This window comes from Paenibacillus sp. lzh-N1, from assembly GCF_002872435.1.
Classification (GTDB): Bacteria; Bacillota; Bacilli; order Paenibacillales; family Paenibacillaceae; genus Paenibacillus; species Paenibacillus polymyxa_C.
On sequence record NZ_CP025696.1, the window covers coordinates 3,403,357 to 3,461,027 of the forward strand.

The following is a 57,671-nucleotide window of genomic DNA, read 5'->3' on the forward strand; positions in this document are numbered from 1 at the left end:
ATTACTTCGGTTTCTGATTCATTTTGTTCATCCTGCACGCGTGCCCGTTTATCTTCTGATGGCAAGTTTTATACGTGTTTATTTGCTTCAGACGGATTCGATTTGCGTCAGATGCTTCGTAACGGGGCGAATAATGAGGAACTACTCGATGCGATTACTTCAGTATGGGAACAACGTTTAGATCGGTATTCCGATGAACGTACTGAAGAGACTGCAAACAACCGAAAAAAAATTAACATGTCCTATATTGGGGGCTGACATTTTTATCATGGCAATGGGCCGTATTCAAGGTGCTGCCCCCAAAAAGAAAGCGCAAACATTTTTGTTGGCAAAACTTAAATTTGATGTTATTATGATCTTGGGATTGTTACTGAAAAGGCAAAACCCGGGACATGGAACTGGATTTCCATGTGTTGGGTTTTGCCTTTTCTTTTTGTATACAGATTTGCAATAACGCAGAAAGGTGAGTGATGATGTAGGGCTTATCTCTCTTTATGAATACGCTTTCAATACAATGGAGCTGTAGATCTTTACTGCACTTTACAGTTTGGTTTGCAATGAAAGTTGATCGGCTATTACCGTCTTGTGACCTATCTGAAATATCGCCCAGCATCTAAATCCTTTTTTAAATTATTACGGGATCAGGGGGCAGCCAGAATGATCATAACAAAGATATTTAATAATAACGCCATAATAGCCAAAGATTCAAAAAGGCATGAATTTGTTGTTATGGGTCGTGGAATTGCATTCAAAAAGAATGCAGGAGAACAAGTAGAAGAGCATTTAATTGAAAAGGTGTTTGTGCTTAAACAAAAAGATGCTTCAGAAAAATTTAAATTATTGTTAGAGGATGTCCCTACAGAATATGTTTCGTTATGCTATGACATCATTGAATATGGAAAAAGCATATTGGAAGCACAACTGAGTGACTATGTATATGTTTCGCTTACAGATCACATGAACAATGCATTTAAAATGTTCGATGAAGGGTTTAAAAATGCGAACCCGCTCATCTGGGAAATTAAAAAATTTTATCCTAAAGAATTTGGAGTTGGCTTAAAAGCACTGGAGTTTATTGAAGACGAAACAGGTAAACGATTGTCTGAAGATGAAGCGGGGAATATAGCTCTTCATTTAATCAATGCTCAAGTAAACGGCTCCAACCATAAAGTAACTGATGTCGCTCAGCAAACTCAAAAAATACAGGATATCTTAAATATTATTAAGTACTCTTACAATATTACGCTAGACGAACACTCGACCAGCTATGAACGATTTATTACACATTTAAGGTTTTTCTTTCAGCGGTTAATTCAAAAAGAAAAATTAGCACTGGAAGATGATTTTCTATTAAGGCAAGTGAAAGCAAAGTACAAAAAAGCTTACAGCTGTATGCTGAAGATTGAGAAATACTTGGACACGGTATTATCAGATGAAGAAAAACTGTATATAACGATTCATATTCAGCGCGTAACTCAATGACCAATTGAATAACTCCTTGGATTGTTACTGGTAATGCAGGCGAAACCAACCTAGATCGAATTTGATCTATTTTGGTTTTGCCTTTTTTTATAAATACAAATAAAGGGGCAGTTACAATGAAGTATGAGACATTAGCACAAGACATCATCAGAAATGTCGGCGGCAAAGAAAATGTAAATAGTCTAACTCATTGTATTACACGCTTGCGCTTCAAGCTAAAAGATGAAAATAAGGCCAATACAGAGGTTCTGAAAAACATGGATGGTGTTGTCACTGTGGTAAAAAGCGGCGGGCAATACCAAGTGGTGATCGGTAATCATGTGCCCGAGGTTTATGCGGATGTTGCCATGATAGGTGGTTTCCAGGCAGGTGATTCAGAAGAAGCCTCAGGTGAAAAAGTGAGTTTGTTCAATAGGTTTATTGATACCATTTCAGGTGTATTTACACCCACGCTGGGTGTCTTGAGTGCCACGGGTATGATTAAGGGCTTTACAGCATTGTTTGTAGCCTTGGGCTGGTTGACCGCAACATCAGGTACCTATCAAATTCTCAATGCTTTAGGAGATTGCTTGTTCTACTTCTTCCCTATTTTCCTGGGGTATACGTCGGCCAAAAAGTTCAATGCCAACATTTTTATAGGTATGGCGATCGGGGCGTCACTTGTTTATCCAACCTTTAGCACGATAACAGCCTCGGGTAAACCGCTATACACTCTATTTAGCGGCACTATATTTGAGTCACCAGTATACATCACCTTCTTAGGTATTCCGGTCATTCTGATGAGCTATGCATCAACTGTTCTTCCGATTATCATATCCACCTATGTAGGCTCAAAAATAGAAAATTTCTTTAAAAAGGTCATCCCTAGCGTAGTGAGAACATTCTTGGTACCGTTTTTCACCTTGTTAGTTATTGTTCCATTAGCACTGATTGTGATTGGACCGCTCTCGACTTGGGCAGGTCAACTGCTTGGCGCAGCAACGCTCTTTGTGTATAACTTAAGCCCAATTATTGAAGGCATCATCATGGGCGCTTTCTGGCAGGTATTTGTTATTTTTGGGTTACACTGGGGTCTTGTTCCTATCGCTATGAACAACTTGGCGGTGCTCAAATTCGATCCGATCCTTGCTGCGACGCTGGGAGCTTCCTTTGCTCAAACAGGTGTTGTGCTGGCGATTTTGTTCAAAACCAAAAATGTAAAGCTGAGATCCCTTTCCATTCCAGCTGTCATCTCCGGGATCTTTGGTGTAACAGAACCAGCGATTTACGGGATTACATTACCACGTAAGAAACCGTTCATTTTAAGCTGTATAGCGTCTGCGGTAGGTGGCGGTATTATAGGCATGATGGGAACGAAAGGCTATATCATTGGCGGCTTGGGCATTTTCGCGATTCCGAGCTATATCAGTCCATCAGGAATAGACAGCGGATTTTATGGGGCTGTTATCGGTATCCTGGTAAGTTTCGTATTAGGCTTCTTGCTTATGTTCTTTGGCGGATTCAGAGATGATGAGGTGAAAGAAACGAAAAAAGAAGCGAGTACAACAGGGGCAGCAAAAGGAGGGGAAGTATTAGTAAGGCAGGAGACGGTGATCAGTCCGTTAATGGGTGACGTAAAGCCTTTATCTGAGGTAACTGATGAAGCCTTTTCCACAGGTGCTTTGGGTAAAGGGATTGCCATTGAGCCTTCCGAAGGCAAGGTTGTTTCACCTGTAGATGGTGTATTAACATCCTTATTTTCGTCAGGTCATGCCATCGGAATTACCAGTGATCAAGGCGTGGAGATCCTCATCCATGTAGGCAAGGATACGGTCAAATTAAAAGGTAAACATTTTTATCCCAAAGTAAAACAAGGGGAAGCCGTCAAAAAAGGGCAATTGCTCATGGAGTTTGATATGGAGGCGATCAAAGAGGCAGGTTACGTTCTGACTACCCCTGTGATCGTTGCCAACACTACAAGTTACTTGGATGTCATTGAAACGGAGAAAAAGACGATTGGTTATAAAGAGGATTTATTGACGGTCATGGTCTAAGCTACCAATATTTTAGGAGGAATGAACAATGAACAATAATATAACCAAGAAGTTTCCGCAAGGATTTTTATGGGGAGGGGCCACGGCTGCTAACCAATTTGAGGGTGGGTATAATGTGGATGGTAAGGGACTAAGCACTGCTGATGTCATAACAGCCGGGACGCATACTGTTTCCCGAAGAATTACGCCTGTGTTGGAAGAGGGCATGAACTATCCAAGTCACGAGGCGATTGATTTCTACCATCATTATAAAGAGGATATCCGATTATTTGCTGAAATGGGTTTCAAGGTCTTTAGAATGTCGATTGCTTGGTCCAGAATATTTCCTAACGGAGATGATACAGAGCCGAATGAGCAAGGCTTGCAGTTCTATGATCGTGTGTTCGCAGAATTGAAAAAGTACAACATTGAGCCTTTGGTTACAATCTCACATTATGAAGCACCGTTCCATTTAGCCCAAAAATATAATGGCTGGTCAGACCGCAGAGTCGTCGATTTTTATGTAAGATATTGTGAAGTGCTTTTTAACAGATACAAAGATGTCGTAAAATACTGGCTCACCTTTAATGAAATCAATATCTTAACCTTGTCTTTCGGGGCGTTCATGGCCGGAGCGATGATGCCAGAGGGAAATGGAGAGCTTGCCCATGCTACAGTGAAGGATGAGCAGGTACTGTATCAAGCTTTGCATCATCAATTTGTAGCCAGCGCAAAGGCGGTAAAGCTAGGACATGAGATCAATAAGGATTTTAAAATTGGCTGTATGATTGCTTATATGTGTTCATATCCACTTACCTGTAACCCTGATGATGTTTTGCTGGCTCAACAAAAGGATAATTTGAGTAATTTCCTATGCTCAGATGTTCAAGTAAGAGGTGCTTATCCGGGATATGCTAAACGATATTTTAAAGAACATAATATCCAAATTACGATGCAGGACAATGATGAGGACGTCTTAAAAGAAGGTTGCGTAGATTTTTATACCTTCAGTTATTATTCATCTACTTGTGTCAGTGCAGACCCCAATCAGGAGAAGGTGGGTGGAAATTTATCCATGGGATTAAAGAACCCCTACTTAAAAGCAAGCGCCTGGGACTGGCAAATCGATCCACAGGGATTGAGATGGTCCCTCAATAACATTTATAACCGATATGAAATTCCGTTAATGGTTGTGGAGAATGGTCTGGGTGCTGTGGATACCGTGGAAGAAGATGGCTCCATTCAGGATGAATATCGAATTGATTATCTGAAGCAACACATTGAGCAAATGAAAGAAGCCATTGCTGATGGAGTAGATTTAATAGGTTATACGCCTTGGGGATGTATTGATCTGGTAAGTGCGGGAACCGGTGAAATGAAAAAACGCTATGGATTCATATACGTCGATAAGGATAATGAAGGTAAAGGAACACTTGCCAGATCCAGAAAGAAGAGCTTCTATTGGTATAAGAGCGTGATCGAAACCAATGGAGAACAGCTGGATTAATGCTTAGTGTGTGTCTTCAAAAAGTTGTACAGTCAGCGCGTGCCTATTCCATAGGTATGCGCTGTTTGGATTTAAAAACGACTCCCCTTCAGGAAACTACGGTAAATGTATACAGATTAGGGACTCAACCTAGCCAATAGTATGTTAATTCACTAAACACATGGGATGAAAATGTCGAAATAGAGGGTAGGATGGATAACAAAATATAAGGAAGTGGATACATATTATGAATCAAGTAGAAGCTGTATTGACTGCCATGCCGTATATCAGAGAAGCTGCACGACAAGATGTTTTAATTTCCGTATTGGATAGGGAAAAATTTCTATTCTTTCAGTCGGGTAAAAGTTTAGTCTATGACTTCAAGGCAGGCGACCCTCTTCCTGATGTACACAAGAACTTCAAAATGCTAGTAGGCGGAGAAAAGACCAGAGTGCGTTATGATGCCGAAGTTTTTGGGTTTGCTGCTGATTCTTACTTTCATCCGATAAAGAATGAACAGAATGAGATCGAGGCAGTAATGTGCATCACCTATAGTACGGATAATCAAGATCAACTGAAGAAGTTGATGAGTCAAGCAGAGGATGTTACAAGCAAGCTAGTTGAAGGGATTCAGCATGTGGCGGCCCATTCGGAGGAGCTTAGTGCGACGGCCGAGGACATTTTAAGCAATACGAAAAAGGCGGTTGAGGATTCTGGTAATGTGACTGAGGTGGCAGGCTACATCAAGGAAATTTCAGAGCAGACAAACTTGCTTGGATTAAATGCAGCCATTGAAGCTGCTCGGGTGGGTGAGGCAGGAGCAGGGTTTGGAGTTGTCGCTGCAGAAATCCGCAAGATGTCTACGGGCACTAAGGAAGCAACTGGACGAATCGAGCAATCCTTGCAAGCTGTCAGACAATCCGTTTATAACATGGAACAAGAGATTACGCAGATTACGGTATCTTCCCAAGAGCAGGCCAAGCTTGTGTCGGAGTTTATGAATATTATCGATCAATTAAATGAAACTAACCAAGGTTTGAGAGGTTTAATAGAGAAAATCACGAATGATGTTGATGCAAAATAAAGATTGAAAAAAAGTCTCGGTCTGTGAATTGTGCATTCCGTCATGGAAATGTAGATCACAGGGTGAGACTTTTTTAAGTTTATAGATGAATAACTTGGAGTGGATACATGTATGAATTTGAATGGGTTGAATGAACAGAGTTACACAGAACTAGAGGATTATTGGGTGCGTGTATTTCTAAATGTAGTACAAGATCAGGATAAGGAGAACTGGGTGATTCCTTATTACAACACATCTTTTTCTAATGGTCAGAAAGTCATGGATATGAACCCCATTTTTTCGGCTAAATCAAAATTAAGTCATAAATCCATCAGAATCATTCAAGAAACGGATCATGAAGAGGATGACGTACACTATTGGTTAGATACGAATGGGAAAAACGAATTAGTTATTATTTGTTCCTTATCACAGCAACATGTGCACAAGGTAAAAGGGATCATTAAACGCTGGATTTATGAATGAGATCCATTATCCATAATCAAATCTTTTCCGATATAATAGGGAAGAGAAGCCATAGAACAGATACTACCTCAGAGAGGTGATTTACAATGACCGTTGATATTCTCCTACGTAATAATGTAAAAGTGCTGGGCACAGGTAGCCAGACGATTGTGTTTGCTCACGGCTTTGGATGCGACCAGGATATGTGGCGTTATATCGTCCCTAGCTTTATCGACAGCTACCAAATCGTCTTATTTGATTACGTTGGTTCCGGAGATTCTCAAATAAAATACTATGATTCCAAAAAATACAGTGACTTGCAAGGGTATGCCCAAGATGTGCTGGATATTATGGAAGCGTTAGACTTACGAAATACCATATTCGTCGGACACTCCGTTAGCAGCATGATCGGAATGCTCGCATCCATCCGCAGCCCTCAATATTTTGAACGCATTGTCATGCTCGGTCCTTCTCCACGCTATGTGAATGACCTGCCTTCTTATTATGGAGGCTTCGATAAGAGTGATATTGATGAATTACTGGATATGATGCAAATGAACTTTATTGGCTGGGCTAGTTACATGGCACCCATTGCTATGCAGAATCCCGAGCGAGGGGACTTAACCGAAGAATTGGAAAAGGCATTTTGCTCAAGAGATCCTCATATTGCACGGCAATTCGCAGAGGTTACATTTTTTTCAGATTGCCGTGTCGATCTTCAGCATGCTTCGGTTCCTACGCTTATTCTCCAGTGCTCAGACGATAGTATTGCTCCGATTGAGGTAGGGGATTATTTGCATACCCATCTTAGAAATAGCAGACTTCAGCAGATGAGAGCAAAGGGGCATTATCCTCATTTAAGCCAACCAGGAGAAACGAGCGATTTAATTAAAGAATATTTAGCCAGTGTGTAATATCGAATGAAAGGCAGACATACAATGGATATTCAATTAGATAAAGCTCCCTGTGGATACTTTTCAATTTCGGACGCTGGGATCATCCAATCGGTAAATCAAACTTTATTGGACATGCTTCTTTATGAACACGATCAATTGCTTGGACGGCCGATTGAAACGACAATGTCTGTTACGAACAAGCTATTTTTTCATACTTATTTTTATCCCTATATCCAGTTGTACGGGCGTGTCGATGAGATGTACTTTTCGTTTCGGACAAGTGATCGACAGGATGTGCCTGTACTTCTAAACGGGGTTCGCCAGGAACGAAACGGAGAAGCTGTTATTGATTGTGTAGTGCTAATGATGCGTAAGCGAATTGAACATGAAAAAGATATACTACAGACCAAAACCAAGCTTCAGGAATTATATCAGGCGACGAATGAAGCAAACCAGGAGCTCGAACGGTTGCACGAAGAATATGAAATCAAGCAGCAGGAATTAGTGAGGATCAATCTCCAGCTAGAAACGATGGCGTCAACCGATCCGTTAACCGGTCTTAGAAATCGAAGATATTTTCAAGATCAGTTACTAGCTAGCCTAGCCTCCTTTCAGGAGACAGGGACCCCCTTTTCCCTGCTGATCATTGATATTGATCATTTCAAAAGCATTAACGACACTTACGGTCATCCGGTGGGCGATCTCGTGCTTACTCATCTGGCTGAATTACTACAATCCCTGTCACGGGACGTGGATATTGTCGCTCGTTATGGTGGCGAGGAGTTTGTCATTATTCTTCCGGGCAACGATCAAGAGGAAGCCATTCGTACGGCAGAAAGATATCGTTCCATGACGGCCTCAAGGGATTGGGGAGAATACAGCATTACTGTGAGTATCGGTGTGGCAACGGTTACGCAAGCGGATACGGAACAATCGATAGTTCATCAAGCGGATTTGGCACTGTATGCTTCTAAGAGTGGCGGGAGAAACCAAGTCACGCATTCAGCAAGTCTCGTAAAGAAATAGATAGAGGCTTATTAATAAAGGGAATTAAGAGCCGACGCGCCTTAGAGCTAATTAGCCTAGCCTGCCTCTTACGGCGGGCTTTTTATTATAAAGGCTATGTTAAATTCTAATGTTGATATTTGACCATAAGAAAACCGCCTCAGTTGAAAGGCGGTTCATTAAGCTATCGTACCCGTTTGTTTAAGAATTACCCATGAAAAAACCTTAGCGTAATAACCAATTGTTGACCCACAATATTAGTGTTGGTACAATCTATAAAAACAAATTGGAGGAAATACCATGGAAGCCATCTTACAACATCTTAATTTTAGGATTACGGATGTTCCATCCAGAATCCATACTTATTCTGAACTCGATTTTTCTATTCGGACCCGACCAAACAGTTGGTCAAAAAAGGAAATACTAGGGCATCTGTGTGACTCCGCACTTACTAATTTACAAATATTTGTGCGTTCTCAATATGAATCTCAACCTTACTCAGTGTTAAAATACGCCCAGAATCATTGGGTGGAACTCATGAATTACCAAAACCTAAGTATTGATCATATTTTGGCTCTTTGGGTCATGTTGAATAAGCAAGTGGCTGTAGTCATTGCAAACATTCCTGAAGACAAGTTGCTGTATTTATGCGACATTGGTGAAGAAAAACTTGTTACGTTAGAGTGGCTTATAAAAGACTATGTTGAGCACTTGGAACACCATCTCGAACAAATTTTTAGTACATAACTGCCAGTTAGCTTAACAAGAATAAGCAGAAATCCGAAGTTTGGTATTCGTGTCGGTTACAGTAAACAAGCACGATTTGACCAACATATTTTTCTTATTCGATGCGGTATTCTCATATTCCTTGCTGTCTAGGTATTGAAACCAAACCCCTCAATCATGCATTCAATATAACGAACCCAAATATGAGGTCCTCTCGTGCGTTGAAGAGGGGTGTTTGTAAGGTCATTGAACGTTTGGCGACAGGAATTACAACGGTAACGTTGACGTTTAACCTCTCCAGTGCGTGTTTTTACAGCGTACTTTCCAAATCGCTCGAGAGAATGATTTTTACAATGCGGACAAACAAGCCCATCTTTGTGCTTCTGCTCTTGAATTTCATCAATTGCCCGTATTTGATTAGCAATCCCCGTCGTTCGAGTCTGCAAAAAGTAAACAAGTTCTCGTTTTTCGCTATCGTTTAAGGCATTAGCAAGCTTTTTCAGTTCCTTTAAATCCATAGGTAAACCATCTCCGAATAGTGATATTGCCTATATTATAGAACGTTTGTTCGTTGCTATCTAATATCAACAACAAAGTTTAACAAAGCCATTATAAAAAGAATGAGTGATGTGGAGTGATAAACATGGGGGAAGCGTACAAGCTGGACTGTGATACCTGTGCTTATACTAAGAACATATTTGTAGGGTTTGGTTTTTCATATATGAGTTTGGAATCCATTGCTTCGTTTGTACAGGATACTGTCCTTAAACGACGTATTGGGGAATTCATAGGCAACCCTTCGACGAGATATGATGCTTATGACGCGATATATGTATGTCCGGTCTGTCAGGTCATCCGCAATGAACTGTTTATTGAGATGATATCGGACTCATCACAGTATAAAATTTCTTATGCTTGTCCTAGATGCGCGAGTGTTATGGAGCAGGAACACATTGAAAACAATGTGCCTGTTCATTTGAGTTGCCCAGCATGTGAAAAGGGGAAATTGAAAGCAACGTTTTATATGGATTGGGATTAATAGATTCCCCGAATATCACTACAGCATACTCCAATAAGTCTGGTCAAACCATTCAAATTCAGCTAATATAAATGATAACGATTCTCATTTGAATCATCAAAATGAATGAAAACCTTTGAGGTGGATGCTTGTGAATTCAAATTCGTTATCATTAATATATCAGCATTATTTAGAAAAAACTCCATTTAGAAAACAAAACGAGCATACCTATATGATGTTACCAGAAGCGGGTAACGGACATATTTACCGAGTTACAACTTACAGCGGAATCGAGATTGTGTATTCGCACATTCAATATCACGAGCCTTACCCGACGAACTTTGCTTCCAGAGGACAAATGATTGAACTTCAATTTGCGCTTTCGGGGCAACGTCATGTGAATATAGCTGGTCTGGACTATACACTCCCGTCGGGGCGGGGGGCTCTTATTTTTTTACAGGATTTCAAAGCACGCTTCCATCCTCCGGTTAACGAACAATACCAATCATTTGCACTTGGCATTCCTGTTTCGTTGTTTAATTATGCGGCTTCACAGTTGGCGGCTCGTCGACAGGTAGCTATTGAATTTAATCAAATTCTGAAGGGGGCTGCATTCCATCACTTTGGTTTTGAACTGGATCACAGAAGTATAGTGATGATTGAACATTTGATCAAAGACTTGAAAAGTGTGCATAGATCGCCTTTATTAATGGAAGCAGCAGCACTAGAGATTTTAAATCGACTTATGATTCAATTATTTGATTTAACCCCCATGCCTGAAGGGTTATCTAAAGAAGATGTCAGAAAGTTGCATATGGCTCGGCAAATCCTTGAATCCAGCATGATTGATCCTCCTTCACTGATCGCATTATCCAAAAAAGTAGGATTAAACGATTTTAAATTAAAAAAAGGATTCAAAGCATGTTTTGGAACGACTGTATTTGAATATTTGCGCCAAATTCGTCTCGATTATGCGATGAAGCTGCTTCGAAGCCAGGAGAGCAATGTAACAGAAGCTGCGATGGCTGTAGGATACAGCAATGTGAGTGCATTTTCAGAGCAATTTTTCCGGGAATACGGAGTGAAACCATCATCCTTGAAGAAAGTATTTTAAAATTTCTTTTTTGACCCTTCTAAAAATATCAAGTAAACAAAAAGCTGGAACCCTGTTATAGAAAGGATGCCAGCTTTTTATTTGGTGCTTATTTCACGAAAGTTTCTGTACCCTCTGAATTGATGGTTGAAGTATGGGTACGAGACGCTTCTTCAATATTTTTGAATGCCCAGTAATCTACTGGTACATCCTTCCAAGTAGCCTGAATTGTTCCTTCCAGGGGTCCTCGCTTTAAGATAGTGTTCAAAATGGTAACAGTCTCTACTCGTGTTATATATTTATTGGGTTGGAAGCTGTTGTCGTTATAACCGGTAATCCATCCTGCATTAGCTAGCGCTACAATGGAATCTCTTGCCCAATGCTTTTCGATATCGGTATAGGGAGACGCTGCGGTTTGTGTACCTTTAAGCTGCTTCCAGGATGCGAGTATTGCTGCCATTTCTGCACGGGTAATGGGTTGCTCTGGCCGAAATGTTCCATCTGCATATCCATTCATGAGGTGCTGTGTCGTAAGCGCTATAATCGAATCCTTTGCCCAATACATGTTAGGTACATCTTTGTATGTCGTTGAGCCTTCTTTTGTCTCCAGCTTCATAATTCTAGCCATCATCGCGGCGGTTTCAGCTCGTGTAATGGACTGGTCCGGTCGGAATGTACCATCCTGATAACCCGTTATATATTTTTCATGCGCAACCTCGGATTGCTCTACGGGCATGATTTCCGGAGTCGGTACATCCGTTGTTGAAACCGATGGTGATGAAGATGTGGTTGTTTCACTGGAAAAAGATGAATCACTGCTATCCGCGTTATCCTTCTTATCTTTTTTATTGCTACTGCTGCTTTCGTTACCAGTAGTAGCACCGGTTCCGCTCGTACTTCCAGTACCACCAGTGCCTGCATCTCCGTTTACAACCTGTACATACGCTTCAGAGGTACTCGGCGCGAATCGAACATCTCCACTGTATATAGCAGTAATCGGGTGGCTTCCCACACTTAAGTTGCTTGTAGTGTAGTACGCATTGGCATAACCATTCGAAATGCCGACTGGCTCCATCGTCAGCGTATCTAATATATTCGTGCCGTCCATAAGGATGACTGTTCCGGTTAAATCGCCCGAAGTTTGTGGGTTTGAAGTTGTCCTCACGCTAAACCTTACTTCTTGGCCGTGACTAGACGGATTTGGCGAACTCAGTACTGTAGTTACTGTAAATCTCAGAGAAGGTGTAGTCGTAGGTGTAGATGCATTTACGACCTGAACGTAAGGCTCAGATGTACTGGGGGCAAATCGAGCATCCCCACTATAAATAGCTGTAATCGGATGACTTCCCACACTTAAATCGCTTGTGGTGTAGGTCGCAGTGGCATATCCATTCGCAATGCCATTTGGCCTCATCGTCAGCGTATCTAATATATCCGTACCGTCCATAAGGATAACCGAGCCGGTTAAATCTTTCGTAATTTGTGGGGTTGAGATGGTTTTGATGCTAAACGTTACGGATTGACCTTGTTTAGAAGGATTTGTCCAACTCGTTACCGTGGTTTCAGTAGCATACACAGCATCCGTTACACGAGGTGCTAGTGAGGAGGTTGCATACACAGTACTCTCGGAAAAACTCCATGTCCAGGTTCCAAATAAGACGATAACAGCAAGATAAGTTAAACAAAAAGACTTGAATTTACTCATAAACTTCCTCCATAAATTTCCGGTGTCACGATGAGCTTACTAAGATCTCCATGATGACTAACCTACGAATATGATTTTCTTACACTACTGAATTACTATACTAAATGCCTCTGAACCAATTCTGAACCAAATCAACAAAAACCGTGCCCAATTCACATCGCTAGAAGGGGATCATGATTTGCAAGCCTTTTCAGTAATTCCTCAGAACAATGCAAAAAGGGTCAACCAGAAAGAACCGGTTGACCTCATAATAGAAGAACAGTTTAGAGCGATGTTTTGGAAAGACTTATTTCCGTTAGTATTTAAATTTGACCGTTAGATCTTGTAACCTTTGTGACATATCCGACAAGGTCGTTGCCAGGCTGGTGATCTGCTGCATCGAAGCCAGCTGCTCTTCTGCAGACGCTGCAATATTCTGCGAGTTGTCCGCTGCTTGGAGTGCCAGACTTGATACGTTCTCTCCGCTTGCCGAAATCTCCTGGACACTTGCGGTTATTTGCTCCGTGATGCTCGCGAGCTCTTCCGTTTGCTGTGCGATATGATTGGTGGACGCCACAATTTTATTAAACTGCTGCTCCGTCTCATTGGCAATTTTAATGCCGGAGTCTACATCCTGTTTTACGCGTTCCATGGTCTTAAGCGAATGCTCCATATCTTTGCGCATATTCTGAATCAACTCGGAAATCTGCCCGGAAGACTGGTTCGATTGTTCGGCCAGCTTTCTTACCTCTGAAGCAACTACGGAGAAACCGCGGCCTTCTTCGCCTGCACGGGCAGCCTCAATCGAAGCATTTAAGGCAAGCAGATTGGTCTGCTGTGCGATATCCGTAATGGCATGTAGCATCGTGTCGATCTGTTGAGTGCGTTCATCCAGCATTCTCATAACCGCATCGGTTTCATTGACGGAATGGTTAATCAAGTCCATTTGCTTCACCGTATGTTGTACAGCAGTACCGCCAAGGCTCGCCATTTCCATCGCGTCTGCAGACGATTCAGCAATAGTCAAGGAGCTATCCGTGATCCGCTGCATGCCTATTGAAATTTCCTCAAGCGAGCTGGTTGTCTTCTGGAGCATCAGTTGCTGCTCCTTCGCACCGGCCGCCGATTCTTGAATCGCGATGGTGATATGCTCGGTTGCCTGCCCAGTATGCTCTGCACCAAGGGTTAATTCTTTCGAGGAAGCTGCTACCTGCTTTGTGGACAGGTTTACTTCACCGATCAAATATCTAATATTTTTAATCATATGATTGAAATCCTGTGCCAGCTCGCCAACCTCATCTTTTGAATTCATTTTGACTTCTTCGACCGTTAAATCACCGTCCGCAACTGCATTAAGCCGCTTTGCAATCATGATAATAGGCTTCGTAAAACGTCCCGAAACAAAGCTTACGATAATTGCTCCCAGAATAACTGCAATAGTCGTAATAATCAGGACAATATAAAGGACCTTGGTCGCCCCGCTGTTAAATTCGTTAAAATATGCTCCAGAGCCGATGATCCATCCCCAATAAGGATCCCTTTCAACGTACGAAATTTTCGTCTCCACTTGATCTGTACCAGGTAAAGCCCATTTATAAGTGACGAATCCCCCGCCGTTTGTACCGGCTTCTACAAACTCTTTTCCCACATGCACACCGTCTTCCGATACGGCATTTATTAAATCCTGGCCTTCATTTGAAGGGTTCATCACTGAAACGGCATCTTGGTTGACTGCCCACGGATAACCTGTTTTACCTACAGTATATTTAATCTTTACCGTTCTTTTGTTATTAGCATCTTTTACACCGAGCAGCTCGATGCGCAGTTTTTCCTGTGCTTCTTCCAATGTTAAATTACCGGCTTCGACTTGCCCATTGAGGAAACTAATCATACCAATTACCATTTGCACACTATTCTTAAGTGCTACTTTGCCTGATTCATTCATTTCATTCTTGGAAACAACATAAGAACTGATTCCAATCACGAATGTGGGTACAATTAAAATAATCAAGCACATTATGGTTAACTTCGTTCTTAATGATCTTACCTTCATGATTGATCCTATTTTTGTTTTCACTGAGATTTCCCCCTTAGACATCGATATACAGACTCAACCCACAGCTACGCTAATTACTAAAGGCAAAAGACTGTACATCATATATCGTAATAACATGCCAGGAAATGAAGCCCTCTCAGACTGGCTGCTGTTTTATACGCAAAATTAAATCCGTTTAACCGCAAATTTATCCGTCTATAGGCAGTAGCGTTTTGGTATGCTCCGTATACTTCTGCATAGAGAGAATCTTTAACAGAGGAGTGTGCGAGGATGAATAGAATAAAAGGGAGCATCTTTTTCAGTGTATTTGTGGCTATGCTAGGGCTCATGCTCATTGCTCCAATTATGCCGCCCCTTATTCGTGAATTAGGCTTAAGAGAAAGCCATTCCGGATTAATTATATCGCTTGGTTCTATAACGATGGTCTTAATGGCTCCAGTATGGGGAAATCTGAGTGATGCAAAGGGACGCAAGCCGGTGATTCTGCTTGGTTTCATAGGGATGTGTGTAAGCTGTCTGTTGTTTACACTTACTCTTTTTGCAGGATTAAATGGTTGGCTTAGTGGGGGGCTGCTGTTAGTCCTGCTGATTGTTACACGCGGCTTAATTGGCGGCTTTATCCCGGCGGTGTTGTCATCGTCTCAAGCTTATATGGGGGATGTAACGGAAGGAGAAGAGCGTGGAAGTGGTATGGCTATTATTAGTGCGGCGAATGGGCTTGGGCTGGTATTTGGCCCCGCGATTGCAGGTGCTTTTACTTTAATAGGGCTGTTATGGCCCTTATATTTTGGAATTGTCATTGCCGCTGTTGCATTCGTGGTGTCTCTGCTGGCGATTCCGGCGGCCCAGCCCGTTATTCAGCAAAAACCCGCTCGAATTAACCCCCTCCAGCCAGGTCTAAGAATGTATTTGTTTGCAGGATTGGTTACGATGATAAGTATTGTGACTATTCAGGTTATAGGTGGTTTTTATTTTCAAGATCAGTTAGGTCTTACATCCGAAGAAACAGCAAGAGTCGTGTCCTTTGGACTTATGTTCTCCGGGGCAGCGATGCTGATTGTGCAGATCATCCAGATGAAATGGCTTAAATGGCAGCCTAAACCGATGATTTTGCTTGGTTCTCTATTCCTAATTGCTGGAATGGCATTATTTCTGATTTCAGCCAGCTTGGCCGTTTACTATGCAGCATTCTTTATGTTTGGCATAGGCACAGGCTTACTGATGCCCGGTTTTATGGCAGGTGCTTCGCTTTCGGTCAGTCAAGAGCAGCAAGGGGGAGCAGCGGGGCTGGTAGCTGCGGTACAGGGAATTTCCGCGATCATTGCTCCTATTTTGACGACCACCTTGTATCGAGTGGACAAATATATTCCCTTTACGCTTATAGCAGTCTTGGTAGCTGTTATGGCTGTTATTATGTTGGTAGTGAGAAAAAGAAACGGGAATAGTGAGCGTGTGCCTCAGAAGGCAAAATAAATAAAAGAGTGGTTAGATGAATCCATAGGCTTCCGGGGTATACTCACCGGAAGCCTATATCTATTATAATAAATTATAAGAAATTTCAGGAAAATCAGAAGGAAGTGAGGGGCTTATGGAAATCCAGCAAAAATGGGTGGCACTAAACAAAAGATATAGTTTGTACGCACCCAGTCCCGAGGCTGTACAAGCCATGTACCAATTGAAGGAAGAGCTTGAGGGCTTAGAAAGCGAGCATGCTACAGGGAACATTTCATGACCCTGCTTGCTGTGCACAACTGGAGGAACCAAAACTGGATGAGTTACTGCATCGGACTCCCGGTTATGAGGCATGGCAGACCGCCGCGTGGCTGGATCACTGTGATGACTACTGTGTTTTTATAGATTTTGTGGGCTGGAAGGAGCTTGTCAGTAGAGGGATAGAAAATGATGTCAACCTGATGTTTATGCCTATTTTGGCTTTGTATAATGAAAAAGAGGCTAAGAGTCGAATACGGGAAAGCATGGAACGTGACGGATCGTTTCGGGGTTATTTATTTCAGTGCAGGCATTGCAAGGAATACCTCTTATATGCGGACTATGACTGAATCCAAGTGAATTTCCTGAGGTGAATGAGAAGGTGAAACCCAATTTAGGGGTGGTTCTAATTAAGGAGAAGTTCATAAAATTGGAGGAATGCAGATGGGGTGGGAGTATGGAATTAAGGTCGCAGATGTTAAGGATATTAAAGCGCTAATGGAACGCTTAGCTGAAGCATTGCCTAGGATTGAGGGATATCGGATGCAAAGGGATGAGGATGGCTTTGTTCTGCTTCAGAATAATTCTGATTGGCCTGAAGCGCTTCAGATTTCAGTGGAAGAGGCAAGAAATATTGAAGGGTTAGAAGATGATGAACCTTATATCTATTGTCTATTTCATATCGGCGGCGGAGATGCGATGAGGTTGAGGGAAGGAATGTGTAGGGCACTGGAAGAAGAGAAATGCACTGCGGATTGGTTCGAGTTGTAGCCGAAGAGAGGAGTAAGAGAGAGTGACTAAGAAAGGAAAAACAGAGATTCAGACACTAATCTATCGCTATAGTGGTCCAAGAGCCAATATTGGATATACTTTTGAACCGCTGCGCTATGGAGATACAGATGAGCCAAAGCTGGAGGAGATGATCTTCATCTACGCAGATGACTTTGATATCGTGCTGTCTGTGTTAAAGTCCAAATATCCACTTGTCGATCCTGACACGGGGGAAACGTATGAGGCTTTTGATGCCTGCTGGGATAATCCGATTCAGGCGTCGGTATGGCATGAAATATTAACAGAATTGGATGCTTGGCCTGCCAAGGAGCCAGAATTACGCATATTTATCGATTCCTTTACAGCATGGGTCAGAGCGCATTTGAAGCAAGCAGATGGTATTATCGTGACCGGAAATCTGTAGAGGAAGGCAATGTACTGCAATCCGTATTTTCGCTGCCCCTCGCTTCGAGGGGCAACTGGAAAGCGAGCTGCTGGGTCAAATGCCTCGTTCTTTACATTGCATGCGACAGGCTCCTTATGGCAACTGGATTATTGACGTTGCTTCCGAATCCTGAGTAACTTTTGCTCCAATTTGGTATCACCCATAAATTTGCTGACAGATACAGCAAGCTGATATTGAATGGTCCCCATATTGTTAGCGGCAGGTTGAAGAACCCCTTTTATCGTTTGCCATAACGAAGTAGCCTGTCGGCTTTTTGCTCCAAAATGCATGATGATGTGGATACAGGCTGTAATTATATTGCGGCCAAGTCCGTACAGGAACCATTCTTTTTCCTTCGTAATAAGCGGAATGATGGTTGCCATCGTTTCCCAAGCTTCATCCCATCGTCCTGTTTTAATGAGCTTTTCTGCCAAGCTGGATGCAGTAGAACAGTAGTTACTAGGATTTTCTTCTATTTTCTCCATTTCGGCCAGCTTTTTGAGAGCTTCAATTTCGCCTTCTGCATGGTTGCGCCATCTCTCATGATAAACGAGTGTCCGCAAATTTTCTTTGTCCCAATCCGTCTGCTCTCTGATCCACATATCAATAAATAATGATAGGTATACATCTTCCCCGAGTTCACTCGCGATATTGATGCAATCTTCAAGATCAGCTGTATCTTTGCTGAACAAATATGTTTCCAAAATCAACGCAGGATCAAACCCGGCGTATGTATCGAAATTGGCTTTCTTGGCCTGCTGGAACAAAATTTGGTCCTGTTCACGCTCATACTTTTGCAGTAAAAAAACGGCATAATGCAGAGCATCTCCAATCCCTTGAAAACTGTTCGTTTCCCTATCTATAATCTCATTAACGAGCAGCCTTCTCACAATCGGTTCGTAATGCGGGGCATATCGATCCTCACGATTATACATAGCCAAAAGCACCTTCAAGCGATTGGTATAATTGGCATCACTTTTTCCATATTCCTCACTGTGTTGCTCCAAATAGTCAACCTTCGAAAAATCGGCGTGATCACTTATTAGACTCTGCAGCATTTCATCATAGGGTGCCATCATCTGATCCAGCAGCTTTTTGTAGTTCGTTTCCATTACTGTAATTCTCCTTTCACGGATCGGCTTAATACTACAATCCATATGTACAAAAAACAAGAGTTTTCCTTTTGAGTACTGCGCTGTCACACGTACATATTTTTCTAATAGACCCATTTTAAGATTCAATATGAGGGATGGACATTCATCACCTGTAAATCAAGCATACAACATGCAGGGATACAACATTGCGCACAACTAATGAAAGCGTTTTAATTTGGGTATAGAAACACAAAAGAAAATCTCAGGGAGGACATAAGAATGCTAAAAGTGAAAGCGCTTAGATGTGAACATGTAAACAATCCGATTGGAATGGGTTGTCTAAAGCCTCGATTAAGTTGGCAAATTGAATCTGACAACATATATGTTTTCCAAAAACGCTTCCAATTGCAGGTATCCATAAATCCTGTTTTTGAACCGCTGCTCTGGAATCATTTTTCCTATTCGGAACAATCCATTCTGTTTCCCTATGAAGGTCCTCCACTCGAATCAGGACAAAGATATTATTACCGGGTAAAAGTATGGGCTCAGGGAGCGGGTGACACCGAACCGGAGGAATCGGAATGGAGTGAGATTGGCTTTTGGGAAATGGGGCTGCTTCATGAGCAGGACTGGAAGGCACAATGGATTACAGTGAAGGAGCGAAGCATTCATGAAAAGTTTCAGACAAGAGCCCCTTTTGCCGCTTCCAAGTGTTTTTTGGTTGTGGGAAAAGTGAAAAAAGCAGTCATTTATGCCACAAGCCTTGGTCTGTATGAGCTGGAGCTCAATGGACAAAGAGTAGGCGATGCCTACTTTACCCCGGGATGGACAGATTATAACGATCGTGTTCAGGTGCAAGCCTATGATGTGACTTCTACCGTTCGAGAACAACATAACCGCATCACAGCAACGGTGGGAGAAGGCTGGTACAGCGGCTATCTAGGCTGGCAAAAGCGCAAGGATACCTACGGGAACACGAATGCTTTGCTATTTCAAATGAAGATTAGCTATGAAGATGGCCATTCAGAACTCATTTGCTCTGATTCTTCCTGGGAGGAAACGAGCTGTGCCATTTTGATGTCAGATATTTATAACGGCGAAATCTATGATGCTCGACTGGAGCAGCAGGCAGCCGAACATCGCTTCTTGAACGAACGGAAAATGATGCAGGTCGTCCCGTTTCCGTTAAGTCATCTGGTTGCTCAGGAGAACGAGCCTGTCCGTGTAATGAACCGATTAAAGCCTGTTGAACTGATTCGGACTCCTAAAGGCGAATTAGTACTTAACTTGGGTCAAAATATGGTAGGCTGGTTGGAATTTAAAGTGGAAGCCCCCGAAGGTACGGTTCTGAATCTGGTTCATGGTGAAGTGCTGGATCAGCAAGGGAATTTTTACCGAGATAATATTCGTGATGCAGCGCAGCAGATTACGTACATTTGCAGCGGCAAGGGGACGGAGATATTTAGGCCGCATTTCACTTTTCAAGGCTTCCAGTATGTGAAGCTTGAGGGCTTTCCGGCTGGCGTAGCCATTGAAGATTTTACAGGCGTTGTTTTGCATTCAGACATGGCGACAATTGGCTTGTTCGAGACATCCGATCCAAAGCTGAACCAACTCCAGCACAATATTGTATGGGGACAAAAGGGGAACTTCCTGGATGTGCCGACCGATTGCCCGCAACGTGATGAGCGACTAGGCTGGACCGGCGATGCACAGATTTTTGCCAGAACGGCCAGCTTCAATATGAATAGTGCTTCCTTCTTTCGAAAGTGGCTGAAAGATTTGGCTTACAACCAGCTGGAGAATGGGGCTGTGCCTTTTGTCGTGCCGGATGTCCTCAAAGGAACCTTTGCAGACAATATGGACCAAACGACAGCCGCATGGGGAGATGCAGCGGTTATATGTCCGTGGACGATCTATCAATGTTATGGGGATAAGCAAATTCTAGCTCAGCAGTATGACAGTATGAAAGCATGGGTCGATTATATTCGTGCCCAGGGGACCGAGGAACATCTGTGGGATACTGGTTTGCAGCTGGGAGACTGGCTGGCGCTGGATAGCGAGGAAGGAAGCTATTTTGGAGCGACTGATGGAACGCTGGTAGCGACTGCATACTTTGCGTATTCGACTCATATCTTGGCGCAGACGGCCAAACTGCTGAATCGGTATACCGATTACAACACCTATCAAAGCTTGCATGAGGGGATTAGAAGCGCTTTTGCGAACCGTTATTTTGATGACGCTGGCAAACTGACTTCTAATACCCAGACTGCACAGGTTGTGGCTTTGCACTTCGGATTGGTACCAGAAAAATATAAAAAGCAAGTGGTTCAGGAGCTCGTACGGCTGATAGAAAAAAATGATATGCATCTGGATACCGGCTTTGTAGGCACACCCTATCTATGCCTGGTTTTATCCGACAATGGCTATACAGATGTAGCTTATAAAATTTTATTCCAGAAAGATTATCCTTCTTGGCTCTATCAGGTTGAACGTGGGGCCACAACCATGTGGGAGCATTGGGACAGTATCAAAGTGGACGGCTCGTTCTGGAGCACCGATATGAACTCGTTCAATCACTATTCGTACGGTTCAGTTGGAGACTTTATGTACCAAAATATTGCCGGAATCAATGTACTTGAAGCGGGCTACAAAAAGTCGCGGTTAGCACCCAAACCGCCTGTTAATCTTACTTCGGCCCATGGCAAGCTGGAGACACCTTATGGTGAGCTTGCTGTCCATTGGGAAATCGTGAATGAAGAAATGCGGATGACGGTTCACGTACCACATAATACGACAGCTGAGATTACGCTTCCGGGCGTTCTAGAGCCAGATGCATTACAACAGACCATTACTACGCAATACCCGTCGATTCAGTATCCGCCTGGTAATGTACCACAAGAGCTGGCCGGGAAATTAGGTTCTCCCGGAGAACAGGCGATTTTCCAACTGAGTGGAGATCATGAATTGACGTTTACCGTCGGATCTGGACAGTATACGTTCCAGTACAAATACAACCAGAGGCTAAATAACATAGACTAGAGGTGAGAAGCTTGATGAATATTAAAAACAAAATATGGTTTAAAACAGCATTGTTGTCCATTTCCTTAGTCCTGACATCAGCGAGTGCTATTTCAGCTATCATCCCGATGATGCTGAACCAATTACCGGGAGTCTCCAGTTCACTGATTGAAAGCATAGTTACAATCCCATCTTTCTCGATGATGCTGTTTGTGCTGCTCAGTGGTCCGATCTCTTCCCGCTTGGGTAAAAAAAATACAGTCCTGCTAGGACTTTTGCTCGTGGTCATCGGCGGAATACTTCCTATGCTCACTACGAACATTACATGGATTCTCGCGTTGCGTTTGGTGTTAGGTGCAGGTCTGGGGATGTTCAATTCGCTGGCTGTCAGTTTAATTAGTGATTTTTTTGAAGGGGACGAACGTGCTCAATTGGTAGGCTTTCAAAGCGCTGTACAAGGGCTCGGAAGCAGCTTGGCTACCTTCGTGGCAGGACAGCTTGCCCTAATCGACTGGCCGTTTGCTTTTTTGTGCTATGCGATCACTATTCCTATCGCACTGTTGTTCTTTTTTATCATTCCTGAACCAGAGCGTGAGGAGCCTACAGCGAGCACGACAGGAACGGGCCACAAGAGCGGGGGAATGTCCCTACCTGTACTTGGATTAGGGGCTGCACTTTTCCTGTTTATGACCTTTATCATGATTGTGTATACCAAAACAGGTATTATGATTGCTGAAAAGAGTATGCCTAACGCAGGGTTTTTAGGGACCGCTTTGACGCTGTTCTCCTTATCAACTATGATTGCAGGCTTCTTGTTCGGTAGAATATATAAATGGTTCAGAAATTACGCACCTTTTATCTCCAGTTTATTAACAGCGACAGGTTTTGTCCTGCTGTGGTTTGCTCAGAATGTGACCATGGTTACGGTTGCCATGCTGATCATTGGCTTTAGCTTTGCGCTGTTTATTCCTTATATTTTTACGATACTAACTAAAATCGTACCTAAAGGCAGTGAGACGATATCTATTTCGATTGCAATGGTAGGCTCCAATTTGGGAGCGTTTGCTTCGCCTTATGTTATCAAGTTAGTTGGGGTGTTGTCTGGGAATGAAACTGCCTCATTTTCCTTTCTCGTCTCTGCGATTGTATTTATGATTGCTGCGCTCCTCTGTCTGGGAATCGCTATTAGAGGAAAGGGAAGCAAAACACAGACGGCAGTTCACAGTTAATGGGAGTCTGAAGGAGGAGTCTGTGTTTATGAACCTTCATGAGCTGGATCAGTTGCTGAGAAGTAAAACTGAAATTGAGCTTTTACAACAGCAAAACAATCAAGTGATTAATGATCTCTCCAAAGAATCGGAAAATGAGCGATTTTTTGATATAAATCAGAATATGTATCGAATGCCTGCTTTATTTTTCTTCGGAGAACATGATATTTATATTAGCAAGCACAACAGGTTTGCTCCGATGCTGGAGCACATGCATGAATTTATTGAATTAAACTATGTTTACTCAGGTAAGTGCAACCAAATCATAGCGGGTAAAGAAATTGAGCTTTGTGAAGGCCAAGTGTGTGTCCTCGATAAGGATGTGCCGCACAGCATCGCACCTTTGGGAGAAAACGATATACTGATTAATATCCTCCTGCAAAGAGAAACGATTTCATCCCTATTTCTACAGCGGCTATCTAAGAAAAAAAGTTTGATCGGCGAGTTTCTTGCCAATTCAGTCCTCCAGCATCAGCATCATAATCACTTTATTATTTTTGAGTCACAGCATAATGAAAACCTTCAATATATATTGCGTAGAATCTTGATCGAATATTTTTCCAGGCAAGAGGATTCAATGGAGCTGGTCAAGGCTTATTTGCCCATTGTATTTGGGGAATTGGTCCGTGTATTGGAAAGCGAGCATAATATTCACTTAAACCAGCAGGAAAGTAATATTACTTCTATTCTGAATTACATGGAAGAGCATTATCAGCATTTAAGCCTCCAGCAATTATCTACTCATTTTAATTACAATAGTACGTATTTAAGTAATAAGTTGAAAAAAGTAACCGGTCTTACTTACACGCAGCTTATTGCCAACATTAAACTTAATGCGGCCTATTCTTTGGTAGTGAATACCAACCTGCCATTCGAAATGATCTTTAAGCAGGTCGGATATAACAGCATGAGTTTTTTCTATAAAAAATTTAAAACAGCGTATGGTGCCACCCCGCAGAATATCCGAAACAAACAAATGAGGAAATGAAGGATACACAAGGACGTCCAATTCTAATGGGCGTCTATATTTGTTATAATAACTGCAAATTCATAAGCGGATGTTTAATAGGGAGGATACATTTTGGAAGCGGTATTAAGACGGCACTGGCCGGAGTGGGACGGGACACTACAGAGACGAACCGGAGGTTGGAATAATACGACGTATTTTGTTAAGAGCGGTGGGCGAAGTGGGGTGCTGCGCATCTACGATACACACAGGGATCGGAACAAAATCGAATTTGAGCATGCGGTTTTGCAGGAACTGAGCAGGCATTCTCTATCATTCAGGGTTCCAATGCCAATCCGAACGATTACGGGAGAGACACTTGCACAGGTTGAGAAGGATAGTGGCAAATATGTGTGTCTGTTCGAATACATAGAAGGCACATCCCCATCGGAGCAGGATCCTAGCTTTGCCTATTCTTTTGGCGAGACAGCTGGCGAATTATCTGCTGCACTTGCAACACTTAATCTTGATATGACTCCAGTCTATCGGCCGTATTATGCTTTGCAGCAATCCTATCCATTATGTAACCGGGAAGTAATCCAAGGCTTTTGTTTAAACCCGCCGGAGCCTCTAAAAGATTTACATGAGGAGCTGCGTTTGATAGGAAAAGTATATGAAGAGATTATAGATTCACTTCATGCATTGGAAGACTTGCCGCATCAGCTTGTACATGGAGATTTGAACGCTTCCAATTTGTTGGTAAAGGATTCTGACCCTAGTCAGGTGGCTGCACTGCTTGATTTTGAATTTTGTACGCTGGACGTACGGGTCATGGATCCGGCGGTCATTTTATCAGGATTTTTGGGACAACCGGAGGAAACGACAGCTGTTCATGATTTTTGCCGGGGCTTCAGCCGCCAGGTTCGTTTGAGCCAATCCGAGGTTGACGCTTTGCCTGTGTTAATGCTGCTTAGGAAGGTAGACGTTTTTCTTCATTTTGTGAGTCGCTTTCTGGAAGGAACAGATCAGCCATACGTGCTGCAAGAACAGATCAAGCAGATCACGGCCGACTTGCTCCAACTGTCTACCAGCAGTAGCTGGATTCAGGAGGAGTTGGTCCAAGCTGGAACAATGTATGAATAAACGAGCTACATTCCGTGTTATGTTATAATTTCTGGAATAACAGAAATGAAGTCTACTGAATTATACTCGGAACAGGAGGAGCAGATGAATAGTTGGTTAACGAACGCGTTACGACCCTATTTTGGGCTGGAGACGCTGGAAGAACATTGGGACGTAGTAGAAATTAAAGAAGGATATTTTATTTGTATGGATGGAGATGTTATTCGCAAGCGAATTTCTTCCAAAGAGGATGCTTATGGAGAAGCTGATGTAGAGATTTTTACTCGTAATCGGGCATTTGTTCTGCCTAAAACGGCTCGTGGCAAAGAGAAAAAACTGAATTATACAAGTGTTTCGAGCATCACAGCAGAAGGTGTGTCCTTTTCAGCAGGCATTCGAAGAGATCGTAATATTAGTTATGTTACTGCTGTGAATAGCAAAACAGGCGTAAGATTGCCCATCACTGGATGTGAGCATTTACATAGTAAAGAAGAGATCATCGATTGGCTTCAACGTTACCCGTCGCTTGTGCCTTACGACTATGATCGTAAGCTGGAACGATTGAAGCATAGGAAAAACCTGCGTTATAAAACCATTCCGGGAGACATCTTCCGCGTGGAAATAGACCTTTTTACAGATGGCTATGTACTGGTCGTCGGAGATTTGCGCCAAATGCAAAAGGATCAGTTGTTTGCAAAGGAGAGCATATGGAACAGTGTCATGACGATGCCTTTATTCGTACGTCCATATTTGTGTACAAGTCGTGACCGTTCAATAACTTTGGAATCCATCACGGCCGCCCCGTTATCTGATACAACCTGGATTGTCATGGATGATTCCTTTATGCGAGGGTCCTACGAGCGGATAGGGCATAAAGCGTTGGCGGAAGAGGATATTGTGTTTCCGATTGGTTACGGCAGTAGCATAGATAGCAGTAAAGAAAGAATATATAGACTGTCCTGGGGAACGGGCACAATTTCCAAACCGGAAGGGAAGACAGTGTTCAAGTCTTCGCGCGAATTGTTAAATAATGGTGTGTATTCAGGTGTCATTGCAGACTGTTTTGGTCCTTGGGAAGAGCGGGAGTGGCACCACACGCTGGATAACCCGTTGTATCGGGAAGAGCGCCGAAAAGCACTGGCCGAATTCGGATTCCCGGAAGACATTTCATACGATGAGTTCAATCGCCAAACAGGAGGACTGACGCGTTCGGAATATCTCGCATATTTGACAAGGACTTATAGCGGAAAAAGAAAGATGAAATGACACGGTTATACATCCTTTTAGGAGGTACGAATGAAATATCTTAAAGATTGTCCGGAACCAGGCATGGGAACCTGGTACTTTGAAATAGATTCAAACGGCGTAGCTTATCGGCAAATTGTGATCCAGGATGATGGCACGTATATTGCTTCTAATCGTAAGCACGAGCAATATCATTTCTTGTTAGCAGAGAAAGCGATTGATGATACAGAGCCCTATTATACGAAAATTACAAAAAAAGAGTTTGAAGAAATCTGGTCCAGCAATCTTCACACCTCCAACAAGGAATGGCATCAAGTCAAAACCGCACTGCCGGTTGGGACTAAGGTAACTGGATATATTGAAGCCTTTTTTCCACACGGAACACTAATTCATATTTTCCAGCACAATGCAGTCGGATTGGCAGACACTCATTCATATGCGGAAAAGACCCCATCTGAGTGGATGTATCCGAGGCATGAGGTCACGGCGATTGTCCAAGGCTACGACGAGCTGAATCAGTGGGTGATTCTAGAGCAAACGCAGGTTTTCAAAAATCAGTTCACAGGTTGAAAAAATGGATCTTGGAATACAGGAAGGGGAATGAACATGCATACATTAACGGTGGATGAGCTGGTGGATCAGGACAACCATGCATGGGAAGAGGTCAGAAATATTCTGCAAGAAGGGAATAATCCATATTGCATTGTATCGGCAAAATCGGAATCTGCTAGGAGAGATGCGCTCTACCGTTTGCAAGTGAGCACAAAATCGTACTTGGGAACGGTTGCCTATGAAACAGGAGGGATCATATTTGACCACGGATGGATCACCTTACTGGGTGCAGGTGGGCCTGAAATTTACGGTAGTTTGGCTTCGTGGAACGGGCTGCAAGAGCCAGCGAGCGTTCCTGCACTTGGGGGAATGCTGATTGTGGCCTATGATGCAGCAGGTGGCTTCTTTGGATTGGATACAGGAAAGTTTGGACGTAGCGGCCATATCTACTATTTTGCACCGGATGCATTGGAGTGGGAATCCACTGAGCTGGCCTATTCCGGTTTCTTGAGCTGGTTGGCTGAGGGAGATTTGGGCTTGTTCTACCAGACATTCCGTTGGATTGGTTGGCAGTCGGATATGGAGCAACTTCAGCCAGGAGAGGTATTTGCTTATTATCCGCCGCTATGGACTCAGGAAGGTGGCGGAGAGACCAGCCACAAATCACCTATAGCAATAACAGAAGCGTGGCAGGCGGTGACGGATCGGGAATAGCCGCGAGTGGGGAGGGGGGACATAGGATCATGAATCATTCCATTCAATCCAAACTGATGCAGCTGAATGAAATACTTTCTCAAAATAACATTTGCCATTACTACATTTATGATTATACAAGTCGCCCTAAGCTGGTACTAGCAGGGAGCTTTGACTTTAGCTATTATCACAACATAGAGATTACATTTTACGAGGTCTCGTTTCTTTCCTGTCCGGGCGGTGTATTTTCAATTGAATGCTTTAGACTGGCTAATGACAAGGAACTGGAAATGTTAAAAACTGTCTCTTACGGATTTCTTGAGGGGCCTGTGATTTGTATGGAGGATCAAACATTTGGTACCCGATTTTTCATTGCTGCGGAAAGCTTGGATTACGAGCTCAAGACCGTTTTTTACTATAAACGTGAGAACCTTCAACCTCATGAAAGTGTGGCTGAATGGGTTGAAAAAGGTACTAACAACAACTTTTAGAGACGTCAAGGTAGGGAGGGTGGTTATGATGTGGAGTATTCACTTTGAACATCAATTTATAAAATATCCAGAAGCAACTGGTGAACAAATCGCGAATTTTTTGAACACATGGAACATCAAGCTATCGGAGCAGGAAATTCACGAAATCCAACAAAGACAAGTGAACCCTTTTCCGAAATCGTCTCCATTTTATGATCAATATCAACCGCTAGATCCTGTTAGCTGGCATTTGCCCCAAGGACAATTTCCTGATAGTTACATAGAACTCTTGAAATACTCTAACGGTGGGGAATTTCAAAATGGAGAACGATGTTTTCAGTTTTTCAATACCGAAGATTTGAGAGAAATGAACCTTGCCTACGAGCTGCCAGAGTATATGCCGGGTGCCGTGTCGTTTGCGATGGATGGATGCGGTAACCATTATATGTTTGATATGAGAGAGGAAAAAAGAAACAATGAATATCCCATTCTTTTTGCTCATTCTGGTAGCTTGGGGTATGACGAATGTGAACAGGTTGCTCATTCTTTTATGGAGCTATGCACGGAAAAATGGGCATTGTATTGATACCTTGACTAAACATACGCTTTATTATCCATAGCTCATCCAGTAGAAAATGTAAAACCCGCAAGCTGGACCCTTTTGCTAGGTCTATTTTGCGGGTTATTAACGCTACTTATTTTCATTCATCATTTCTATTAAAACTTGATAGACGATCGGTAAAGTGGTAAAGCCGTCACTCTGTAAAAAGTGCCCCCCATGATCTACTTCGTGGAAATCAGCCTGTATATCTTCCGCTAGTTTCTTACTAAGTGCAAAGGGGACAATTGCGTCGTCCTTTGAAGCTATAACTACACGTGCCCCTAGTGAATCCATGATTTGCTGATAACTCAAATGGTCATTTGTAAACTCATCTAATGATGGTAGGCTTGGCACTGGGTCAGCAAAACCGGAAACGAAAACGGTGCCACCTAGTGGTTCCGGGATGTTGACTTGCTGCAGGTATCTTAATATGGATACACAACCCAAGCTATGACCAATAAAATAGGTGTCTTTATGTAGGGCTTTAATATTTTGCAATAGGTGCTCAATCCACTCATTAAGTTTGGGGGCTTGCGAGTTGGGCATATCTAGTATATTTACCGAAACCCCGTCTTCCTGTAATTTATCTTGTAACCAAGGAAACCAATGATCTGTTGGCGAAGCTGTGTAGCCGTGGATTATATATACTTGTTTTTGATTTTGTAGGTTTGTCACAGTGTTTTTTCTCCCATTATTCAGTGTTTAGTTCATGCTGATGATAGGTGTCCCTCTACGTCTGAGAACCCTTCCAGTTTAGCAAAATCTCTATGCCTATAGTATCAGAAATTGTTGATTTATATAGATAATTTTTTTAATGAGTTTTGGCGAGTTTTTGATCTTGCCTAGCCCTATTTAAACACGTCTACCGTCAAGAGCTCATATCCTGCAACTCTTCCTGTTCAGCCATTTGCATCAGCTTATAAATCTGACGGGTTGTGTTCACATTCCGCACCGTCATTTGCTGATACAGCTTGGTGCCTACTAATTTTGTTAAACCGCTTTTTGTGACTTGTTCTTTGCTGACAGAAAACAAAATCGCCCCGGGTGTATACATGACATGCCCAATTCCCGGTTTCAAGGGAAGCTTGTCCAGAACGGAAATATCGTTAATTTCATCCCACAGAAACATTACATCACTTTTCATCTGTGTATCATTAGACCATTCATTCGGCAGTGCCTCCATAATGCTCTGAATCTCCTTCATATTACGGACGATGACGCGGATAGGTAAGCTAAAATCCTCCAGAATCGCCTGTTCCAGTACGAGCGATAGCTCCTGGTTGGGCCGCTCCTGACTGGAAAAAATAATGTTTCCAGAATTAATGTAAGTCGTCACATGCCCCATACCTGCATGTTCAAACGTTTGCTTGAGCTTCTTCATCTCGATCTTGTTGTTGCCGCCGACATTGATGCCCCGCAGTAATGCGATATAGATCATAAAAAGCCCCACCTCTCTTTAACCAATAGGATTTCTAACAAAAGGATAGGTAATTCAGCAAATACGTGGTTTGGTTTTCGCCCAACAAATGATGCAGCAATGGTTTTACGTGCTCGATATATGCTGCTTTGGTTTCGTATGTATCTTCATCTATCAATTCTCCCTTAAAGGTACAGGCACCTTCAATCAGGATGGAAAGAGCCGTAAAGAAGTTAGCTAAAGATTTGGCAACCTGCCGAGCTGCGCCACCTTCAATAGCAGCATATACAGGGGAATCGGGTGCGCTAGTATCGACAATGAGTGGATCGTCATTAAACGTGGCAATTACAACATGATGGGAGGGCCACGAAGAAGACTCTTGGACAAGCTCACCCGATGTAATCCAGCGATAGCCTAGCTGTTGGCGATATAAATGTTCTGGTGCGGCAAAAAAGAGAACAGCAGCATCCCCAATTTCAACGGCTGCATTTTTTAATTTGTGTGTTCCCGCTGCCTTGGCATCAATCAATTCATAATGGCTATATAGGTACTCAAGCTCAGGGGATATAGGTATGCGGTTGTCCCAGCAATCTGTCAGGTTCTCCGTCCGGGGCTGGATGTCGTGGTCTTGGAACAGCCCGTGGGCTGCATTATACAAGTCTTGTTGTTGTACAAACCGGGCCAGAGCTTCGCTTAGCTGTTTCATAGGTGTTCATTCCTTTCTAATCGCAGACTATGACCTTCGTCATAACGTTTCATTCCTAGCATAAAGATATCATAATATAAAAAGGAAGAACATACGTTTCTCTATTTTATGTCACCTTGCCAGTCGATCCAGATTAATTTTACAATATAGGAGTTCGGATTAATGTGTTATGCCAGGTTCAACATGAAGTTTGTCTTGCTGTGCAAGGAGGAGAGAAATGTCTTTTTCTAAAATATACGATTACAAATTAAGAGCCTATTTTAATGAGCGTATTTCTGATTTAAGTCATGAATATCTATTTTATTCCTATTCTGATCAAGAGCAAAATTTAAGAATATTAACTCTGAATATAAATGAGCAGGATCATATTTCTTTAGTGCGATGGCATGATTTATTTGACAGGTCGCTATTTACAAAAATGGATCATCCCATTCTAAGCGTAGCAGATGCTGAACGTCTGATTCGATTGCTTTCGCTCATGTTTAACGTTTTTGATATACATAAAGATATTGCTTATAGCCAAAAAAACTTATGTTGTGTTTATTATCAATATCAGGTTTCTCATCTAGCAGAGAGAGGGAATGAATTCTCGCCTACTCAGGACAGGCTATTTTTTCTTCACCATCTCTTATTTGAACTGGGTTTAGGGGATGACATTTATGATCGTCTAACGATTAAAAATAATAAGATGATGTACAGCATGGAAGACGCACGGCAGTATGATTTGCACATTCTAATTGATATTTTGCATGAGCATATTAACAAAAATGAGATGGATATAGATACCCGAGCAGCGCTAGGAAAAATAAAAATTTTGCAAGGTCAGTTGGTCAGCTTCATCCTAGGCAGTCATGATGTATATGATTTTCCGTATGACGATTTCAACAAGCCGTTTGCAGAAGCAACGATGTTTATACATGCCTATAACTCTAATAAAAATAGGGTATTAGAGGTGCTGATCGACTGTATAAATGAGCATCAATCGCCAACAGAGAAGTTCATCTCCAATTTGATCTTGATGAATTACTCCTATTTTATTCTCAAAAGTAATCCTAGCGAAATTACATATTTTAAATGTTTCTGCAAGAAAAAACCGGGAGTTTTTATGAAAGTATTATCTGCATTGCTTGAAATCAGATTTTTTATCGATAAATCCAGCTTCACAAATACGGGTATAAATTATTATTTATCCAGATTAAAAGGGGTTAAATGATGCCATTTCATCACGTTTCTTTACCTGATTTACCACAGACTATCGGACGTCTTACGGCCATTCATCCACTAAAGGGTGGCTCTCAGGGAAGCATAACCCTGCTAGCACTAAACACACAGGCAGAACTGTGGAGACTAGAACTTCGCTCTGGCAGCGCAGAATTATGCACACATATTTGTATTCCTGATTTTAATCCCCTGCAACCTGTCCAAATGGTTACCAGTCCTGACGGCAAGTACGTGGCGATCTCCAATCGATTTGGCCGACATGCGGCAGTGTATGATTTAGTCCATGCTCAAGAAAAAATGCAATTATCACGGGACGAATACCACTACGATAAAAGTATGTTTCCCCTGGCATTTGTTCATCGAGATGGTGCATGTATCCTTGTTCATGGGACGGAATGGAACCGGCTGGATCTGACGGATGTAGAAACCGGGATGCTTTTGACAGCAAGACCAACCCCTGTTTATAACAGCGAAAGAAAAGATGAGCATTATCTAAATTATTTTCATGGGAGGCTCCTGACTTCTCCAGAGGGAAAGTGGATTGCGGATACGGGATGGGTATGGGCTCCATTAGGAGTAGTCCGAACTTGGTCCTTATCTAATTGGCTGCTGAACTCATGGGAATCGGAGAATGGTCCGTCAGTTCGCCATCTTTGGCAAACCATAGATTGGGATGGGCCAGTATGTTGGACAGGACCCGATAGATTGGCGGTTTGGGGACAGATGGATGCCGATTTACTGGAGGAGGAAGATTGGGGAGAGGAAGGAGTGGAACCGGCGGTTGTCCTATTCGATATGACTCAGCCAGGGTACCGACGTGTGCTTCCTGCGATCCCGCCTCTAAATTGTAAGCCTGATGAATACGGGATTTACCCATATCCCCAAGCGGATATGGCCGTTTCCGGTGACCGATTATTCTTGTGGGGAAAAGGAGTACCGCTCCAGGTATGGCGGCTTTCAAGCGGTGTGAGGGAATATGTAGATACGGTGCGATTTCCACTCATTTACCATCATGAGGCAGGAATTTTCGTTGAATTAAATCCAGATAGCGGTTGTACAGCCTTAAGCTACGAATAAATGGCGTTACCAGATTTTCTTCCTTCCAGTGATATGGAAATATATGCATTAGCTATAACAATTATTAAAGGAGTGTACATCAAAATGGCACTGATCAAGGATCGTTTTTATGGAAGTCTCGCTGGACTGGCCGTGGGTGATGCTTTGGGAACCACAGTAGAATTTAGCAGTCCAGGCACATTTGAACCTGTAACGGATATCGTAGGCGGCGGTGTATTTGGGTTGAAGGCGGGGCAGTGGACGGACGATACGTCTATGGCGCTCTGTTTAGCCGAGAGTATGGTGCAAAAAGATAGCTTTGATCCAGCAGACCAAATGCGCCGTTACACGAATTGGTACCACCTGGGGTATATGAGCAGCACGGGAACGTGTTTTGATATCGGTGGTGCAACGAGAGCAGCGCTGCATCGCTTCGAGGCCTCTGGAGATCCGTATAGTGGGTCCGTTGACCCCATGACTGCCGGTAATGGCTCGATTATGAGGCTTGCACCTGTTGCCATGGCCTATGCGAACCGTCCGGAAGAGGCAGTGATGTACGCCGAGCTGAGCTCGCGAACCACCCATGGAGCAGTCGAAAGTGTGGAGGCCTGTGCTGTGCTTGCTTCAATCCTTGTGGCAGGTCTGCGGGGAGCGGACAAAGAATCCATGTTATCAGCCGACATCTGCTATAAGTGGCGGCGGCAGGAACAGCCAGCTTATTCGGCAGCCATTGAAGAAATCATTCAGGGATCTTACAAGGATAAGGAGCCGCCCGAAATACAGGGAACCGGCTATGTCATTCGTTCCCTTGAGGCTGCGCTGTGGGCATTTCACCATTCGACTTCGTTTGAAGAGGGGGCACTGCTGGCCGTAAATCTGGGGGATGACGCCGATACGACCGGGGCGGTGTATGGGCAAATTGCAGGAGCTTATTACGGGCAAAGCGGTATCCCGAGTCATTGGCGCGAGAAGCTGGCGATGAAGGAGACGATCGATGAGCTGACGGAGGCTTTATGGCAGAAGGCCGACAAGGGCCAGACACTTTAAGAGGGACATCTATAAAGATCAAGCTGGGTTGCTTTTATTATGAGCAGAACCCGGCTTTTTTTGTTCCCAATATTTTTGCCGATGACTCATCTCTTGGGATAACTATCCATATCGCCATACTTCCGCCCTCCTCAGTTACATGTCGTTATGACAAAATGAAGTCCAGTACAAATCATACTTCACTTTACTGATCTTTTAGAGGAGGAACTACATTGTCACATCTAAATAAACAGCTTCATTCATTTGTCGATATTTCCAACTATACTAAAGGGTTTGAGAATGTTTCAACCCAATTTGGCCCTGATGGGCGCGTGTATATTTTGCTAATTGATAAAGTCCCGGAACGAGTGCGGGGGATGTTCCCGCCTGCCTCTCTTAAAGAGAGACGTACTTACAAGATACTCATTCTAGGCAATCATATTGAAGAAGTGTATGTGGAGGGACAGCAGTTTAACTATCATTATGTACAGCCTCTACATCATCATCTACTGCTCGTCGGAGCGCGTTGTCATTATTATGGAACCGGCCAATACGATTTAAATGGTAAAATTATTGATTATGAAGGCCGTACTGTGAATGAACTGCTGCTTGGAGACGGTATCCAGAGTGTTCAGGTTACAGGGGAAGGTACGATCTGGACCAGCTATTTTGATGAAGGTATATTTGGGAATTATGGTTGGAATGAGCCTGTGGGGTCCTCCGGCCTTGTCGCCTGGAATAAAGAGGGACACAAAATATATGAAAACCAAGCGGCAGACATTCATGATTGCTATGCTTTGAACGTAGTCAGCGAACAGGAAATCTGGTTTTATTACTATTCAGATTTTTCATTAGGGTGCATTTCCGGTAGCGATCGTACGAAGATTACGTTTATGAATCCGAGCATTTCCGGCTGTTCCGGGGTGGCTACAGATGGGTATCACTTTTTGTTCGACGGCGGGTATGGAAAGAACGGACAATATGTCTTGAAAAAGAATGTGAAGCCAGGCAGCTTAAGCAAAGGACAACACATTCGATTTTTAAATGACGAGCAAGAGTTCCTTCAGCCGCACGAACAGGATTTCCGAAAAGACCGCCTGCTGCTCCGTGAAGGTTCTCTGCTGTATCAGGTGGCTGTTGAAGAGTTAGCATAAAAACCCACGTCAGACGTGGGTTTTTCTTTAACACCAAAGGACGTAATGCTTATTCATACGTTTTGACAAGTTCATTCAGGGAGGTAATGGTGCTTCCTTCTCCAATAGCACCGAATTTCCACTCCTCTCCATAGCGGTATACTTCACCTACACGGATACTACACATCCCTTTATAGTCCTCTGTCAAGTTGTATCGGAGAATCTCTTCATCTTGCGACGCATTCAATACTCGAATTTAAGCGTTGTTCACCATACTGAAATCCTTACGTCTACCAAAGCTGAAAAAGCGGAATATATTCACAATAAATACGACTCTATGCACTTCAGATGGTAGTTGTTGGAGGGATACGGTAATGACTTCATCATCACCGTCACCATGTCCTGTCAAGTTGTCACCACTATGTACGATGGCCCCGCAAGGGCTATTTTTATTTCCGAAATATACTAGATTTTTCGTCTGAGTTAGCTTGCCGTTCTCATTAAGAAGCAGTGCTGACGCATCAATATCCATGTTTCTACCCTTCATAGGGTCCCATCCAAGCCCTACTTTCAGCACGGATAAGTGTGGATTATTTTTGGTTAGGTCTACCTTCTGCCCTTTAACTAGACTAATACTCAACGTTATGCCTCCTTATCATTATTTTCGTTCTACTCTGAAATTGTAGCATATATATAGAAGGATATAATCTATTCGTAACTTCACAGACTTTATTCCGTATAAAGATAAAACATGATCCAAATTCGTTCCCTCAGGGAGAAATGCAACCATGTTTAACAAAATGAGAAGTTGAGGTAATGCATCATATGAATGAAAAATTTCAAGCCGATACAGGATATCAGCTGGCTGAACAGAAGGCGCTTCAGTATTTTGGATCACTCTCTAATCAGGTCAAGGATAAAACTTATGTGACCTCTCTTACAGAAGATATCCATATATGGAAAAGGAATCATATCCATTCTTCTTCATGGTTATCCTTCTTTTCGCGGAATAAGAGAAAGCCGGATACCCGGGATTACTACAGATATATTCAATGGCTGAGTTACACGGGGAAACTGGATGATTATCTGAAGCGGAGTGTCTCTTATATTTACATGAGGGATCTAGGCAAGGCTCTAGATTCAGCCGACACACAGACCCGGATTCAGCGCGTCATTGCTGACGTAAAAAGATATTTGCTTCAACCCACCCATGCTAACAGGAGAGATCAACCGGAGTTTATGAATTTAGCGGGGGTGTATCGGTGGTCTCAAAAGGAAGGGATCGAAACCACTGTAATCTGGCTAATCAACAAGCTTAACTCTGTATCTTCTCATATTCCTGAGGAAATGGATGCAGAGCATGCCCAGCGCAAACTGATTAAAATCATCATTGGGGTTATTCTGCATGTAATGGAAGAAATGGACGAAGCTGTGTCACCTAGTGAACGTTCGCGCAGACTGGATGAAGCCATCAGGCTTGGGTATTCCTATGGGCTGACCTATCCTTTTATTGATGATCTGCTCGATTCTCAGCTGTTGACCGTTCAAGAGAAAGAACAATATTCCCATATGATACGTACCGCGCTTCTTACCGGATCTGTGCCAGAACTGGGCGACTGGACCGGCGATCATATGAAGTTCATTCGCTATATCCATTCGGAGCTCTCGGATGCTTTTGAGTATATTAAGGCACATCAGCGGCCAGACACACAGCAAACCTTTTTCGAGCAGTCCTATGTTTTCTTTCATTCTCAAGATATCGACCGGGATAAGGATCTAACACGAGCTAATTACACCAATGAGGAGCTTTATATACCCGTTATTTTAAAATCTGCTTCTTCTCGCTTGATTGTCCGTTCCGTGATTAGTGCTCCTGAGGATGAAGGGTTTGAGCAACGAACATTCTATTATGGTATCTATAACCAGCTTGCTGATGATTTTGCAGATATGGCTGACGATATGAGAGACGGTGCGGTAACACCCTATACCTATTATTTAAAATATCATCGTCAGAGATCGGATTTGATCAATCCCTTCGAACTATACTGGGCGGTCATTTCTAATTTGATTCATAACGTGTATGACACGGATGCTATGGCTCGCGAGGTGATACTGGATCGTGCAATAAATGGACTCAAACGTTATAAAGAACGGGTAGGTGCAGAAAAGTACAGTGAAATTATGGGGATTTTTGCATCCGGAAATCCTGAAATCAATCGTCTCATCCAGAAGATGGTGGGCAAAGCGGAGGATGTAGATTTTTTGGATAAGCTGCTTCGGGACCAGATGATTACCCATTTGAAGAACGATTCGAGGGAAAAAGAAGACTTTATGAATACGGTCAAAACCGTCCGTGACCAGATTAACAACCAATTGAAAATTACCAAGCCTTCTGGGATCGAGGCCATGAAAGAACAGCTTATTGATGCTGCCAATTATAGTCTTGAGGGGGATGGGAAAAGGATACGCCCTATATTGACCTGGGTCATGGGTGTGAACGAATATGGCTTAGACGCATCGGCAATCGTGCCCCTTCTGAGATCATTGGAATATATGCATACAGCCTCCCTGATTTTTGATGATTTGCCTTCCCAGGATAACGCGTCTACCCGTAGAGGACGTCAGACATTACATCAGGTGCACAATAGCGCTACTGCGGAATTAACTGGACTATATCTGATCCAGAAGGCCATCGGGGAGCAATCGTCACTGAGCCAGTTCAATGCTGAGACTGTACTTGCCTTGATCCAATACTCGGCTCGTAAGGCAGAGGATATGTGTATGGGGCAGGCGATGGATCTGGATTCCAAAGGAAAGGCTTTGACATTGGAACAGCTGAATATGATGTGCTTTTACAAAACAGGAGTGGCGTTCGAGGCTTGTCTCGTTATGCCAGCCATGCTCGCACAGGCCGAGGAGTCGGAGATTGCTGCTTTGCAGAAATTCGCCTATCATATGGGGATTGCGTTTCAGATTAAAGATGATTTGCTTGATGTGGAAGGAGATACGCTGTTACTTGGAAAACCTGTGGGCCAGGATTTGGATAACAATAACTCGAATTTCGTGTCCATCCTTGGTTACGAAGGTGCCAGTAAAGAAATGTGGGAGCACTACTGCCTTGCCATGGAAGCATTAAAAGAGGTGCCACGCAATATCGCTTTTCTGAAGCACTTAATGAATTATGTTGTGAACCGGGATCGTTAAAAAGAATTGTGCCCCATAGCTCCATAGGAGTGGTGGGGTGTTTGTTCGTTGAGACAGTAGAGTTGCTCATATTCCCTTGCCCCTCTTTGGTGATCATCTAATGTAATGCAGATACGTCTGGATAAACAAGCAAAGATATGAATATCTGGTGACTTCAGTACCGTATTTTGTCCGTTACGGTGCGTTCTCCCTTATAATGATTTAAAACGGACAAGGAGATGAACTCCAGATGAAAAAAGGAATCTTGGTCGCATCAGGGTTGGTTGTTGCGGCATTGGGGACATACCTGATTGCAGGAAATATGCAGAAAGAAGGGGCGGACAAGCTCGGGACAACAGATATCAAGCAGTTGGTGCATGATTTCAGCGCAGGCAAGGCAACAGGTCAATCCGCTTCCATTAATTCCAGTCAGTTAATTGTTAATGGAGACAACACCCAACCCATAACTTATGATTTGCCTGACAACGAGTTTTTTGTTTCGATTGCGCCCTATGTAGAGCAGACTCACCCTTGTGCAACTCATAGTCTAACCGGCTGCCAAGGCGAAATAAAAAGTGAAGAGTTTAATGTGACCGTTCACGACACCGAAGGGAATGTCATCATGGAGAATGCTGCAATGAAATCACAACCCAATGGTTTTATTGATCTATGGCTACCGAGGGATAAAACCTACCGCATTAGCGTGAATCATGAAGGTAAAACGGCTGAAACGGAATTCTCTACATATGAGAAAGACGATACATGTATTACAACGATGCAGCTAGGCTAACGACAGAGAATAATGGGGTTGAGCTTACTGATCGCTCGTACACTTTAAGTCCACATAACCCTGCGTTCATACATAGCTTTTAGTAAAGAGCCTACGTCTGACGGGGGCTCTTTGTGCTGCCCTAATTTTTTGCTGGAGTTACTGAACGGGTTGGGAGGAAATCTATGAGGAATCAGATAGCAAAACTTTAAATTGTGTATACTAAAAACCTATTAAAACAGCTGCAAACTTCCGACATATTATCTAAGAGCTTTTCGCTCAATATTCCTCGGGGAGATGGCAGCATGTCACAAAATATGAAGAAGCGCGTATTCAGATCATCCAGCATCGCGAACACATTGGCCATGGTCTTGTTAGTTATTATCGTTGTCGTCTTTGCAACCTTGGGGACGTTCATGTTTGCAAGCACGCGAAGCATACTTGTCAAGCAGCAAGAGGCCATGCTCCAGACCAAGACGCAGGCCATCGTTAGTCAATTCGATGCGTTGTTTAAGGAAAAGGGCTCACTTGTCCAGCAAATGTCAACAAATAATCTTTTTCGGCAGTATATAGAGACCACCGAATCAGCTGAAACGGTAAAAACTTCCCCACACGCTGCGGAAACCGAAGCGACTCTGGCAGCAATTGTAAAGGCAGAGCCATCTTTTGCCGACGCCTGGATTGCAGGAATATCTGGTAAAGGCTTCTTTCTTCAGAATGATGGTGTTGCTTCCAAACCGGATTTCGATATCCATACACGCCCGTACTTTAAACCGGCAGTTGAAGCAAACGGTTTATACTACTCAGAACCCTATAAGGACGTCAATTCGGGTAATGTGCTCATGGGCATTTTCTATCCGATCAAAGATAGCAGTAACCAATTAATCGGATTTGCTGCTGTCGATATTGCTTTCAAAGACATCCCGGCCGTTATGCAAAGCTATTCGCTTGGAAGCACAGGTTATTCGATTCTTGCATCCAAAACAGGTGATATTTTGTATCACCCCGATCAAAATAAAGTGCTGAAAGAAAAGATTAACGAAAGCACAGGTGATCTTGGGGAGATCGGAAAGAAAATGATTGCTGGTGAGTCCGGAGTACAGCTCATTAATGATAATGGGGAACCTCGTTATATTGGGTATGCAACCAGTAAAGATACGGGATGGTCTGTTGGCTTAACCATTTCTGAAGAAGAGGTGCTCACAGAATTAAAAGCCTTTACCTGGATTACGATTGGCGGTTTTGCTGCAGCCACCATTCTGCTGGTTGTGATTTGTTATATAACGCTCCGCTATCTGTTGAGATCAATCCCGAAATTGCTTGCCAAAATCAAACTGATTGAAAATGGAGATTTGACCGTTCAGTTTGATACGCATTCCAACAACGAAATCGGACAAATTTCTCAAGGAATTTACAATATGGTTCAAAAAATTCAAGGCATGCTCCAAATGGTGGGCGGCTCAGCTCAAGTCTTGAATCAATCATCAAATGATTTGCAATCCATTTCTTCCAGAACCGCAATCACGATGAACGATACGGCGACAGCAATTAATGAAATTGCCAATGCAACGAACTACCAATCTATCGAAACGGATAACATTTTACAAAAAACCGGAGCCTTATCCGGCCAAATTGACGAAATTGCCAAGGATGCCAAAACCATCGAATCGATGGTGCAAACCTCTGCCGAACAAAGCGGACAAGGGCTTGCAGTAGTAGATCAGCTATCCAGATGGGCGGAAGAAAATCACAATTCCACACAAGCGATGTCGGCTATCATTCAGGATATCGATTTGAGCCGTCATGAGATTTCGAGCATCGTGGATACGGTCAACCAAATTGCAACGCAAACCAACCTGCTGGCGCTCAATGCTTCCATTGAAGCTGCACGTGCAGGAGAACAGGGCAAAGGGTTTGCTGTGGTTGCCGGGGAGGTTCGCAAGCTGGCTGAGCAGACGGCGCTGGCGACACAGGAAATCTACAAGAAGGTCCGTGTGATTGAAGAAAAAACCAGTGTATCGGTTGAGCATACCGTTCACGGTCTGAAAATTGCAGAAGAAAATGCCAGATCGGTAGAGGACACGAAGCAAGTGTTCTTTAGCATTAACAAGGATTTGGAAGATTTGAAATTACGAATGATCCAGATCAGCACCAACACCTCCAAAGTCCACAAGCACAAAGATGAGATTTTGCAGGCGCTGGAAATCATCTCTTCCACCACAGAAGAGAACTCCGCTTCAACCGAAGAGGTTAGCGCCAGCACACAGGAACAATTGGAGAGCTTCGAACAGGTTGCTGAACTCTCCAAACAATTAAACCAATTGTCCACTAAGCTGCAAGACGAATTAAAACAGTTTAAGGTTGAGTAACAAGGCTAGGCATGATTTTGACTAAATATACAGCAAAGCCCGCGTTCAGCGGGCTTTTTAGCTTCAACAGCTGTTGTGGGGTAGAGGGCATGGTAGCTGGTGCGGGATACAGATAGACCATACGTATAAACTGAAATATTAGCGGGGTGAAGATATGAATTGCTTTGAAAAAAATATGGTGTCCGTCTGGTACGGTCACTTTGCCTCTGAAGATGAGTTGTTTGAATATGTTGAGATCAAATACCCGGAAGATGAGAATGAGAATATTTTTAGCGGTTTTTTAAATGATCATAAAATAGATGATTTTGACGAAGATTTTGCTGAAGGAGTCTTTCTGGTTGATGGGTCAGATGATGGTATAAAAGATGTTTCCTATGTTGATTCTTTTTTATCTCCACTATTACATGATTTGAGTAAAATAGATGGTAAATATAATTCGTTGTTCTTTATATATGATTGTAATACAAGCGGTTTATCTGAAAAAAATGGCGAGAAACTACGCTTTTTAGCCGCATATCCTTATACAAGAGATTAACGTTACACTATTCCACTGTTTTCGGAGTCTCATTTTAAGTAATTATGATAATGAAAATTGAACTTAAAGGATCAATAATTTGATCCGAAAGAATCAGGGACTTAAAGTGAATTTCCATCTTAAGGCCCTTTTTTTGTACGGAATTGTATTTCCAATTTTTTGAACGACTGATATACTAAGGAGACAAGTGAGATGAAGATAAACCTACTCTATCGGGATGAAGCAGGAAGGTTCGGCAAATGCTGCTCTCCAAAGTGGCCTTTGCGGTGGCCGAGCAGTACATAAGGGTTGGACAGCTAGAAGACTGACTATTTCCAGGGCAGAGAGAAGGCCGCCACCTGACGGAACGTTCAGCGCAGAGGTATTTGAAAAGACACTGGCTGAAGCGGGCATTCACAAACAGGTAAGTATCCATTCACTAAGGCATTCTTTTGCGACCTATTTGCTGGAGAATGGGATTGATCTTCGCTAGATTTAGGAACTGCTAGGGCATCAGAGTGTGCGAACGACGGAGCGGTAAACACATGTGAGCAGGCGGGACATTGAGCGGATTCAAAGTCCGTTGGATCGGATGAGCGGGCAGGAGGATTGAAACGCAGAAAGTGCGGGAATCAGGAACAAAGTGCAGGATTCACGAAGTTCGTGAATATGACGAAGAGAGCATTCTTTCGGAAGTTCGTAAATAAGACGTTATACGACAGAATCATAGAAATCTAACACCAAAATAAAATTTTTATTTGTATAAATAGCATTTTGTTTGGCTTATAAGTTCTTTTAGACTCTTAAGATTCGAGTTTATTTAAATCATTTTAATTTGTAATCAATAATTTTAAGGAGATTTGAAAAATATGAGCAATGAGTCTGGCAAAGAAAATTTTATGTCTAACAGTACTTTTGCGCTAGAAAGTTTAAGAAATATTCAAGAATTAATTCGTTTTATAGATACCAAAGCCAGTGCTCTTTTAGTTGTGTATGGCTTGATTTTAACTGTCTTTATGGATACAGCAAAAAAAATGAGTTTTTTAAATATTACAAAACTTAATTTTTATAATGCGTTGGTATCTGTACTGGTTCTTATTGTAGGACTAACTCTCTCATTTTTATTGATTTACCAACTTTACTTTATTATTATGCAGGTTCTTAAACCAAGGCTATCATTTAACTATAAAGAGGAAGAACATTCAATTTTTTACTTCGAACACGTAGCAAGTATGAAAAAATCTGATGTAGTAAAAGGATATTTAACAGCAAACGAAGCAACAATGGTAGAAGAAATAGTAGGACAAGTATATGAGGTTTCAAAAATAATGAAAATTAAAACACACCGTTTGAAGAAAGCTATGGAATATCTTTTTGTGAACCTTATTTTATTACTTGTATACATTTTCTTATGCAGTATTTAAATTGCGAAAGCTAGAGTGTATTTAATTAATTTTAGATGAGTGACTTGATGATAGAAAACAATTCAGACATGGGAGGCTAACATGAAAACTTTAGATTACAACTATAAGGATCGAAAGAAGAAAGTTGAAGAGATATTAGACAATACGGATAAGGTTAATGAAGTGAAAAAGTTTCCAAGAGATGAGGATTTCACCTATACAAATGCATATAAAGCCTGGGCAGGAGCAATTTTTGTTGATTTAAGAGACTCCACTACTTTGTTTACCAGTAACAATGATGTAGATATTGCAAAAGTAATCCGGGGGTTTACATCAGAGATTATTGAAATTCTAAGAAAAGATCTTGAAGCTAATGATTTGAAAGAGATTGGTATAAGAGGAGATTGTGTTTTCGCTGTTTATTCTACCCCATTAAAAACAGATATATATGAGATTGCAAACAGAGCGTTTTATATCAATACGTATATGGATATGTTAAATAAATTATTGAAAAACCGCTCTTTGCCTACTATTAAAGCGGGTATAGGCTTAGCAACCAATCCAACACTTGCAGTGAAAGCCGGTAGAAAATCTTCAGGAGTTCATAATTTAGTATGGATTGGTGAGTCTGTTGCAAAAGCATCTAATTTATCTGATTTGGGCAACAAAAATGGAAATGGAGCTATTGTTATGTCTTCAGTTTTTTATAGTAACTATATTGATAATGCTTCTGAAGAGGCCAAGAATTGGTGGACACAAAAATATGATAGTTCATACGGAACTTACTATCATGGGAATGTAGTGAAATCGGCTTTTAACGACTGGATCAAAGATGGTATGAAAGATTGAGCTATCAAAAATGCACTTGTAGAGATAGTTAAACACAATAAAAGAAACGATCAAAATACTAATGTGAGTTATCTCTAAGAAGTGATTCCGTCGTATAACATAATATTCACGCTGCGGACATTCGTCCTGGGTCCGACATTCGTCGGACACTCAGTATACGCTGAGTCGTGAATACAGGAACGTTATGTGTAATTATTGAAAAGCTAATGGAGGGGAAATCTATGAAAAAGAAAGAATATAAAGATAGATTAATTGAATTACTTAATGAAGGAATTGAAGAACTGACAACAGACCAAGTAATCCACAAAACGAAATTATTGATTTTTGAATATGAGAAAAAACAAGCGTATAGCACAGAAAATAAGGGGAGACCTTGGACAGATGAAGAGTTAAGAGTAGTATTATCATTTGCACCAACTAAAGAAAACATACTAAAGTTGGCCAAAGGATTTAAACGTAGCTATGGGAGCATTGAACAAATTTTTAGATGGGCTGTAACCACAGATGTAGAGATTATAAATAAGGGAAGAGAAGATGATAGTTTTATAAAACAAATTAGAAGATTGTATAAAGAGATGGGCTGGAAGGCGTAAATTAGGGTGTCAATCAATGGAGTGATAACAACACATAACATAATATTCAAGCAGCGGCTCCTTTGGAGCCTTGGTCTGCGAGAAGGATTTCAGGGAAGCATTTCAGCAGACAACCCCTTCGGGGTTCATGAATACAGAAACGTTATTGGAAACCAGCGAAAATCAAAAAAATCTTATAAATCTCCTTTATAGATCTCCAGCCAATAAGAATTTAATGAATGGAATAAAATTTTATTCACTTCTAAAAGATGCATATTAAAGATAAATGGAAGGAATGTTTACGATAAATAGTAAAGGGATCTCTCTAGTTCAAAACTACGCCTATATGTTTAAACAGGATCAACTTAAGACACTTAAGGAACAGTATAAGGACAAAGATAATTTCCATATTTATATGGTTGGTAAAAGGCCTCTTATGATGTTTGATAAATCCTCTTATGATATTTCAGGATCGATTTTTAAAGGGAATATCCGTATTGCTCATGAGGGTACATTCAAGAACGTCAGTATTCAAATACCTATGGAGGAAATGATCGTTAGGGTGAGCTTTGAGATGAATGATCAATATATTATAATTGAAACCCTTACCAAACCAGCTTTTAAAGCTCATGCTGCGTTATTATTACAAACATTTCTTGCTCAATCCGAAATGGACTCGTCTATCATAGATCTTCAAGTATTGTATATTGGTCGCGCTTTTGGTTTGAAGGAAACACCTACTCGCAATGTCTTTGATCGACTACAACATCACGAAACCGTACAGAAAATTTATAGCGAAAGAAGTTGGGACACTGATGTTTGGTTAACAGCTTGGAAATTTAGTCCAAATTCAATTGCGTTCTTCGATCCCAACGAATCTAATGATGACCTAAAAAGCTATATTCATAACTTAGTGGAATCAAAAAAGAATAATACTAGTTTTTTGCAAATATCCGACAAACAAAATATTGCTGTCGCAGAAGCTGCTTTAATTAACTATTTTAAGCCCATTTATAATGATAAATTCAAAAACAACTTTCCTTCATCAGATCATGAATATAAAGAGTATTATGAATTAGGACTTGATTATGTGATGGTGGAATTAGATACAAGTGGCTTAGGTTTTAGGCTTTGGAGTGAAGAGGCTGAAGTTAATAAGGAACATATAATTAAATATACTTTTAATTCGGAACAAGACTTTAAGAATATGTTTTCTTTTGATCAGCCTAAATAAATCTGTTATTTTAACGCCAGTGGTGATTAGAGAACTATTTGAGAAATTCGAGGAAGTAGCTGGCATCCAATAACATAATATTCACGCTGCCGACATTCGTCCTGGGTCCGGCATTCGCCGGACACCCAGCATGCGCTGGGTCGTGAATACGGGAACGTTAGCAGAAATCCACGAAACAATAAAACTATAAAACCAAAAGACGAAGGAGACGATTGTTGTGGAGCTTTTCAGACAAGTACCACTGTATAGATTTTTAGCTTTATGTAATGAAAGCGGTATGGAAAGAACGGTATTGGACTGCGGGGCGGGAGGTGATACCCCTCCATTAAGTCTATTTGTCCATTATGGATACAAAACTATTGGAATAGAAATGAATGTTGAACAGTTTCAAAAAGCGAATCGATTTGCAGAAATGAGAGGACAGAATTTAAATATACAACATGGTGATATGAGATCTTTATCATTTAGTGACGAGTCGATTAGTTTTGTGTATTCATATAACTCGGTGTTTCATATGAGAAAAGAAGATGTGAAACAATCAATCAATGAAATGAAACGGGTATTGAAACCCAATGGAGTATTATTTGTGAATTTCCTAACCGTTAAGGATTTTCGGGTTGGAGAAGGTGTTGATTTAGGAGATAACCAATATGAACAGATTGAAGATAATGAGCCAGTTATCCATTCGTATTATGATTACAATGAAGCTGATGCGATGTTTGATGATATGAAATTAATCTATAAAGAAGATCGAGTTTTGGAAAGAATCTATGAGGGCAAAAAAATACGACAAGGATTTATTGATTACATATTAAAGAAATGAATATATAAAGATTTATCGTATGTAATTCGAAGAGGTCGTGGACATCTGTTAACATCGCATTCAACGCTGCGTGGCGGGTCAAGTCCGCCACTTGGTCCGGAAGAGGCATTTCGGGGGAGTGAATTCACCGGACACATCCCACCGCCTAACTGCCGCAAGCGGCAGCCGGCCCTATACGGGCCTTAAGGCGCTGAGACGTCGTGAATACAGGAACGTTATGTGACATACCGGAAACCATTTATTTAAGAGGGTGAAGCCATGCAATAAGTAGATCTAACCAAAACCCTTGAAGAACTTGAAGGAAAATATTGGGGTGAACCGAATTTTGCTTCTTCATTAGTGATCCAAGTACATCGATTAAGGAAGAAACCTCTTTGTGAATTGAATAATGAAGATTTAAGACTTTTGATTGGGCAACAAATGAATCTAGATTTTCTTTTACCTCTAGCCTTAGAGCAATTAATACAGAACCCATTCGGATCAGGAGATTTATATATCGGAGATTTATTTTGTTCGATACTCAAAGTGGAGAAAGAATATTGGAAAGAACATAAAGAGTTGAAGAACGAATTGGATGAAGTGATTAGAACCTATGAAGAAGCGAGAAAGACATTAGAAGAGCACATAAGTAAATACAGAAGCGATCATTTGTAAGTAGATTCAAGAAGTCCGGTACACCACATAACATAATATTCACGCTGCGGGCATACGCCCTGAGTACGACATTCGCCGGACACCCAGCATAGCTGGGTCGTGAATACAGGAACGTTAAGTGAAATTACCAAAGAGAGGGTAAGAACTTGATTTTAGATTACTTAAAAAAACACGCTGAGAAGGCATACCGAGAAATCACTAAAATAATAACTTCGCCAGTTTTTTTATTTTCAAATGATCCTAAGCTAATTGGCATTGAAGAAAGTCATAATTTTATTTATATTCATGGATTTAATAGGCTTATAAAGAAGGATAGAGTACCATCAGATAAATTATTAGAAGCGTTTTCTTTTCTTGAGAAAGAAGTAGAGTTATATCTTAAAAAGCATTATACAGATAAGGAATTTGTATTTTACTTAAGTGCCGACGCTCTGGCGCCGACATTTATAATTACATTAGCTTCTTACTATGAAGATACGAGTGTGGTAGAACAAAGTATACCACTATTTGAATTAATTGAATGGTACAAAGAAAACGCATGTTTTAATGGGCTCCAAATAATTGAAAATAAAACAAATGATAAAAATATTGAGGCTGAGTCTGATTCAGTAAGGACATATGTAAAGATAATAAGGACTTAGATAGAATTTCAAAGAGGTCGGTAACTTCAACTTAACATAATATTCACGCTGCGGGCATGCGCCCTCGGTCCGGCTGAGGGGTTTCTGGGAGGCAGGAACAGTCGGACACACCCAGCATTCGCTGGGTGTCGTGAATACAGAAACGTTATACGACAGAATCCAGATACCAATATTGAAGAATCACTTCATAGAAGGAGAATATATGAATAACTTAAATGTCGATCAAATTCTTGCAGTACTATTGAAAGAAATACAAAATGAAACAAGGAAATGGTTGATTGGAAGACCTTGTAGCGAAGAAGCATTTTTAAATAGGCTTACTGAAGTTTTAGCAAAGAGAAGGAAGTGTGATGTAGGAACTACTGAAGTTTATAAGGTAGAGGTTGAACAGCATATTTTACATAGAAAGGGTAAAAATCAAACGGATAAATATGGTTCGGATCTTGCAGTTACAATTTCTATCCCAGACTTGAAGTTCTCAAAAACAGCGTTGCTTCAGTTGAAAAAAAGCGAAAATTATAAGACTCAGCTTTTGCGAGATCAAATACAGCAAGCTTCACAATTTGAACCGATTAAGCAAAGAAGTTTTGTAATGACAATTGATGAAGTACGCGGGGGCATTAAAGTTAATTCAATTACTAGTATTGAGAAGGATATACCTGTTGGACAAGCAAGTAAGACTTTTGAATGCGAAGAGTGGGATGCACTTTCAGAATGGATTATTAAATGGATGAGCTGTAAAGTTGGGGCTGGAAATGCTTCTAGTGATCCAATGCCTATTGAAAGATTATTAAAAAAACAAATTATTAATGATGATAATATGGGGCAACTAGAACTTGATGACATTTATGATTCAAATGAATTTGAACTACCCGAGAATTTCTTTATGACAAAAACTTGGATAAAATATACATTCAAAAAAGAATGATCTTGCAATAAAGTTTTAATAACTATGTATATAAATCCGAAAAGTGATTCCGTCGTATAACATAATATTCACGCTGAGGACATTCGTCCTTGGTGTAACACTCGTCGGATACCCGGCATTTGCCGGGGCGAATACAGAAACGTTAGAGGAAATTGATTCACTGGAGGAACATATGTTATTTAAGGAAGAAGACATACAATTTGAAAGAATCACACCAAGGAAATTCGAGGAACTATGTTTTGATATACTACTTCGTATGGGTTATCAAAGTTTAATATGGCGCCAAGGTGGTGCTGATCAAGGAAGAGATATAGAAGGTAAATTCATAGTCAACAATCAGTTGGTAGGCACAATAGAAGAAAGATGGTTTTTTGAATGCAAGCATTATACGAACGGAGTTCCAGTAGAACAAATTTCTACGAAAATTGCATGGGCAGATGCAGAAGGCCCCAACCATTTTGTACTATTTACAAGTTCATATTTATCTAATTCTTCTCGTCAATGGCTAGAAAAAATGCAAAAGGGCAGACCTTACAAAATACACATCATCGAAGGGAAAATTATCAAGCATCTTATAGTGAATACTTTTCCAGATTTAATTAATGAGTATTTTGTAGATAAATATGAAAAGTTATTACTCGAATCTATGAGAAACTGGATGATTCATGACATAGTACCCAACCCACCAGTCATTTATATGTTTGAGAAGCTTAATTTCAAAAATCTAGGAATCAGTGAGATTTCGTTTTTATGGTGTGCTGCAAAGTATAGCACTGATGAAATAGATGACTGGTGTCTTCAAGAAGATAATAAACCTTTTTCCGTAGAGTTTTTGTTTGATTATCTATACCCTGAATCAAACTGTAAGGAACCGATTATAAGATCAGAAAATAATATAAAAGTTGTTAAGTGTTCTTCTCGCGGTGCAGGTAATGGAGATTTCATTTTTAATAAGTGTTTAAGTGCAGAAATTATTTTTGAAGAATCTCATTCATTATATACCTTTGTAAGTAATGATGAAGGAAAAGGGATTGAGGTATTAATCAGTGCCAATAGCGATTTTACTACTAAAATAAGATATGTAGAAAAAGATGCAATTAAAGAAATGCAAAGTGCAATGAAATTACTTTACAACGAGATGGATTATGTAAATGAAATTTAATAGGACAATCGTCCTTGGCCTGGAATTCGCCGGACATCCAGCATGCGCTGGGTTGTGAATACAACAACGTTATATGAAAGAATCGAAAATAGTAGAAAAAGAGGATCATATGATCCTCTAAATGCTAGAGTTTTGCAATTCACTAAAGAGTTGTAGAGCATCTTTGAAACCTTGTATGTAGATACTTCTTTCTAAGATGGATTGAAGAGAAATCTGAGCGTCTTCGTAAAGAAAAACCGTATGTTGAAGTTGATCGGGTAAAGCATCACGAAGTATTTTAAAGTATTGTTCTGACTCAGAAGAAAATTGAGTGTATTCCGCATGACACTCCAAAAGTTCAGTATAGAGTAATTCCAGACGTATTCTTATAAGTGGTTCTGTTAGCGATTCTAATGTATTAACCATATCGTATTCCTCCTTTGATTAACTCTATAGAGTTATTATATAACCTCATAAAGTTAATTACAAGGTGAAAATTTGACTTTACAGAGTTAAAAATTTGCTTTTCATTGATGATTACTAATATGGAAGATAAGATAGAACTATGGAGGGGAAAAGATGAACGTAATCAAGTGCAATATACGAGAACTCATGGCAGAACATCGAATAGATGATATAACCGAATTGATGGTGAGATCGGGCTTAAGCCGGAACTCAATCAACAAGTTATATAGGGAAACGAATATAGAAACAACAAAGCTGGATACCTTATTCAAGCTATGCGATACATTTAACTGTAAATTATCTGATTTAATTGAATATGTACCTGAAGAAGAAAAATAGTGAAAGTATATTCGTGAAGTGATTCCGTCGTATAACATAATATTCAAGCATCGGCTCCGTTGGAGCCTCGGTCTGCGGGATGGATTTCGAAGAGGGATTTCAGCAGACAACCCCGTTGGGGTTCATGAATACAGGAACGTTATACGAAATCATCTTACATAAGAGGAGACCAAATATGAATTCTAATGATTTTTCATGGAAAGAAGTCTATTCATACTGGAAGCACTTTATTGAAGAGTATAGCTATAGATCTATTGACGAACAAAGTTTTAAAAAAATTAAAATACAACCACAGTTAAATCCTAATCTTAATATTGGAACTGAAATAATAGATTGGTGGCCAACCAATGAAGTTGAATATAGAACAAAGAAACTAAATGATCGAGGCATTTTAGGTGCTGATTGGGATACAGTAGTCGGTTTTAATCGAACAGCTGAAATGTTATGGAACAACAAAGAAAGTAATGAGCAGCAAGCCCTGATTTGGATTGCTGCCGGACTGAATGAAATATTATCTCATCTTCCAGAAGAATGGAGAGGTGATCCATATAGATTTATCTATGAAACCAAATTGAATATCATGAAAGAATTTAAAAATAGAGATATGTGGTCGTGGCATGGATCAACCAGAAATTTTTTGCCTGTTACCGTTAATAAATTTATGGAATTATACTCTAAACCAATGGAGATATATAACTTAATGAATATCATAGCCATTGATAATGTCTTTTCAAGAAATGCATGGACATTAGTTTGTGTTTCTCGAGAAGAAGATGACTCCGTATAACATAATATTCACGCATCGGGCATACGCCCTCGGTCCGGCAGAGGGATTTCAGAGAAGCAGAGGCAGCCGGACACACCTGGCATACGTCAGGTGTCGTGAATACAAGAACGTTATCGGAAATTAATGCAAATCTGAAATGCTCAAATATAAATATTTACTAAGAGAAGGTGCCTTCATGGACAAGAATTCATTAAATAGAAGAAGCATTATTGTTGACGGGGAAAATGGTGTCGGCAGCTCGGAAGACTTAAAAAAGAATGTTGTTCATAAAACAAACAGCCTATATTGGGATACCAAAGGCAATGATTTCTTAAAAGCAATCGTGCTCCCTTATTATGGAGCATTTATCTCAGAAGAAAGGTGCCAGCTCTTTGGTGATATCTCAGGAAAAAAACTGCTGGAGGTCGGCTGCGGGAATGGTCAATCCTTGCAATATCAAGGGGAACGAAACGCATCTGAACTATGGGCTGTGGATATTTCAGAAAGACAAATTGAAGAGGCAGCGCAACATTTGAAGTCATGTGGAATAGCAGCAAAATTGATATGTTCTCCCATGGAAGAAGAATGCGGCATCCCGACGGATTATTTTGACTATGTTTATTCAATTTATGCCATAGGTTGGACCACCGATCTTGAGGGTACCTTTCGACGAATATCTTCTTACCTTAAAAAAGACGGGCTATTTATTTTCAGTTGGTCTCACCCTATACACAGATGGGTTACTACAGAAAATGATAGGTTTGTAATTAATAAGAGTTACTTTAATGAAGGTTGGTATCCGGTAGCAGTTGATGAAGGTGAGCTATTGTTAGCGGACCGTATGCTGTCAACTTATGTAAACGCGCTTGCAAAAGCTGGGTTTGTAATTGAGCTAATGATTGAGGAATCTGATTATGAGTTTATGCAATTGCGGGATGATAACAGCGATATGGCAAAGAGAGCAAAAATGCTTCCATTAACTTTTGTGATAAAGGCAAGAAAACTATAAGATATAAAAACAAAAGCGAAACTGACTCCAAGATTTTTAGAGGTTCGAGGAAGGTATTGACATCCGATAACAAAATATTCACGCTGCGGGTCGCTGTCGCGCCCCTTGGTCCGCCCGAGGATTTTCAGGGAAGATTAACAGGCGGACAACCCTGCACTGCCTAACCGCATCGCGGCCGCTCCCGTTGGTCGCTTAAGGCAGTGAGGGTTCGTGAATGCCTGAACGTTATATGATATACCACAAAATAACAATGAACAGACATGAGGTGTTTTTATGGAAGATATTATTATTAGAACGCCTTACTTAAGCGCCTTATCCGATAAAGTAAAGAATTTACTCATCAAGTTGGGCAAAGAATCAATTAGATTTTCTTTTTGGTTTTCAAATAATCAAACTAAAATATTAAGTAAGCTTCGAGGAGCAAAATCCGAAGAAGATCTTTACGATGTGTTAACTGAACTACGATGTGCTTCTTTCTTGTTGACACTTAATGAAGTAACTGACCTACATTATGAACCACTACATCAAGTGCAACAGTCTCCAGATTTTAAAGTCATTATGAAAACAGACGGCCAAGTTTACTTTGAAGTAAGAAGAATTAGAAAAAATCTATCGGAGTTTAAAAGAGACGAATTCACTGAATTGTTTTGGATAAAGGCTAAAAAGAATATTCATAGGAATTTTGGTTTGTCGCTCAACATAAGTGAAATAGAAGAAGCAGAAATTTTCGAACAATTAATACAAAAAATAGATGAAATTATAAGCAGTATTGATTCTGTACTTTCTAAATTGCCCGAAGATATAGAAACGCCAATCGAGTTGACACTGGATGAATTTGCAGATGGATTAGAAATCTATATATCAAGCATTCCAGAAGAACGAAGAATTCATAATGAAATTAGGAAATATGGAGGACTATTTAGAACTCCATACTTGGGAAACGAAGATAGAAAATTTGGGGATATAATTTTTGAGAAGACACGTCAGTTACTTGAAGGCGAAAAAAATATAATTTTCATTTATGCTGATAATGAAACTCATGAAGTTTATGACATGATGGATTCTATTCATTTAATCAATCAATTGTTAAGAGAAACCAATGAAGAAATTATTCGAAAAAAGGGCTATATTTCAGTTGAAGATTTCCTCATTAAATCTCAAAGAATAAGTGGAATATTCTTGTTAACTAGTAGACAAGAAAGGCATTATTGGAACAATAAAAACTCGTTGCGAGCAATAGACCATAAATTAATAAAAGAACTAGAAGGTATCTCATAGAAGGTGGAACGTCATATAACAAATATTCACGCTGCGGGCATACGCCCTTGGTCCGGCATTCGCCGGACACACTTGGCATTCGCCAAGTGTCGTGAATACAGGAACGTTAAGTGAAATTCCAATGAGGGTGCATGTATACTACATGCTATAATATAATTATCAGAATGACTAGGAGGGCTGAGTATGAAATGGCAAGAGGTCCAACAGATTTACCCGAATCAATTTGTGAAGTTTGAAGTTCTTCATTTTGAAGAAACGGAGAATCAAGAAGTTATAGATGACGTTGCTGTGATCGGTCCAGTAAGCGATGAAGAGGCAACCCGTGAATTATTAAGTAGCCGGGAAAAAACCTTGGTTTATCATACTTCTAAAGATCAAGTTATCGTTAAGATTCGGAAGAATGTGGGTCTAAGGAGAAATTTATAAATGAAAATTGAATATAGAGATGGACTGTTATTCACTGAAATAACAGTCCATTTTAATGGGAAAAAGAAAGTCATTAATAACATAGTGATTGATACGGGAGCGAGCCATACCTTAATTGCACAAGATGAAGTAGATGATATTGGAATTCAAGTCGGACTAGAGGATGAGATCGTAACAAGCTACGGAATTGGAGGTAAGGAACACGCCTTTAGCAAGCAGGTCGAGGGAATACAGTTAGGGGATTATGTAATTAGAGATATACCGATAGATTTTACTATATTTAAATACCACAATATCAACGGATTATTAGGACTAGACATATTGGTAGAAGGAAAATTCAATGTAGATCTAGACAACTTTAGACTTCATCGTTCGTTTGTAAACCTATAAGGTTTATATAGATTATTTATAGAACAAAAGGAACATCACTTAACATAATATTCACGCTGCGGACATTCGTCCTTGGTCCGGCATTCGCCGGACACCCAGCATACGCTGGGTCGTGAATACAGGAACGTTATGTGAAAGGGATGCAAAAATTAGTTTTTAAAACCGCTAAAAAAACCAAGAGAGGGAGAGATGTCATAATGAAGTTTAGCTATAAGAATTTCTCCTGTGACACCGAGATTTATTACAAAGATAAGGACATAATAGTTAGATTTTTCGATAGCTCCAAAGAACAAGAAGAAGATGACATAATAAATTTAGTTATAGTTGACCCTGGGTATGGCTATCTTTGTTTGAAATATAAAGGAGATGCAGCCCTCTTAAGTGGATTCCTAGATGAAGATATTTTCTCATCAGATGACCATATAGATGCAGCAATTAGTTTTATTGAAATCTTAAGTCCAAATTCAAAGTATATTTATACCCCATATCATATTACACTCTTTAAACAAACCAGTTTTATTGAATACAATGGAGAATACTAAAAATAGACTGTAGGAATTCGAAGAAGGCATCCCCATCATATAACATAATATTCAAGCAGCGGCTCCGTTGGAGCCTAGGTCTGCGGGAAGGAATTCGGAGAAGCATTTCGGCAGACAACCCCTCCGGGGTTCGTGAATACAGGAACGTTATCTGAAACCATTGCAAACCTGTAAATCAATAACAAGGAGAACAATAATGTACGTTATAAGAGCGACACAAAAACTGCTAAAAGAAATGGATTGTAAAGTACAAAAAACAGATATATCTGTTCCGTTAAATACATGGCATGCCAATATGTTCACTTTGAATAGAAGAAAAACAATCGTATTTATGAATGACTTATCAAGATTAAGTTTAACGATCGTAGGAGTTCAAAAGACACAATTAAAAATGTAGAAGAGTTATTCGTTAATGAACTAAGAAATTATTTAATGAGTGAGGAAACCGAAGAAAAAGTAATCAGCAGGTATATCGAAGAAAATGAAGGTATGATTATCACAACTACTAATAATCGAAGTGTGATAGGAACATTAAATGAAATTATCTATACGATGAAAATCATAGAGCGAGAATTTGTTGAAGGAATAGAAAGAAATCAATGGAATAACCGATGCATCTATAAAGCAATAAAATATGAGTATCCCATCGAGGTGTTTAAGAAGGCGATGGAAGAAAACTACAGAGGATAATGAAAGTAAGCGCAAAGAAACAAAGGAATCAGATAACATAATATTCAAGCTGCGGCTCCTGATGGAGCCTAGGTCTGCGGGAAGGATATCGAAGAGGGAATTCAGCAGACAACCCCTGACGGGGTTCATGAATACAGAAACGTTATGTGAAATTACCGATAGAACATCAGAAAGAAGGGGAATTCGTGGGAGTTTTATTAAAGGACATTGATAAAACAAATTGGACAAAATGCATTTTTCTAACGACTGATCCTGATAACAATCATTATCTTTTAGAGAAGTTTGTAGCTTCAAATGCTGTTTCAATTGCACAATCAAAGATAGAGCGAGGATGGATAACCAAAGCCATTTATGATGGGGACACCATTGTAGGATTTGCAATGTATGGATATTCAGAAGAGAATGATTTTTTTGAAATATGTCGTTTAATGATTGATCATAAATTTCAGCGTCAAGGGTTTGGTAAAAAGGCGTTAAGTCTAATCATCAAAGAAATGAGCAAGAATAAGCAATGCTCTGAAATCTATATATCATATGAACCCGAAAACTACTTTGCAAAAAAACTATATGAAGAATTTGGATTTGAAAACACAGGAAAAATCTTAGATGATGAAATGCTTTATTGCTTGAAGATATAGATAAATGTAAGGAAATTCGAGATGCCGGTAACTACAGATAACAATATATTCACGCAGCGGGCATATGCCCTTGGTCTGGCATACGCCGGACACCCAGCTACGCAGGGTCGTGAATACAGGAACGTTATATGAAATGACAAAAGGAGAGAAAACTAAATGTCAGTACCTAAATACGATGAATTATTTCAACCTGCACTAACAGCTTTACATAATCTAGGGGGGTCATCTTCAATTAGCGAAATGGAAGATGAAGTAATAAAGCTTTTAGGATTAACGGACGAAGATATAACAGAAATACATAGAGGTAATACAACAAAATTAAGCTATCGTTTAGCTTGGGCCCGAACTTATTTAAAAAAAGTCGACATTATTGAGAATTCATCGAGAGGGATTTGGAGCTTAACAGCAAAAGGATTGAACTCTTCTATTATTAATTCAAAAGCTGTTAAAGATAAAGTCAAAATAATGAATGTAAACATCGAGAATTCAAATGCTAGTGAAGCAGATGATAATGAAATTAGTGTAGAAGAGAATCCTTCAGATGAATTTGAATGGAAAGATAGGCTCT

The 57,671-nt window shown here is 41.0% G+C and carries 60 protein-coding genes and 3 pseudogenes (2 of these 63 only partly in view); 54 read left to right on the forward strand and 9 right to left on the reverse strand.

Features of this window, described 5'->3' with window-relative positions; genetic code table 11:
• The 10 genes from moaA to C0638_RS15515 form a co-directional block, all read left to right on the forward strand.
• On the forward strand, positions 1 to 258 hold the 3' end of the coding sequence (moaA, locus tag C0638_RS15470) for a GTP 3',8-cyclase MoaA (RefSeq protein ID WP_102163594.1). It extends 759 nt beyond the left edge of the window; 258 of the gene's 1,017 nt are visible here — the last part of the coding sequence; its start codon lies off the left edge, out of view; it ends in the stop codon at positions 256 to 258.
• A gap of 10 nt (positions 259 to 268) precedes the next feature.
• Entirely contained in the window at positions 269 to 454 is a 186-nt protein-coding gene (locus C0638_RS15475; protein WP_102163596.1) for a hypothetical protein, read from the forward strand.
• A gap of 203 nt (positions 455 to 657) precedes the next feature.
• Positions 658 to 1,482 (forward strand): BglG family transcription antiterminator LicT, encoded by an 825-nt coding sequence (gene licT / locus C0638_RS15480; RefSeq protein WP_025679241.1) that lies wholly within the window; start codon positions 658 to 660, stop codon positions 1,480 to 1,482.
• Between the two features lie 116 nt (positions 1,483 to 1,598).
• The gene (locus tag C0638_RS15485; RefSeq protein WP_102163598.1) at positions 1,599 to 3,515 is read left to right on the forward strand and encodes a beta-glucoside-specific PTS transporter subunit IIABC; all 1,917 of its coding nucleotides are present in this window, start codon (positions 1,599 to 1,601) and stop codon (positions 3,513 to 3,515) included.
• Between the two features lie 28 nt (positions 3,516 to 3,543).
• Positions 3,544 to 5,001: a glycoside hydrolase family 1 protein gene (locus C0638_RS15490; protein ID WP_102163600.1), complete on the forward strand. Its 1,458-nt coding sequence runs from the start codon at positions 3,544 to 3,546 to the stop codon at positions 4,999 to 5,001.
• Positions 5,002 to 5,227: 226 nt separating this feature from the next.
• Complete coding sequence (locus C0638_RS15495) at positions 5,228 to 6,064, forward strand: methyl-accepting chemotaxis protein (protein WP_013372369.1); 837 nt, start codon at positions 5,228 to 5,230, stop codon at positions 6,062 to 6,064.
• Between the two features lie 111 nt (positions 6,065 to 6,175).
• On the forward strand, positions 6,176 to 6,526 hold the full coding sequence (locus C0638_RS15500) for a hypothetical protein (RefSeq protein ID WP_102163602.1): 351 nt from the start codon (positions 6,176 to 6,178) through the stop codon (positions 6,524 to 6,526).
• Positions 6,527 to 6,612: 86 nt separating this feature from the next.
• Positions 6,613 to 7,419 carry an alpha/beta fold hydrolase gene (locus tag C0638_RS15505; RefSeq protein ID WP_102163603.1) on the forward strand — a complete coding sequence of 269 codons (807 nt, stop codon included), beginning with the start codon at positions 6,613 to 6,615 and terminating at the stop codon, positions 7,417 to 7,419.
• Between the two features lie 24 nt (positions 7,420 to 7,443).
• Entirely contained in the window at positions 7,444 to 8,427 is a 984-nt protein-coding gene (locus C0638_RS15510) for a sensor domain-containing diguanylate cyclase (protein ID WP_102163605.1), read from the forward strand.
• A gap of 279 nt (positions 8,428 to 8,706) precedes the next feature.
• Positions 8,707 to 9,153, forward strand: coding sequence for a DinB family protein (locus tag C0638_RS15515; RefSeq protein WP_025679232.1), 447 nt, complete (start codon positions 8,707 to 8,709; stop codon positions 9,151 to 9,153).
• Positions 9,154 to 9,296: 143 nt separating this feature from the next.
• On the opposite strand, the pseudogene C0638_RS15520 reads toward C0638_RS15515, so the two are convergent.
• A pseudogene (locus C0638_RS15520) lies at positions 9,297 to 9,650 on the reverse strand (transposase); the annotation flags it as partial.
• Between the two features lie 125 nt (positions 9,651 to 9,775).
• On the opposite strand from C0638_RS15520, the gene C0638_RS15525 reads away from it, so the two are divergent.
• Both C0638_RS15525 and C0638_RS15530 read left to right on the forward strand, forming a co-directional pair.
• Complete coding sequence (locus tag C0638_RS15525) at positions 9,776 to 10,171, forward strand: hypothetical protein (protein WP_102163606.1); 396 nt, start codon at positions 9,776 to 9,778, stop codon at positions 10,169 to 10,171.
• A gap of 130 nt (positions 10,172 to 10,301) precedes the next feature.
• Positions 10,302 to 11,264 carry a helix-turn-helix domain-containing protein gene (locus C0638_RS15530; RefSeq protein ID WP_058830006.1) on the forward strand — a complete coding sequence of 321 codons (963 nt, stop codon included), beginning with the start codon at positions 10,302 to 10,304 and terminating at the stop codon, positions 11,262 to 11,264.
• An 88-nt stretch (positions 11,265 to 11,352) separates the two neighbouring features.
• Here the strand turns inward: C0638_RS15530 and C0638_RS15535 are convergent, their stop codons facing one another.
• Entirely contained in the window at positions 11,353 to 12,948 is a 1,596-nt protein-coding gene (locus C0638_RS15535; protein WP_102163608.1) for an S-layer homology domain-containing protein, read from the reverse strand.
• Positions 12,949 to 13,243: 295 nt separating this feature from the next.
• Positions 13,244 to 15,004, reverse strand: coding sequence for a methyl-accepting chemotaxis protein (locus C0638_RS15540; protein ID WP_102163610.1), 1,761 nt, complete (start codon positions 15,002 to 15,004; stop codon positions 13,244 to 13,246).
• Positions 15,005 to 15,253: 249 nt separating this feature from the next.
• Between C0638_RS15540 and C0638_RS15545 the strand changes: the two genes are divergently transcribed.
• The 5 genes from C0638_RS15545 (at position 15,254) to C0638_RS15560 (ending at position 17,888) form a co-directional block, all read left to right on the forward strand.
• Entirely contained in the window at positions 15,254 to 16,456 is a 1,203-nt protein-coding gene (locus C0638_RS15545; protein ID WP_102163612.1) for an MFS transporter, read from the forward strand.
• Between the two features lie 115 nt (positions 16,457 to 16,571).
• Positions 16,572 to 16,715 (forward strand): hypothetical protein, encoded by a 144-nt coding sequence (locus C0638_RS25190; protein WP_158453334.1) that lies wholly within the window; start codon positions 16,572 to 16,574, stop codon positions 16,713 to 16,715.
• Entirely contained in the window at positions 16,693 to 17,043 is a 351-nt protein-coding gene (locus tag C0638_RS15550; RefSeq protein ID WP_013372355.1) for a CbrC family protein, read from the forward strand. The genes C0638_RS25190 and C0638_RS15550 overlap by 23 nt, the downstream gene beginning before the upstream one ends.
• A gap of 94 nt (positions 17,044 to 17,137) precedes the next feature.
• Positions 17,138 to 17,464: a hypothetical protein gene (locus tag C0638_RS15555; protein WP_058710272.1), complete on the forward strand. Its 327-nt coding sequence runs from the start codon at positions 17,138 to 17,140 to the stop codon at positions 17,462 to 17,464.
• 22 nt (positions 17,465 to 17,486) lie between these two features.
• Entirely contained in the window at positions 17,487 to 17,888 is a 402-nt protein-coding gene (locus C0638_RS15560; RefSeq protein WP_029515491.1) for a hypothetical protein, read from the forward strand.
• A gap of 128 nt (positions 17,889 to 18,016) precedes the next feature.
• Here the strand turns inward: C0638_RS15560 and C0638_RS15565 are convergent, their stop codons facing one another.
• Positions 18,017 to 19,021, reverse strand: coding sequence for a hypothetical protein (locus C0638_RS15565; RefSeq protein WP_058710271.1), 1,005 nt, complete (start codon positions 19,019 to 19,021; stop codon positions 18,017 to 18,019).
• Positions 19,022 to 19,282: 261 nt separating this feature from the next.
• Between C0638_RS15565 and C0638_RS15570 the strand changes: the two genes are divergently transcribed.
• The 9 genes from C0638_RS15570 (at position 19,283) to C0638_RS15610 (ending at position 28,906) form a co-directional block, all read left to right on the forward strand.
• Positions 19,283 to 22,045, forward strand: coding sequence for an alpha-L-rhamnosidase (locus tag C0638_RS15570; RefSeq protein ID WP_058710270.1), 2,763 nt, complete (start codon positions 19,283 to 19,285; stop codon positions 22,043 to 22,045).
• 14 nt (positions 22,046 to 22,059) lie between these two features.
• Complete coding sequence (locus C0638_RS15575) at positions 22,060 to 23,253, forward strand: MFS transporter (protein WP_013372350.1); 1,194 nt, start codon at positions 22,060 to 22,062, stop codon at positions 23,251 to 23,253.
• A 28-nt stretch (positions 23,254 to 23,281) separates the two neighbouring features.
• Positions 23,282 to 24,280: an AraC family transcriptional regulator gene (locus C0638_RS15580; protein WP_016324605.1), complete on the forward strand. Its 999-nt coding sequence runs from the start codon at positions 23,282 to 23,284 to the stop codon at positions 24,278 to 24,280.
• A 93-nt stretch (positions 24,281 to 24,373) separates the two neighbouring features.
• Entirely contained in the window at positions 24,374 to 25,381 is a 1,008-nt protein-coding gene (locus C0638_RS15585) for a phosphotransferase enzyme family protein (protein ID WP_082689597.1), read from the forward strand.
• An 84-nt stretch (positions 25,382 to 25,465) separates the two neighbouring features.
• Positions 25,466 to 26,626 carry an immunity 26/phosphotriesterase HocA family protein gene (locus C0638_RS15590; protein ID WP_025679214.1) on the forward strand — a complete coding sequence of 387 codons (1,161 nt, stop codon included), beginning with the start codon at positions 25,466 to 25,468 and terminating at the stop codon, positions 26,624 to 26,626.
• A 30-nt stretch (positions 26,627 to 26,656) separates the two neighbouring features.
• The gene (locus C0638_RS15595) at positions 26,657 to 27,175 is read left to right on the forward strand and encodes a hypothetical protein (protein WP_025679212.1); all 519 of its coding nucleotides are present in this window, start codon (positions 26,657 to 26,659) and stop codon (positions 27,173 to 27,175) included.
• Between the two features lie 36 nt (positions 27,176 to 27,211).
• Complete coding sequence (locus C0638_RS15600; RefSeq protein WP_025679210.1) at positions 27,212 to 27,871, forward strand: DUF2625 domain-containing protein; 660 nt, start codon at positions 27,212 to 27,214, stop codon at positions 27,869 to 27,871.
• 29 nt (positions 27,872 to 27,900) lie between these two features.
• Complete coding sequence (locus tag C0638_RS15605) at positions 27,901 to 28,341, forward strand: hypothetical protein (protein ID WP_025679209.1); 441 nt, start codon at positions 27,901 to 27,903, stop codon at positions 28,339 to 28,341.
• Positions 28,342 to 28,369: 28 nt separating this feature from the next.
• Positions 28,370 to 28,906 (forward strand): SMI1/KNR4 family protein, encoded by a 537-nt coding sequence (locus tag C0638_RS15610; protein WP_058710268.1) that lies wholly within the window; start codon positions 28,370 to 28,372, stop codon positions 28,904 to 28,906.
• Positions 28,907 to 29,011: 105 nt separating this feature from the next.
• On the opposite strand, the gene C0638_RS15615 is transcribed toward C0638_RS15610, so the two are convergent.
• The 3 genes from C0638_RS15615 to C0638_RS15625 form a co-directional block, all read right to left on the reverse strand.
• Positions 29,012 to 29,596, reverse strand: a complete 585-nt coding sequence (locus C0638_RS15615) for an RBBP9/YdeN family alpha/beta hydrolase (protein ID WP_058710267.1) — start codon at positions 29,594 to 29,596, stop codon at positions 29,012 to 29,014.
• A 193-nt stretch (positions 29,597 to 29,789) separates the two neighbouring features.
• Entirely contained in the window at positions 29,790 to 30,359 is a 570-nt protein-coding gene (locus tag C0638_RS15620) for a DUF1697 domain-containing protein (RefSeq protein ID WP_058710266.1), read from the reverse strand.
• A 34-nt stretch (positions 30,360 to 30,393) separates the two neighbouring features.
• The gene (locus C0638_RS15625; RefSeq protein ID WP_013372340.1) at positions 30,394 to 31,044 is read right to left on the reverse strand and encodes a hypothetical protein; all 651 of its coding nucleotides are present in this window, start codon (positions 31,042 to 31,044) and stop codon (positions 30,394 to 30,396) included.
• 217 nt (positions 31,045 to 31,261) lie between these two features.
• Here C0638_RS15625 and C0638_RS15630 point away from each other — a divergent pair, with 217 nt between their 5' ends.
• The 4 genes from C0638_RS15630 to C0638_RS15645 all read left to right on the forward strand — a co-directional run bounded on the left by C0638_RS15630 (position 31,262) and on the right by C0638_RS15645 (position 35,501).
• Positions 31,262 to 32,257, forward strand: a complete 996-nt coding sequence (locus C0638_RS15630) for a hypothetical protein (protein ID WP_058710265.1) — start codon at positions 31,262 to 31,264, stop codon at positions 32,255 to 32,257.
• The gene (locus tag C0638_RS15635; RefSeq protein ID WP_058710264.1) at positions 32,257 to 33,342 is read left to right on the forward strand and encodes a hypothetical protein; all 1,086 of its coding nucleotides are present in this window, start codon (positions 32,257 to 32,259) and stop codon (positions 33,340 to 33,342) included. Before C0638_RS15630 ends, C0638_RS15635 begins: the two co-directional genes overlap by 1 nt.
• 84 nt (positions 33,343 to 33,426) lie before the next feature.
• Positions 33,427 to 34,368 carry an ADP-ribosylglycohydrolase family protein gene (locus C0638_RS15640; RefSeq protein ID WP_058710263.1) on the forward strand — a complete coding sequence of 314 codons (942 nt, stop codon included), beginning with the start codon at positions 33,427 to 33,429 and terminating at the stop codon, positions 34,366 to 34,368.
• Between the two features lie 212 nt (positions 34,369 to 34,580).
• On the forward strand, positions 34,581 to 35,501 hold the full coding sequence (locus tag C0638_RS15645; protein WP_058710262.1) for a hypothetical protein: 921 nt from the start codon (positions 34,581 to 34,583) through the stop codon (positions 35,499 to 35,501).
• A gap of 49 nt (positions 35,502 to 35,550) precedes the next feature.
• Here C0638_RS15645 and C0638_RS15650 read toward each other — a convergent pair.
• A pseudogene (locus C0638_RS15650) lies at positions 35,551 to 36,120 on the reverse strand (TerD family protein).
• Positions 36,121 to 36,296: 176 nt separating this feature from the next.
• On the opposite strand from C0638_RS15650, the gene C0638_RS15655 reads away from it, so the two are divergent.
• From C0638_RS15655 to C0638_RS15720, 14 genes are all read left to right on the forward strand, one after another.
• Complete coding sequence (locus C0638_RS15655; RefSeq protein WP_058710261.1) at positions 36,297 to 38,684, forward strand: polyprenyl synthetase family protein; 2,388 nt, start codon at positions 36,297 to 36,299, stop codon at positions 38,682 to 38,684.
• A gap of 229 nt (positions 38,685 to 38,913) precedes the next feature.
• Positions 38,914 to 39,453 (forward strand): CueP family metal-binding protein, encoded by a 540-nt coding sequence (locus C0638_RS15660; RefSeq protein WP_058710260.1) that lies wholly within the window; start codon positions 38,914 to 38,916, stop codon positions 39,451 to 39,453.
• 284 nt (positions 39,454 to 39,737) lie between these two features.
• The gene (locus tag C0638_RS15665; RefSeq protein WP_058710259.1) at positions 39,738 to 41,801 is read left to right on the forward strand and encodes a methyl-accepting chemotaxis protein; all 2,064 of its coding nucleotides are present in this window, start codon (positions 39,738 to 39,740) and stop codon (positions 41,799 to 41,801) included.
• 154 nt (positions 41,802 to 41,955) lie between these two features.
• On the forward strand, positions 41,956 to 42,336 hold the full coding sequence (locus C0638_RS15670; protein WP_058710258.1) for an immunity 22 family protein: 381 nt from the start codon (positions 41,956 to 41,958) through the stop codon (positions 42,334 to 42,336).
• A 217-nt stretch (positions 42,337 to 42,553) separates the two neighbouring features.
• Positions 42,554 to 42,808 (forward strand): tyrosine-type recombinase/integrase, encoded by a 255-nt coding sequence (locus tag C0638_RS25375; RefSeq protein ID WP_233902213.1) that lies wholly within the window; start codon positions 42,554 to 42,556, stop codon positions 42,806 to 42,808.
• Between the two features lie 376 nt (positions 42,809 to 43,184).
• A complete protein-coding gene (locus C0638_RS15680) occupies positions 43,185 to 43,739 on the forward strand; it encodes a Pycsar system effector family protein (protein ID WP_102163614.1) in 555 nt (184 codons plus the stop codon).
• A gap of 81 nt (positions 43,740 to 43,820) precedes the next feature.
• A complete protein-coding gene (locus C0638_RS15685) occupies positions 43,821 to 44,567 on the forward strand; it encodes an adenylate/guanylate cyclase domain-containing protein (protein ID WP_058712615.1) in 747 nt (248 codons plus the stop codon).
• 221 nt (positions 44,568 to 44,788) lie between these two features.
• Positions 44,789 to 45,160, forward strand: a complete 372-nt coding sequence (locus C0638_RS15690; protein WP_058711395.1) for a hypothetical protein — start codon at positions 44,789 to 44,791, stop codon at positions 45,158 to 45,160.
• Between the two features lie 265 nt (positions 45,161 to 45,425).
• Positions 45,426 to 46,373, forward strand: a complete 948-nt coding sequence (locus tag C0638_RS15695) for a hypothetical protein (protein ID WP_068942509.1) — start codon at positions 45,426 to 45,428, stop codon at positions 46,371 to 46,373.
• 217 nt (positions 46,374 to 46,590) lie between these two features.
• On the forward strand, positions 46,591 to 47,196 hold the full coding sequence (locus C0638_RS15700; RefSeq protein ID WP_058711398.1) for a class I SAM-dependent methyltransferase: 606 nt from the start codon (positions 46,591 to 46,593) through the stop codon (positions 47,194 to 47,196).
• Between the two features lie 339 nt (positions 47,197 to 47,535).
• Positions 47,536 to 47,850: a contact-dependent growth inhibition system immunity protein gene (locus C0638_RS15705; protein ID WP_233902214.1), complete on the forward strand. Its 315-nt coding sequence runs from the start codon at positions 47,536 to 47,538 to the stop codon at positions 47,848 to 47,850.
• Between the two features lie 146 nt (positions 47,851 to 47,996).
• Entirely contained in the window at positions 47,997 to 48,491 is a 495-nt protein-coding gene (locus C0638_RS15710; protein ID WP_058711397.1) for a hypothetical protein, read from the forward strand.
• A 202-nt stretch (positions 48,492 to 48,693) separates the two neighbouring features.
• Positions 48,694 to 49,419 carry a hypothetical protein gene (locus C0638_RS15715; protein WP_058711396.1) on the forward strand — a complete coding sequence of 242 codons (726 nt, stop codon included), beginning with the start codon at positions 48,694 to 48,696 and terminating at the stop codon, positions 49,417 to 49,419.
• 172 nt (positions 49,420 to 49,591) lie between these two features.
• On the forward strand, positions 49,592 to 50,581 hold the full coding sequence (locus C0638_RS15720; RefSeq protein WP_102163616.1) for a restriction endonuclease: 990 nt from the start codon (positions 49,592 to 49,594) through the stop codon (positions 50,579 to 50,581).
• Between the two features lie 117 nt (positions 50,582 to 50,698).
• On the opposite strand, the gene C0638_RS15725 is transcribed toward C0638_RS15720, so the two are convergent.
• Positions 50,699 to 50,986 carry a hypothetical protein gene (locus tag C0638_RS15725; RefSeq protein WP_058712621.1) on the reverse strand — a complete coding sequence of 96 codons (288 nt, stop codon included), beginning with the start codon at positions 50,984 to 50,986 and terminating at the stop codon, positions 50,699 to 50,701.
• Positions 50,987 to 51,139: 153 nt separating this feature from the next.
• Between C0638_RS15725 and C0638_RS15730 the strand changes: the two genes are divergently transcribed.
• The 10 genes and pseudogenes from C0638_RS15730 to C0638_RS15775 all read left to right on the forward strand — a co-directional run.
• Complete coding sequence (locus tag C0638_RS15730; RefSeq protein WP_058712622.1) at positions 51,140 to 51,364, forward strand: helix-turn-helix domain-containing protein; 225 nt, start codon at positions 51,140 to 51,142, stop codon at positions 51,362 to 51,364.
• A gap of 175 nt (positions 51,365 to 51,539) precedes the next feature.
• On the forward strand, positions 51,540 to 52,151 hold the full coding sequence (locus C0638_RS15735) for a hypothetical protein (protein WP_102163618.1): 612 nt from the start codon (positions 51,540 to 51,542) through the stop codon (positions 52,149 to 52,151).
• Between the two features lie 175 nt (positions 52,152 to 52,326).
• Positions 52,327 to 53,139 (forward strand): class I SAM-dependent methyltransferase, encoded by an 813-nt coding sequence (locus C0638_RS15740; protein WP_058711402.1) that lies wholly within the window; start codon positions 52,327 to 52,329, stop codon positions 53,137 to 53,139.
• A 273-nt stretch (positions 53,140 to 53,412) separates the two neighbouring features.
• Positions 53,413 to 54,417, forward strand: a complete 1,005-nt coding sequence (locus tag C0638_RS15745) for a hypothetical protein (protein WP_058711401.1) — start codon at positions 53,413 to 53,415, stop codon at positions 54,415 to 54,417.
• 183 nt (positions 54,418 to 54,600) lie between these two features.
• Positions 54,601 to 54,843, forward strand: a complete 243-nt coding sequence (locus C0638_RS15750) for a hypothetical protein (RefSeq protein ID WP_058711400.1) — start codon at positions 54,601 to 54,603, stop codon at positions 54,841 to 54,843.
• Positions 54,844 to 55,233 carry a retropepsin-like aspartic protease gene (locus C0638_RS15755; protein WP_058711399.1) on the forward strand — a complete coding sequence of 130 codons (390 nt, stop codon included), beginning with the start codon at positions 54,844 to 54,846 and terminating at the stop codon, positions 55,231 to 55,233.
• Between the two features lie 197 nt (positions 55,234 to 55,430).
• A complete protein-coding gene (locus C0638_RS15760) occupies positions 55,431 to 55,775 on the forward strand; it encodes a hypothetical protein (protein WP_146753313.1) in 345 nt (114 codons plus the stop codon).
• A gap of 235 nt (positions 55,776 to 56,010) precedes the next feature.
• Positions 56,011 to 56,465: pseudogene (locus C0638_RS26190) on the forward strand (DUF6933 domain-containing protein).
• A gap of 185 nt (positions 56,466 to 56,650) precedes the next feature.
• Positions 56,651 to 57,103, forward strand: coding sequence for a GNAT family N-acetyltransferase (locus C0638_RS15770; protein WP_045244346.1), 453 nt, complete (start codon positions 56,651 to 56,653; stop codon positions 57,101 to 57,103).
• A gap of 156 nt (positions 57,104 to 57,259) precedes the next feature.
• Positions 57,260 to 57,671, forward strand: the start of a protein-coding gene (locus C0638_RS15775) for a restriction endonuclease (RefSeq protein WP_058712642.1). Its footprint extends 446 nt past the window's final position; the window shows 412 of its 858 coding nt (coding positions 1-412); the start codon lies at positions 57,260 to 57,262; its stop codon lies off the right edge, out of view.

Coding starts and splice junctions, on each gene's coding strand:
- C0638_RS15655 (WP_058710261.1), top strand. CDS start 36,297: ATGCATCATATGAATGAAAAATTTCAAGCCGATACAGGATATCAGCTG.
- C0638_RS15505 (WP_102163603.1), top strand. CDS start 6,613: ATGACCGTTGATATTCTCCTACGTAATAATGTAAAAGTGCTGGGCACA.
- C0638_RS15720 (WP_102163616.1), top strand. CDS start 49,592: ATGTTATTTAAGGAAGAAGACATACAATTTGAAAGAATCACACCAAGG.
- C0638_RS15760 (WP_146753313.1), top strand. CDS start 55,431: ATGAAGTTTAGCTATAAGAATTTCTCCTGTGACACCGAGATTTATTAC.
- licT (WP_025679241.1), top strand. CDS start 658: ATGATCATAACAAAGATATTTAATAATAACGCCATAATAGCCAAAGAT.
- C0638_RS15565 (WP_058710271.1), bottom strand. CDS start 19,021: ATGGAAACGAACTACAAAAAGCTGCTGGATCAGATGATGGCACCCTAT.
- C0638_RS15605 (WP_025679209.1), top strand. CDS start 27,901: ATGAATCATTCCATTCAATCCAAACTGATGCAGCTGAATGAAATACTT.
- C0638_RS15525 (WP_102163606.1), top strand. CDS start 9,776: ATGGGGGAAGCGTACAAGCTGGACTGTGATACCTGTGCTTATACTAAG.
- C0638_RS15755 (WP_058711399.1), top strand. CDS start 54,844: ATGAAAATTGAATATAGAGATGGACTGTTATTCACTGAAATAACAGTC.
- C0638_RS15555 (WP_058710272.1), top strand. CDS start 17,138: ATGGGGTGGGAGTATGGAATTAAGGTCGCAGATGTTAAGGATATTAAA.
- C0638_RS15630 (WP_058710265.1), top strand. CDS start 31,262: ATGTCTTTTTCTAAAATATACGATTACAAATTAAGAGCCTATTTTAAT.
- C0638_RS15495 (WP_013372369.1), top strand. CDS start 5,228: ATGAATCAAGTAGAAGCTGTATTGACTGCCATGCCGTATATCAGAGAA.
- C0638_RS15640 (WP_058710263.1), top strand. CDS start 33,427: ATGGCACTGATCAAGGATCGTTTTTATGGAAGTCTCGCTGGACTGGCC.
- C0638_RS15730 (WP_058712622.1), top strand. CDS start 51,140: ATGAACGTAATCAAGTGCAATATACGAGAACTCATGGCAGAACATCGA.
- C0638_RS15680 (WP_102163614.1), top strand. CDS start 43,185: ATGAGCAATGAGTCTGGCAAAGAAAATTTTATGTCTAACAGTACTTTT.
- C0638_RS15660 (WP_058710260.1), top strand. CDS start 38,914: ATGAAAAAAGGAATCTTGGTCGCATCAGGGTTGGTTGTTGCGGCATTG.
- C0638_RS15595 (WP_025679212.1), top strand. CDS start 26,657: ATGAAATATCTTAAAGATTGTCCGGAACCAGGCATGGGAACCTGGTAC.
- C0638_RS15510 (WP_102163605.1), top strand. CDS start 7,444: ATGGATATTCAATTAGATAAAGCTCCCTGTGGATACTTTTCAATTTCG.
- C0638_RS15545 (WP_102163612.1), top strand. CDS start 15,254: ATGAATAGAATAAAAGGGAGCATCTTTTTCAGTGTATTTGTGGCTATG.
- C0638_RS15745 (WP_058711401.1), top strand. CDS start 53,413: ATGGAAGATATTATTATTAGAACGCCTTACTTAAGCGCCTTATCCGAT.
- C0638_RS15695 (WP_068942509.1), top strand. CDS start 45,426: ATGGAAGGAATGTTTACGATAAATAGTAAAGGGATCTCTCTAGTTCAA.
- C0638_RS15670 (WP_058710258.1), top strand. CDS start 41,956: ATGAATTGCTTTGAAAAAAATATGGTGTCCGTCTGGTACGGTCACTTT.
- C0638_RS15550 (WP_013372355.1), top strand. CDS start 16,693: ATGCTACAGGGAACATTTCATGACCCTGCTTGCTGTGCACAACTGGAG.
- C0638_RS15485 (WP_102163598.1), top strand. CDS start 1,599: ATGAAGTATGAGACATTAGCACAAGACATCATCAGAAATGTCGGCGGC.
- C0638_RS15750 (WP_058711400.1), top strand. CDS start 54,601: ATGAAATGGCAAGAGGTCCAACAGATTTACCCGAATCAATTTGTGAAG.
- C0638_RS15475 (WP_102163596.1), top strand. CDS start 269: ATGGCAATGGGCCGTATTCAAGGTGCTGCCCCCAAAAAGAAAGCGCAA.
- C0638_RS15625 (WP_013372340.1), bottom strand. CDS start 31,044: ATGAAACAGCTAAGCGAAGCTCTGGCCCGGTTTGTACAACAACAAGAC.
- C0638_RS15725 (WP_058712621.1), bottom strand. CDS start 50,986: ATGGTTAATACATTAGAATCGCTAACAGAACCACTTATAAGAATACGT.
- C0638_RS15490 (WP_102163600.1), top strand. CDS start 3,544: ATGAACAATAATATAACCAAGAAGTTTCCGCAAGGATTTTTATGGGGA.
- C0638_RS15665 (WP_058710259.1), top strand. CDS start 39,738: ATGTCACAAAATATGAAGAAGCGCGTATTCAGATCATCCAGCATCGCG.
- C0638_RS15740 (WP_058711402.1), top strand. CDS start 52,327: ATGGACAAGAATTCATTAAATAGAAGAAGCATTATTGTTGACGGGGAA.
- C0638_RS15580 (WP_016324605.1), top strand. CDS start 23,282: ATGAACCTTCATGAGCTGGATCAGTTGCTGAGAAGTAAAACTGAAATT.
- C0638_RS15635 (WP_058710264.1), top strand. CDS start 32,257: ATGCCATTTCATCACGTTTCTTTACCTGATTTACCACAGACTATCGGA.
- C0638_RS15685 (WP_058712615.1), top strand. CDS start 43,821: ATGAAAACTTTAGATTACAACTATAAGGATCGAAAGAAGAAAGTTGAA.
- C0638_RS25190 (WP_158453334.1), top strand. CDS start 16,572: ATGGAAATCCAGCAAAAATGGGTGGCACTAAACAAAAGATATAGTTTG.
- C0638_RS25375 (WP_233902213.1), top strand. CDS start 42,554: ATGAAGCAGGAAGGTTCGGCAAATGCTGCTCTCCAAAGTGGCCTTTGC.
- C0638_RS15620 (WP_058710266.1), bottom strand. CDS start 30,359: ATGATCTATATCGCATTACTGCGGGGCATCAATGTCGGCGGCAACAAC.
- C0638_RS15590 (WP_025679214.1), top strand. CDS start 25,466: ATGAATAGTTGGTTAACGAACGCGTTACGACCCTATTTTGGGCTGGAG.
- C0638_RS15500 (WP_102163602.1), top strand. CDS start 6,176: ATGAATTTGAATGGGTTGAATGAACAGAGTTACACAGAACTAGAGGAT.
- C0638_RS15575 (WP_013372350.1), top strand. CDS start 22,060: ATGAATATTAAAAACAAAATATGGTTTAAAACAGCATTGTTGTCCATT.
- C0638_RS15715 (WP_058711396.1), top strand. CDS start 48,694: ATGAATAACTTAAATGTCGATCAAATTCTTGCAGTACTATTGAAAGAA.
- C0638_RS15570 (WP_058710270.1), top strand. CDS start 19,283: ATGCTAAAAGTGAAAGCGCTTAGATGTGAACATGTAAACAATCCGATT.
- C0638_RS15535 (WP_102163608.1), bottom strand. CDS start 12,948: ATGAGTAAATTCAAGTCTTTTTGTTTAACTTATCTTGCTGTTATCGTC.
- C0638_RS15690 (WP_058711395.1), top strand. CDS start 44,789: ATGAAAAAGAAAGAATATAAAGATAGATTAATTGAATTACTTAATGAA.
- C0638_RS15515 (WP_025679232.1), top strand. CDS start 8,707: ATGGAAGCCATCTTACAACATCTTAATTTTAGGATTACGGATGTTCCA.
- C0638_RS15735 (WP_102163618.1), top strand. CDS start 51,540: ATGAATTCTAATGATTTTTCATGGAAAGAAGTCTATTCATACTGGAAG.
- C0638_RS15600 (WP_025679210.1), top strand. CDS start 27,212: ATGCATACATTAACGGTGGATGAGCTGGTGGATCAGGACAACCATGCA.
- C0638_RS15610 (WP_058710268.1), top strand. CDS start 28,370: ATGTGGAGTATTCACTTTGAACATCAATTTATAAAATATCCAGAAGCA.